The following is a 56,001-nucleotide window of genomic DNA, read 5'->3' as shown; positions in this document are numbered from 1 at the left end:
GCAGGTTGCCCTTCAGCGCGGTGTAACCGACGTAGCCCGACTTGTCCCGCGACAGCGCGACGTCGCCGTTGAGCGGCGGCAGCTGCAGGATGGTCAGGATGCCGCCGAGCTGACCGACGGCGATCCGCGCGGTCGAGACCAGCTGCGGGTTGCTGTCGTCGCAGACGAGCAGGGTGACCTGCTCGCCCGGCGTCAGCTTCGACATCAGGAGGACGTCCTTCCACGCCTCCACGAGGGCGAGGTCACTGATGGCCATGGCTGTCGTCTCCCGAAAGACGTCCGGTTGTCGGTTGGTTGTCAGGCGAGCGAGCGGTAGGCCCGGTCGAAGTGGACGAGCGGCGCGCCGCCGGTCCCGAGCCGGACCGCCGCGACCGTCCCGAAGAACACCGTGTGGGTATAGGCCTCGACGGCCTCGGCGATCCGGCAGTCGACGTTGACGAGGGCGCCGTCGAGCGCCGGCGCGCCGGTGGCGAGTTCGCTCCAGTCCCCGCCCGCGAACCGCTCGCCGCCGAAGGCGCCGGCCCGTCCGGCGAAGCGGTCGGCGACCGCGCGGTTGGCCTCGGCCAGCACGTTGACGCAGAACGAGCCGCTCTCGGCGATCGCCCGGTGCGCCTCGCCGGAGCGGTTGACGCAGACGAGCAGCGTCGGCGGCGCGATCGAGACGCTGCAGACCGCGGTGGCGGTCAGACCCCGTGCCGCCGCGCCGCGGCCGGCGGTGATCACCGTGACGGCGCCGGACAGCCGGCCCATCGCGGCCTTGAACAGGTCGACCAGGTCCCCGGTGCCGGGCGCGGCCCCGACCGGCGCGGGCGGCGCCAGGACGTGGCGCGGCGGGAGCGAATCGGCGAGCGTCGTCATGAGGTTGCGTCCTTCAGCGCCGCCTCGGCGAAGGCGGCGGCGGCGAGCGTTTCGGCGTCGCGCCCGAGCCGACCGACCACCTGGACGGCCACCGGCAGCCCGTTCGGCCCGAAGCCGGCCGGCACCGCCAGCGCCGGCCCGTGCAGCAGCGTCCAGACCTTGCAGAACACCGGGTCGCCGGTGGCGCCGAGGCCGGCCGGGGCCTCGCCGGTCGCGGCCGGCGTGAACAGCACGTCGCAATCCCCGATCAGGGCGTCGAGGATGCCGGCACGGTCGGCGATCCGCGCGAGCGCGGCGTCGTAGTCGGCGCGGGTGGTCCGCGCCAGCGTGTCGAGGAAGGCGCGGGTGGGCGGGGCGATCCGGTCGGCGAAGACGGCGCGCTCGTGGGCGAGCGCCCGCGGCGTCTCCCAGCCCATCACCGCGTCGTGGCAGCGGTAGAGTTCCTCGAACCAGTCGGGCACGGCGACTTCGACCACGCTCGCGCCGGCGGCCTCGGCCGCAGCAGCCGCCCGGGCCAGCGCCTCCCGCGTCGCCGGTTCCGCCAAGTCCCAGCGCGAGCTACGGAAAATCCCGATTCGCGGCGGCCGGTCCAGAGCTGCCGCGGCGAGCTTGGGCGCCTCGGCCAGCGCCGCGGTGACCGCCCCGGCGTCGGCGACGGTCCGGGCGATCATGCCGACCGTGTCGAGGCTGTCGGACAGCGCCTTGACCCCGACCCTGACGAGCGTACCGAAGCTCGGCTTGTAGCCGACCGCGCCGCAATAGGCGGCGGGCCGGAGGATCGAGCCGGAGGTCTGGGTGCCGAGCGCAGCGTGCAGCATGCCGGTCCCGACGGCGGCCGCGGACCCGCTCGACGAACCGCCGGGCGTGTGCCCGGGGTTCCAGGGATTGCGCGTCCGCCCGGGGCCCGACATCGCGAACTCGGTCGAGACGGTCTTACCCATCACCACCGCGCCGAGGCTGCGGGCGATCGTCACCACCGGCGCGTCCCAGAGCGGGCGGGCGCCAGCGTAGACCGTGGAGCCGTAGCCGGTCGGAAGGTCGGCGGTCTCGATCACGTCCTTGACGCCCAACGTGATTCCGGCGAGCGGACCGCCGCCGACCGCGGCGGCGGCGGCGCGTACCGCGGCGCGGTCGATCGTCTCGAAGGCGCCGACCGCGTCCTCGCGGGCGTCGATCACGGCGAGGAAGGCCTCGGCGACGGCGCTCGCCGAGAGCGTTCCGGCGTTCACCGCGGCCACCACCGCGTCGACCGAGAGGGCGCGGATCTCCTCGGGGGCGAGCGTCATGGCGTGGCTCCGCGGAACGGCCGGGCCGGGCGGCGATGCGCCCAGGGCCGGGCGCGCTCGATCTCGCCGGCCAGCGAGAACAGGGTGGCGTCGTCGCCGAAGCGGGCGCCGAGGTGGAGGCCGACCGGCAGGCCGGCGGCGGTCTCGCCGAAGGGCACCGCCATCGCGGGCGCGCCGGAGGCGTTAAAGACGGCGGTGAACGGGGCGTGGCCCCAGAAGGCGTCGTAATAGGCGTCGAGCGTGCGGCCGGCGCCGGCGAGCGTGCCGAGCGGCGGCGCCGCGGTCGCGGCAACCGGCGACAACAGCACGTCGAAGCGCTCGAAGAAGCGGCCGAGCGCGCGCGCCGACTGGTGCAGCGTGCCGATCGCGCCGAGATAGGCGGTCGACGGCAGGCCGGCGGCCCAGTCGATCCAGGCGCGGTTGACCGGCTCGATCCAGCCGTCGAGGTCGTCGATGCCGAGGGCGGCGGCGCGGCCGCGCACGCCCGCGAGCACGTTGACCCCGGCGATCACCTTCCAGGCCGCCTTCAGCGCGGCGGCGTCGTAGCCGGCCTCCGTGATCTCGACGTGGTGGCCGAGCCCTTCCAGGAAGCGGGCGCCCTCGGCGACCACCGCGGCGACCTCCGGGTCGATCGGCTCGCCGAGCGGCGCGACCGGCGTATAGCCGATCCTGAGCCGCCGCGGATCGCGCCCGGCGGCGGTGAGGAAGCCGCCGGCACCGGCCGGGACGGCATAGGGATCGCCGACGTCGGGTCCGGCGGTGGCGTCGAGCAGGGCGGCGTTGTCGCGCACGCTCCGCGACAGCGCGTGCGGCGTCGACATGCCGGCGATGCCCTCGACCGCGACCGGCCCGAGCGGGTTCAGCATCCGGCTCGGCTTGAAGCCGAACAGGCCGGTGTGGGACGCCGGCACCCGGGTCGAGCCGGCGCCGTCGGAGGAATTGGCGAGCGGCAGGTAGCCCGCCGCGACCGCCGCCGCCGAACCGCCGGACGAGCCGCCCGGCACCCGCGCAAGGTCCCACGGATTGCGCGACGGCCCGAAGGCCTCGGGTTCGGTGGTGAAGGAGAGCGCGAATTCCGGCGTGTTGGTCTTGGCGAAGATCGCGAGACCGGCGGCGCGGTAGCGCGCCACCAGCGTGGTGTCGCGCGCCGACACCGCGTCGGCGAACAGCCGCGAGCCGGTGGAGAGGATGGTGCCGGCGGCCTCGAAGCCGGTGTTCTTGAGCACGAAGGGCACGCCGGTGAACGGCCCCTCCGGCAGGCCGCGCGCCACCTCGGCGCGGGCGAGGTCGTCGAAGCGGTGGACCAGGGCGTGCAGCGCCGGCTCGTCGGCGTCGGCGCGGGCGATCGCGGTCTCGAGCAGTTCGGCCGCCGACACCGCGCTGGAACGGACCAGGGCGGCGAGGCCGAGCCCGTCGTGGGCGTCGTAGTCGTCGTATCCGATCGGTGCGGCCATCACGCCTCTCCCCGCGCCTGGCGCTTGAAGGCGTCGAGGCTCCAGAAGTCGCGCGTGGCGGAGATCGCGCCGTCGGTGACGTCGATGACGTGGACGCCGTCGAGCCGGATCGGCCGGCCGCGGGTCGGCTGGCCGCCGAGGTCGACGCCGAGGTGGCCGGTGAGGGTGTAGACGACGACGACCGACCCGGTCGCCGCGATCCGCTCGCGCACGTCCCAGTGCGCGTCGGGCATCATGGCGAAGAAGCGCGCGAGCCCCGCCTCGAGCGCCTCGCGGCCCGCGCGCTCCGGCCCGGCGCTGCCCTCGCGGTGCACGGCGTCGGCCGCGTAGAGCGCGGCGGCGGCCGCGGCGTCGCGGGCATTGTGGGCGCGATAGAAGGCGTCCACGAGGTCGTCGGCCGACCCATGGCTCATGGCGGACAGCTCCGGACGGGAGGAACGGACCGCGGCGCCCGTGGAGGCGGGCGCCGCGGATGGGCCGTTCGGCTCAGTCGATATGGGCGAGCGTCTTGACCTGCTGGACGAAGCGCTCGCGCTTGACCTCGTTGTAGAGGCGTTCGCGCAGGCGGGGGGCCGGCGAGGCGTTGACGTTCTCGAACAGGGCGACGCGGCCGGCGAGCGAAGACGCCGTCATGTCCCAGACGAAGTTCATCAGCTGCTCCTTGACCTCGGCCGACACGCCCTTGCCGGGCAGGAGGTCGCGGAGATAGTGGCCGATGTCCGGGTTCTCGAACGCCTTCTTGCCGAAGCGCATCACGAGGCCCTGGCCGCACAGCTCCTGCAGGATGTGGATGATCCTCGGATAGTGCTCGATCGAATAGAGCCGGCCGGCGGTCAGCATGCCGACGTCCGGCGCCATCACCTCGCCCGCGGTCGGCTTGGCCATCGCCTCGGCGGCGGTGACGAAGGCGCGCAGCGTCTGGGCGTACTGGATGATCTCGCCGAGCATGCCCTGGACGGCCGGGATGTGGCCGGTGCCGAGCACGTCGAGCACCAGCTGACCGGCGCCGACGAACAGCTCCGCCTTGACCGCGAGGCGCGTCAGCACGTGCCAGTGCGCGAACACGCAGACCGGCCCGTACCAGCTCATCGCGGTGGGATCGCCGAGGTTGAAGATGCGGTCCTTCGGCACGAAGACGTCGTCGAAGATGATCAGCTGGTCGGCTTCCTCGCCGAGCGCGGCGACCGGATGGTCGAACGGGTCGGCGCCGGGATGGCTGACCATCTCGCGGCTGATCAGGCGGATGCCCTCGGAGGCGATCGGCACCGAGGCCCAGATGCAGGCCTCCGCCGGGGTCTCGCGGATGCCGCCGAGGTTGGTGAAGAAGATCTCGTTGGCCTGGGCCGAGATCGAGCCGACCGTCTTGGCGCCGGAGACGCGGATGCCGCCCTTCTCGACGCTCTTGACCTTGAGCAGCGATGCCTCGGCGCCCTTCGGCGACGAACGGTCGTTCTGCGGGCCGGTCAGGCTCTCGGAGGCGGTCAGGTTGTTGTCGCGGCCGAAGGCGACGTAGGCCTCGATGTTCTCGGCGAAGTCGGGATCGCAGCCCTCGATCAGCGACTTCTTCGCCTTGAAGGCCGGCAGGTGGGCGAGCAGGCCGACGGCGATCGCCGGGGCGAGATCCGGCGGCCGGCCGAAGGTGCCGGCGGTCTTCAGCGAGGTGTACTCGATCATCTTGCGGCGATCGGCGAGGTCCTCCTTCGTGCGGGGAACCTGCCAGGACCGGCTGTAGGTGACGCCGCAGTCGACGTAGGTGGTGGCGTCGGCGAAGGCCGGGTCGAACTGGTCGTCGAACATCGAGGCGACGAGGTCGACGCCGGCCGACAGCGCCGGGTCGTCGAACACCGTGGCGATCCTGGAGCCGTTGACCCACAGGGCGCGCCCGTCGCGCAGCGTCTCCTTGAACTCGGCGCCGGTCTTGAGCCGGTGCCGGGCGGGTTCGTCACGCCTCTGCGTCTGCGCACTCATGTCGGTCTCCCAGGAAACGGCGTCCGCCGGTCCGCACCGCCGCCCTCGGCGTCCCCGAGGGGTGCGGCCGGGCCGCGGCGCATCGGAGATGCCGCGGCGAACCGGTGGATCGATGGAGAGATCCAACCATTAATCGCCCGAATTGGTCAAGGGTCGTTTGTGGGGCGATACGTCGAAGCACCGCACAAAATTACGGCGCCCCACCCGCTGCAGCGCACAATAGTTGCGCCTGAGGAGGGAAGATGAGAAATTTTCGGCAACATTTCCGGAACGGAGACGCTCACCGAATGAGCACTCGATCGCCGGAGGTCGTAGAAACCCCGACGAGCCGTCCCGGCACGTGTTGACCAATTCGGTTGGTTCTGGTTTTTTGGTTGCGACCGGTCGGGCCGTCGCCGACGACCACCGGTGCCGCCGGAGTGATCGCGATGACGGACGCGGGACGGGCGACGGGACGATCATGGGCCGGGCCGCCGGAGGCAGTCCAGGCCCTTTTCGCCGTCCGGCCGGCATTCCACCGCGATCGCCGGTTCGGCGACGCCGGCGCGGTGCTCCAGGAGGATGCGGCGGCCGGTGCTGACGTCGGCGCCGGCGGCGCCGCACCACAGCGAGGCCACCGGCATCCGGTCCTGGTGGATGTTGAGGACGTAGACGGCGCCGTTGGCCGGATCCGACCACAGCGTCGTCTCGACCGCCCCGCCCGGTTCGGCGGTGCCGATCGCGGCCGAGTACCAGTGCGCGGTCGCCGCGCCGCAGGCGATGGGACGCGAGGTCCCGTTGACTGCCCGGAACGGGACTGCGACGAGACCGTCGGTGCCGCGCTCGACCACCATGACCTCCTCGGCCGTGGCCGGTGCGGCGGCGAGGAGTACGACGGCCAGGATGGACACGGTCGACTTGGTCATGACGCTGATTTTCTCCAAACTTCCCAGAACAATATAAGGGAAGCACAACAAGAATAATCGAACAAGCCAGTACGGAACAAGCATAAGCAAGCGGGGATCAACGAAATGAAGCGGTTTCTTCTTGGAAGCGTGGCGCTGATCATGGCCGCGACCGCGTCGGTCGCCAATGCCGCGGAGATCGCGTCGATCGCGATCCTGACGCCGGAGGCCGGCACCGACTACGGCTGGAACCAGCAGGGCGTCGACGCGGCCAAGGCCGCCGCCGCCGCCGCCGGCATCGAGGCGATCGTCGCCGAGAATCTCGGCTACGGCGACGTCCGTCCGACCCTGCGCGAGCTCGGCGAGGACGGCGCCGGCCTCCTGATCGCCCACGCCTCGGGCTACAACACCGCCGCGCCCGAGATCGGCGCCGAGCTGAAGATCCCGGTCGCCATCGTCGACCGTCCGGACGCGCTCGCCGCCGGCGCCGTCGCCGACTACACCTGCTCGGGCCACGAGGGCGCCTATCTCGCCGGCCGTCTCGCCGCCAAGATGAGCCGCACCGGCACCGTCGGCATCGTGGTCTCCGGCGAGCCGCCGTCGTGGAACGCCCAGTCGGTCGCCTTCGCCGAGGGCGCCAAGGCCGAGAAGGCCGACGTCACCGTGCGCTACGCCGTGATCGGACCGGCCGCCTATTCCGACGCCGCCGGCGGCAAGCGCGTCACCGAGGCCCTGATCGCGGCCGGCGCCGACATCATCTTCGGCCAGGGCAACGGCTCGTCCTTCGGCATGCTGCAGGCGATCGAGACCGGCAAGGCCACCGACGGCGGCAAGGTCTACTTCATCGACGTCATCGGCGACAAGACGCCGATCGACAAGGGCAACCTGCTCTCGTCCGTGGTCTGGGACCTGACGCCGGTGTATTCGGCGATGATCGACGACGTGAAGGCCGACAAGTTCGGCAGCCGCAACTACGGCATCAAGCTCGCCGACGACAGCGTCAAGCTGCTGAAGACGAAGCAGATCCCCGACGACGTCTGGGCCGAGATCATGAAGATCCGCCAGGACGTCGTCGACGGCAAGATCGCGCTCACCCCGAAGTTCGACGCCGACAGCGTCCACGCCGTGGTGACCCAGCTCGCCGTCGCCGCCCAGTGACGGGCCGCGCCCGGGCCGCCGCGGCGGCCCGGGCGCACCGTCCGTGTCCCGCGGGGACACCCCCCGCGTCATCCAGGATCGTTGCGACCGCCCGCCCATGAGCGCCCTCGCCTCCCACGACCACGACGCTCCCGCCGCGACCGAGCCGGTCGTCGTGCTCGACCACGTCACCAAACGCTTTCCCGGCGTCGTCGCCAACGACGGCGTGACCGTCGCGATCCACCCGGGCGAGGTCCACGTGCTGCTCGGCGAGAACGGCGCCGGCAAGTCGACCCTTGTCGGCATGCTCTCCGGCATCCAGACCCCCGACGAGGGCGGCATCCTGGTCGGCGGCCACGAGGTCTCGATCGACACGCCCGCCCGCGCGCTGGCACTCGGCATCGGCACCGTGTTCCAGCACGCCATGCTGGTGCCCTCGCTGACCGTCGCCGAGAACGTCGCGCTCGGCGGCCCCGCGCTGGTCCGCCCCGATCGCCGGCGCATCGCCGAGGACCTCCGGCGCGCCGCCGCCGAGATCGGCGTCTCGGTCGACCCGGACGCGCCGGTCGGCTCGCTCTCGCTCGGCGAGCAGCAGCAGGTCGAGATCGTCCGGGCGGTGATGCGCCAGAGCCGCGTCCTGATCCTCGACGAGGCCACCGCCATGCTGACGCCCAAGGGCGCCGAGGAGCTCGGCGGCCTGATGCGACGCCTGGTCGCCCGCGGCATGGCCGTCGTCTTCATCACCCACAAGCTCAACGAGGCGCTCGCCTACTGCGACCGCATCTCGGTGCTCCGCCTCGGCCGCAAGGTCGGCGCCATCGGCCCGGAGGCGCTGAAGGCGATGGGCCCGAAGGCCGCCACCGCAGAGATCGTCCGGCTGATGTTCGGCTCCTCCGCCGCCGTCGCCGCCGGCGACGCCCGCCCGGCCCGTACCGTTCCCGCCGGCCCCGCGGTGCTCGCGGTCGAGGGCCTCTCGGTGCCCGACGACGCCGTGCCGGTCGAGGCCGTGACGCTCGCGGTCGCCGCGGGCGAGATCCTCGGCATCGCCGGCATCGACGGCAACGGCCAGAAGCAGTTCGCCGAGGCCCTCGCCGGCCAGCGCCGGCAGACGTCCGGCCGCGTCCTCCTCGACGGCCGACCGATCGACGCGCTTCCCGTCGGCGAACGCCGCAAGGCCGGCCTTCGCTACGTCACCGACGACCGCCTGCACGAGGGCACCGTCGGCGGCTTCCCGGTGGCGCTCAACCTCGTGCTGAAGCAGATCGGCGACGAGCCGTTCTGGACCCGCGGCGTCGAGCGGCCGGCGACGATCGCCGACCACGCCCGCCGCCTCGTCTCCGCCTTCGACGTCCGCACGCCCGGCATCGAGACGCCGGTCGGCAAGCTCTCCGGCGGCAACATCCAGAAGGCGCTGCTCGCCCGCGAGCTCTCGGGCGCGGCGCGTGCGGTGATCTTCGCCAAGCCGACCTACGGCCTCGACGTCCAGAACATCCGCGCCACGCGCCAGCGCATCCGTGACGCCGCCGACGGCGGGCTCGCGGTGATCCTGATCTCCACCGACCTCGAGGAGATCCTCGAACTCTCCGACCGCATCGCCGTGATGGACCGCGGCCGCATCGTCGGGATCGTCGACAACGGGCCGGACGCCCGCCTCGCCGTCGGCGAGATGATGAGCGGAGTGGCGGCATGAGCTCGGAGAGCGCCCGGATGACGACCTCGCCGCCGCACCTGCCGCGCCCGCGGCTCGGCCCCCACCTGCACCGGCTCGCCACCGTCGTCGGCCCGGTGCTCGCCGCCCTGGTGCTGGCCGGCCTCGTGCTGCTCGCCCTCGGCGTCGACCCGCTCGCCTACTACGGCACCGTGGTCCAGCGCGGCCTGCTGTCGCCGACCGGCCTGCAGGCCTCGCTGACCCGGATGGCGCCGCTGCTGCTGATCGCCGCCGGCCTGATCGTCGCCTTCCGCGCCGGCATCTGGAACCTCGGCGGCGACGGCCAGTTCCTGCTCGGCGCCGTCGTGGTCGCGGCCCTCGGACCGGCGCTGGTCGGCACCATCGGCGTCTGGCCGACGCTGGTCGCCTGCCTCGTCGTCGGCGCCGCGGTCGGCGCGGTCTGGTCTGTGCTTCCGGCCCTGCTCAAGGCCGGCCAGGGCGTCAACGAGATCATCACCACGCTGATGATGACCTTCCTCGGCGTCTCCTTCGCCAACGTGCTGGTCAAGCTCGCCTTCCGCGATCCCGGCACCACGGTGCCGCAGACCCGCACCCTCGACGTCGCGGACCGGCTGCCGCGCCTGTTCGACACCACGGTGTCGTCGGGCCTCCTGATCGGCCTCGTCGCCGTGATCGGCGTCCACCTCCTGATGACCCGCACCGCCTTCGGCCTGAAGCTGCGCGTCGTCGGCGCCAACACCCGCGCCGCGGTCCACGCCGGCCTGTCGGTGCCGAAACTGACCGTGGCGGTGTTCGCGATCTCCGCGGCGCTGTCCGGCCTCGCAGGCGCCGTCGAGATCCTCGGCGTCCAGGGCAACGTGCGCGCCGACTGGAACCCGGCCTACAGCCTGACCGTGGTGCCGCTGGTCTTCCTCGCCCGCTTCAACGGCTTCGCCACCATCGCCTTCGTGTTCCTGTTCTCGGTGCTGTCGATCGGCGGCGAGAGCGCGGCGCGGCGGCTCGGCGTGCCCAACTACTTCACCCTCGTGGTGGTGGCGATCCTCCTGGTCCTGCTCGGCCTCGCCGAGTATCTCGACCAGCGCCGCCGCCTCGCCGGCAAGTGAGGACGGACCCATGGACGCGCTCTTCACCGAGGTCTTCCTCACCTCCCTGGTCCTCGGCGCCGTCACCGCCGGCATCCCGCTGATGCTGGCCGGCATCGGCGAGCAGATCTCCGAGAAGGCCGGCGTGCTCAACATCGGCATCGAGGGCATGATGCTGGTCGGCGCCTACACCGGCTTCCTCGCCGCCTACGGCACCGGCTCGTTCTGGCTCGGCTTCCTCGCCGGCGCGCTCGGCGGCCTCGCGGTCGCCGCCGCCATGGCGTTCTTCTGCGTCCGGCTCGGCCTCAGCCAGATCGTGATCGGCATCGCGCTCACCCTCGGCGCCGAGGGCATGACCGCACTCCTGCACCATTTCCAGTTTTCGCAGAGCTATCCGCGCCTCGACGCCGTCGCGACGCTGCCGATCCCCGGCCTGTCGGCGCTGCCGGTGATCGGCCCGGCGCTGTTCGACCGGCCGCCGATGGTCTACCTCGCCGTCGCGGTGGTGGTCGCGACCGCGCTGGTGTTCCGCTTCACCAACCTCGGCCTCGCGCTGCAGGCCGCCGGCGACAAGCCGGCCGCCCTCGACGCCGCCGGCGTCGACGTCGCCGCGGTGCGCACCGGCGCGGTGCTCGCCACCGGTGCCCTCGCCGGCCTCGGCGGCGCCTTCATGGCGGAGGTCGGCGCCGGCATCTTCGTGCCCTTCATGACCAACGGCGCCGGTTTCATCGGCATCGTGCTGGCGATGCTCGCCCGCGGCAATCCCTTCTACGTGCTGACCGGCGCGCTGATCTTCGGCGCCTGCCTTTCGGCCACCACCGCGCTCCAGGTCGCCGGCGTCGACGTGCCGACCGACGTGATCCAGATGCTGCCCTTCGCCGCCGTGCTGGCGCTGCTGGTGGTGTTCGGCCGCCGCGCCAGCCTGCCGCCGGCGCTCGGCTCGCACTACGTGCGGGGGGCGCGATGACCCCCCGCCCGCGCCCGGCCTCAGCCGGCGTCGATCGAGGCCAGCGCCGCGGCGACGCCCGCCCCGACGTCGACCGGCCGGCCGAAGGCGGCGAGCGTGCCGCCGAAGGCCGCCACCGCGGTCACCGCGTGGATCGGCTGGGCGGTCGGGCCCATGTGGCCGATGCGGGTGAGCCGGCCGAGGGTGGCGCCGCGGCCGGACGACAGCACGACGCCGTAGCGCGCGCGAACGGCGGCCCGGAGCGCCGCCTCGTCGACGCCGTCCGGCGTGCGCACGGCGGTCGCGGTCGGCGAGGCGAAGCGCTCGTCCTTCGCCCAGAGCTCGAGCCCCATCGCCCGGATGCCGGCGCGGCAGGCGCGCGCGGTGGCGGCGTGGCGGGCGAACACCCGCTCGGCGCCCTCGGCGAGGAAATGGTCGACCGCCGCCTCGAGGCCGTTGATCTCGGCGACCGACGGGGTGAACGGGAACGGCCGGTCGGCGCGCCAGGCGTCCTCCCAGTCGAGGATCGACAGGATCGAATCGCGCGGGGCGGCCGGGTTGGCCTTCATCTTCGCCCAGGCCTTTGCCGAGACGCCGACGATCGACAGCGCCGGCGGGCAGCCGAGGCACTTGTTCGGGCCGGTGACGAAGATGTCGGCGTGGGCGGACGCCGCGTCGACCGGCATGCCGCCGAAGGACGACACCGCGTCGACCAGGAAGAGCGCACCGTGGCGGGCGACGATGGCGCCGATCTCGGCGACCGGGTTGATCGTACCCGACGGGGTGTCGTGGTGGCAGAGCGCGACCACGGTTACGTCGGGCCGCGCCTTCAGCGCCGCCTCGACCATCGCCGGGTCGATCACCTCGTCGTAGGGCACGGCGAGTTCGACGATCTCGGCGCCGGAGCGCGCGGCCCAACCCTCGAAGCCCTTGGCGTAGACGCCGGCGACGAGGTTCAGAACCACGTCCTTCGCCCCGATCGCCGAGGCGGCCGCGGCCTCCAGCGCCAGCACCGGCTCGCCCTGCAGCAGCACGGGCACCGTCTCGGACTTCACGATCTCGCCGAGCTTGCGGCAGACGCGCTCGTAGGTCGCCTGGAAGGCCGGATCGTAGTCGTAGAGCACCGGCGCCGCGAGGCCGCGCAGGACGGCCGGATAGGCGTCGACCGGGCCGGTGGTCAGCGTCAGGACGGGCGGATCGGAAGGCGCGTAGGGCATCTCGTTCCTCTCTTCGGCTGGGGATCCCGTCCGGACGACCGCGGCCGGGGTCTCGACCAATTCCCGACCGTTATGCTAAGAATGGTTGGAACTTGTCAATTCGCCGCGCCCGGAGCCGACGGAATTCCACCGTCGCGGGTGACGTCGGCGCGACGACGCTGCGGATGCCGACGGTCGCGGACGGCGGAAACCGGCGCGTGGCCGACCCGCGGCGCCGGCGGCCGGGGCGGGTCGAACCATCTCGACCATACCCCGACCAATGGTGTATCGGGGTGCCGCGCCGCGGCGGGTCGCGGGACGGCAGGCGGACGAGGACACGCGACGGTGCCGTTCGGGCGGTCGCCGGCGCAAACGGGAGCAGGCCCTTGAGCTCGATCGACACCACGGCGGACAAGACCGCGCGCAAGGGGCGCAAGCCCGGCGCCGGCAACGGCTCCGGTCCGGTCGACGCCGGCCTCGAGGACCTGCTCGAGGCGCTGCGATCGATCCTGGCGCGCGACGGCACCATGCCGCCCGAGCGCACCGTGGCCGAGGAGCTCAGCGTCAAGCGCCACACCCTGCGCCGCGCCCTCGGCGTCATGCGCTCGCTCGGCGAGTTGGAGCCGGCCCGCGCCGGCCGCCGCGCCGCGCCGCAGCCGGTGGCCGGCGCCGCGCTGATCAACTCCACCAACCCGCTGGAGGTGATGGAGCTCCGCCTCGTGCTCGAGCCCGCCCTCGCCCGCCTCGCCGCGCTGCGCGCCTCGCCGGCCGAGATCGAGCGGATCCGCCGGGCGGCCTCGACCACGCCGGGCACCGACCCCAACGCCGCCGACATCGCCTTCCACCGGGCGATCGCCGCCGGCTCGCGCAACAGCCTCGCCTCCGAGCTCTACGTCATCCTGCACCGGGTCGCGAGCGACGGCCGGCTGCGCTACACCGACAGCGACGCCAGCCTCGTACCCGAGCGCGTGCGGATGCGCGACGCCGAGCACGGCGTGATCGCCGACGCCATCGCCGCGCGCGACCCCGACGGCGCCGAGCGGGCGATGTACCAGCACCTCGTCGCGATCCAGCAGAAGATCATGGGCCGCCTCTCCCCCGGCAGCGCCTATTGAAACGCAGGCCCGCGAAGAAGCGGGCCGGCGATCCCGAACACCCGTCCCCGCCCGAGCGCGGGACCTCTACGTGGCGGCCGCCGGGCCGCCGGCGGCGGGCGTGCTCGTCCGTCGCCGCCCCGGTCGCGGAACGAGGAAGCAAGCGATGGACCGTTCGTTCGACGTGCTGATCGTGGGCGCCGGCTCGGCCGGCTCGGTGCTGGCGTGGCGGCTGTCGGAGGAGCCGGGCCTCAGGGTCGGCGTGCTCGAGGCCGGCGGCCATCCCGACGACCCCGACATCGCGATCCCGCAGAAATGGCCGGTTCTGCAGGACCGGCCCTACGACTGGGCCTACCGCACCCTGCCCCAGGCCGGCACCGCCGGCCGCGTCCACCCCTGGCCGCGCGGGCGGCTCGTCGGCGGCTCGAGCTGCATCCACGCCATGGCCCACGTCCGCGGCCACGCCGACGACTTCGCGCCCTGGGCCGAGGCGACCGGTTCGGACGCCTGGTCCCACGCCGGGTTGCTGCCGTCGTTCCGGCGCATCGAGGCCTTCTCGGGCGGCGCCTCGGCGCAGCACGGCGGCGACGGTCCGCTGCCGGTGTGGCTGCCGGACGCCGAACTGGCGCCGGTGGTGCGCGCCTACATGGCCGCCGGCCTCGCCCGCGGCGTGCCGCACATCGGCGAGCACAACGGCGGCCCGCTGAAGGGCGTCGCCGCCAACAGCCTGACGATCCGCGACGGCCGCCGCGTCAGCGCCGCCGACGCCTTCCTGGTGCCGGTGCTGGGCCGGCCGAATCTCACCCTCGTCACCGGCGTCCGCGTTCACCGCCTCGCCTTCGACGGCGACCGCGTCACCGGCGTCGAGGCCGAGGTCGACGGCCGGCCCGCGCGCTTCTCGGCCGGGACGGTGCTGCTCGCCGCCGGCGCGGTGGCGAGCCCGCTGCTGCTGATGCGCTCCGGCGTCGGGCCCGCCGCGGATCTTTCCCGCGCCGGCATCCCGGTCCGGCTCGACCGCGCCGGCGTCGGCGACAACCTCCACGACCACATGTTGACGGCCGGCAACGTCTACCGCGCCCGCCGCCCGGTGCCGCCGTCGCGGCTGCAACATTCGGAATCGCTGATGTATCTCGACGCCGACGATCCCACGCGCGCCGACGGCGCGCCCTCGGTGGTGCTCGGCTGCGTCGCCGCGCCGACCACCTCCGAGCGGCTGGCTCCGGTCGACTACGGCACCGGCTTCACCATCCTCTCCGGCGTCACCCACCCGACCAGCCGCGGCCGGCTGACGGTGACCGGCCCCGGCCTCGACGACGCCCCTTCGATCGATCCGGCCTATTTCACCACCGACCACGACCGCGAGCTCGGCGTCCGCGCCCTCGAACTCGCCCGCGAGATCGGCGCCGCGCCGGAACTCGCCGACTGGCGGGCCGAGGAGATCCATCCCGGCCCCGCCGTCCGCGGCCGTGCGGCCCTCGCCGCCTTCGTCGCCGAGGCCTCGATCACCCACCACCACCCGGTCGGCACCTGCCGCATGGGCGCCGACGCCGACGCCGTGGTCGACGCACGGCTGAAGGTAAACGGCCTCGACGGCCTCCACGTCGTCGATGCCTCGGTGATCCCGTCCATCACCTCCGGCCCCGTCCACGCCGCGGTGCTCGCGATCGCCGACCGCTTCGCCGGCGACTTCCTCGCCGCGGGGCGGGGATGAGCGGGGCCGGCGGGCCGGCGGGATCGTCGGGCGTGCTCGCGACGCTGGCCTCGACCACGGCGGTCCAGGTCGTCACCAGCGCCACCGTGCTGGCGCTCACGGTGCTGGCGCCGGAGATCCAGGCGGCGACCGGCATCGCCGCCGGCTGGGTCGGCTACCAGGTCAGCCTGATCTACGCCGCCGGCGCCGCCTCCTCCGCCCTCGCCGGCTCGGTGATCGCCCGCTTCGGCGCGGGCCGGGTCGAGGCGATCGTGCTCGCCTGCCTGTTCGTCGGCCTTGCCGCGGTCCTCGCCGGCTCGACGGCGGCGATCGCGCTCGGCTCGCTGGTGGTCGGCATCGGCCACGGCCTCAACAACCCGGCGTCGTCGCAGCTGCTGCACCGGGTGACGCCGGCGCCGCGGCGCAACCTCGTCTTCTCCGTCAAGCAGACCGGCGTTCCGGTCGGCGGCATCGCCGCCACGCTCGCCCTGCCGGCGACCGCCGCGCTCGGCGACTGGCGCGGCGGCCTCGTCGCGCTGATGGCGCTCCACGTCGGCCTCGCCCTGCCCTTCCTCGGCCCGCACGGCCGCACCCCGGCCGACGCGACCGTAGCTCCGGCGCCGGTGCTCGCCCGGATGCGCGCGGAACAGGCGGTGCTGTGGGCGAGCCGGCCGCTCCGGGCGCTGGCCGCGATCGGCTTCCTGTTCTCCGCGACCCAGCTCGGCATCTCCGCCTTCGTGGTGGTGATGCTGCACGAGGCCGGCGGCCTCTCCCTCGCGGAGGCCGGCGCCCACGCCGCGCTCGTCCACGGCGCCGGCGTCGTCGGCCGCGTCGGCTGGGGCTGGCTCGCCGACCGCACCGGCTCCGGCTTCGGCGTGCTCGCGGCGGTCGGTGCGCTGTGCGGCCTCGCCGCCGGGACGGCCATGGTCTGGCCGGCACTGCCGCCGATGCTCGGTATCGCCGACCTCGCCCTGTTCGGCGCCACCGCGATCGGCTGGAACGGCGTTCTGCTCGCCGAGACCGCGCGCGCCGCCCCGCGCGGGGCGGTCGGCGCCGCCACCGGATCGGTGCTGGTGTTCGTCTTCCTCGGCGCCATCGTCGGCCCGAGCGCGGTCGGCCTCGCCTATGCGGGCCTTTCCGACCGCTTCCTCGCCATGGGGGTGCTCGCCGCCTTCTCGTTCGCGGGTGCCGCGGTGGCGTGGCGGCTGCGCTGACCCCTCGTACCGGTCTCGCAAACTCCCGACTCGTCGGAAGTTTGCGAGGCTTCGGCCATCCGGCCGGCGCCCGGTCGGGCGCTCCTCGCCCGCAATGCTCCGACCACGGGTCGGACCTTTGCGAGCTCGGTATCAGGCCCCGGCCGCGACGGCGGCGAGCGCGTCGAGCCCGATCAGGGCGCCGCGGCTGCGGATGATCCGGGCGGCGACGCGGTGGCCGAGCAGGGCCGCCTCGACGGGGGACCGGCCCGCGAGGCGGGCGGCGAGATAGCCGGCGTTGAAGCCGTCGCCGGCGCCGGTGGTGTCGACGGCGTCGTCGACCCGCTCGGCCGGGTGCGACGTGAGCCCGCCGTCGGCGAACAGCGTCGCAGGATCGGCGCCGTCCTTGACCACGACCTCCGGCACGCCGAGGGCTGCGATCCGTCGGGCAGTCGCCTCGGGGCTCCGGTCGCCGAAGAGGTCGCGCTCGTCGGGATGGGTCGGCAGCGCGATGGTGGCGGCGCGGTAGCCGTCGGAGAGGCCGGCGCGGGCGGCGTCGGCGTCCGGCCACAGCCGCAGCCGCACGTTGGCGTCGAAGGCGATCACGGCGCCGCGGGCGCGGGCGTCGGCGAGGGCCGTGAACAGGGTGGGACGGTCCTCCGGCGGCAGGATCGCGAGGGTGATGCCCGAGAAATACACCATGTCGGCGTCGGCGAGCGCGGCCTCGAGCGCACCGCGGTCGGCGGCGAGCCGACGCGCGGCGGCGGCGTCGCGCCAATAGGAGAAGCTGCGTTCGGCCCCCTGCAGCGTGATCATGTAGAGCCCGACCGTGCGGACGGGATCGCGGCCGACGTGGGCGGTGTCGATCCCGGCGGCGGCGGCGAAGCGGACCATCTCGTCGGAGAGCGCGTCGGTGCCGACCCGGCTGACGTAGCGCACCGACACCGCGTCGTCGGGCGAAAGCCCGCGGACGCCCCAGGCGGTGTTGAGCGTGTCGCCGGCGAAGCCGCGCCGGTAGAGGCCGTCGCCGGCGCCCGACAGTTCCACCATGCACTCGCCGATGCTCGCGAAGACCTTCGCCACCCCGTCGCTCCCGATCCGTCCGTCCCGACGGCGGAGCGGACCGGAGCGCGGCCGCTTCGTCAAGCCCGAACGTGGCGACAGCGGAGGTGGAGCCTCACACGTCGAGCGTGGTCTCGTGCTCCCAGGCGGTGAAGTGGCCGCAGTAGGAGGTCCACTCGCCGTGGCGGAGCTTGAGATAGGCGGCGGAGAAGGCGGCGCCGAGGCTTTCGCGCAGGCCGACGTCCGCTTCGTAGGCGCGCAGCGCGTCGAGGAGGTTCAACGGCAGCTTCGGCGCACCGATCGCCTTGTGACCCTCGGCGTACATGTCGAGGTCGGAATGCGGGCCGGGATCTGCGCCGGTGGCGAGGCCGTCGAGCCCGGCGGCGACGATCGCGGCCTGGAGCAGGTAGGGGTTGGCGGCGCCGTCGGGCAGGCGCAGCTCGAAGCGGCCGGGCCCGGGCACGCGCACCATGTGGGTACGGTTGTTGCCGGTCCAGGTCACGGTGTTCGGCGACCAGGTCGCACCCGAGATCGTGCGCGGGGCGTTGATGCGCTTGTAGGAGTTCACCGTCGGGTTGGTGATCGCCGCGAGCGCGGGGGCGTGCGCCATGATGCCGCCGAGGAAGGCGCGGCCGGCGGCGGCGAGCCCGAAGGGCGCGTCGCGGTCGGCGAAGACGTTGGTGGTGCCGGCGAGGTCCCACACCGAGACGTGGCAGTGACAGCCGTTGCCGGTCAGGCCCTTGAACGGCTTCGGCATGAAGGTGGCGCGCAGGCCGTGCTTCTCGGAGACCGACTTCACCATGAACTTGAAGAAGGAGTGCCGGTCGGCGGTGACGAGGGCGTCGTCGAAGGCCCAGTTCATCTCGAACTGGCCGTTCGCGTCCTCGTGGTCGTTCTGGTAGGGCTTCCAGCCGAGCGCCAGCATGTGGTCGCAGATCTCGGCGATGACGTCGTAGCGGCGCAACAGCGCCTGCTGGTCGTAGCAGGGCTTTTCCGCGGTGTCGTGGCGGTCGGAGATCTCCGAACCGTCGGCCGAGATCAGGAAGAACTCGGCCTCGACGCCGGTCTTCACGCGGTATCCCGCCGCCGCCGCCCGCTCGACCTGACGCTTCAGCACCACGCGCGGCGCCTGCTCGACCGGCTCGCCCTCCATGACGCAGTCGGCGGCGACCCAGGCGACCTCGGGCTTCCACGGCAGTTGGATCACCGAGGCGGGATCGGGCACGGCGAAGAGGTCGGGGTGAGCCGGCGTCAGGTCGAGCCAGGTGGCGAAGCCGGCGAAACCGGCGCCCTCGACCTGCATCTCGGCGATCGCCTGGGCCGGCACCAGCTTGGCGCGCTGGGCCCCGAACAGGTCGGTGTAGGAGATCATGAAATACTTGACGCCGCGCTCGGCGGCGAAGGCGGAAAGGTCGATCGTCATGCCGTCCCCCTCGCGCCGGCCGGGGCTCCGGCGCGGCGTCGTCGCGATGTGCCTTGCAAGTTCCGTGCATCCGTCGCCGGCAGGGCCGATCGGACGGGTCCCCGTCAGAAACCCCCGCGGCCCGGGATCCAGTCGGTGCCGGCGAGCGGCACGCCGGCCATCGCCGCCGCCTCGAGGGTGAGGGCGACGAGGTCCTCGGGCTCGAGGTTGTGGACGTGGTTGTGGCCGCAGGCGCGGGCGATGGTCTGGGCCTCCAGCGTCATCACCTTCAGGTAGTTGGCGAGGCGCCGGCCGGCCGCGACCGGATCGAGCCGCGCCGCCAGCTCCGGATCCTGGGTGGTGATGCCGGCGGGGTCGCGACCCTCGTGCCAGTCGTCGTAGGCGCCGGCGGTGGTACCGAGCGCCTCGTACTCGGCCTGCCACTTCGGGTCGTTGTCGCCGATCGCGACCAGGGCGGCGGTTCCGATCGAGACCGCGTCGGCGCCGAGCGCCAGCGCCTTGGCGACGTCGGCGCCGGAGCGGACGCCGCCCGAGACCACCAGCTGCACCGTGCGGTGCAGGCCGAGGTCCTGCAGCGCCTTCACCGCCGGGCGGATGCAGGCGAGCGTCGGCTGGCCGACGTGCTCGATGAAGACGTCCTGGGTCGCCGCGGTGCCGCCCTGCATGCCGTCGAGCACGACGACGTCCGCGCCGGCCTTGGCGGCGAGGGCGGTGTCGTAATAGGGCCGCGCGCCACCGATCTTGACGTAGATCGGCTTTTCCCAGTCGGTGAGTTCGCGCAGCTCGAAGATCTTGATCTCGAGGTCGTCCGGTCCGGTCCAGTCGGGATGGCGGCAGGCCGAGCGCTGGTCGATGCCCTTCGGCAGCGTGCGCATCTCGGCGACGCGGTCGGAGATCTTCTGGCCGAGCAGCATGCCGCCGCCGCCGGGCTTGGCGCCCTGGCCGACCACCACCTCGATGGCGTCGGCACGGCGCAGGTCGCGCGGGTTCATGCCGTAGCGCGACGGCAGATACTGGTAGACCAGGACCTTCGAGTGGCCGCGCTCCTCCTCGGTCATGCCGCCGTCGCCGGTGGTGGTCGAGGTGCCGGCGAGGCTGGCGCCGCGGCCGAGCGCCTCCTTGGCGTTGGCCGACAGCGAACCGAAGCTCATGCCCGCGATGGTGATCGGGATCTTCAGCGTGATCGGCTTCTTCGCGAAGCGGGAGCCGAGGGTGACGGTGGTGTCGCAGCGCTCGCGGTAACCCTCGAGCGGATAGCGCGAGATCGACGCGCCGAGGAACAGGAGGTCGTCGAAATGCGGCACCCGGCGCTTGGTGCCGCCGCCGCGGATGTCGTAGATGCCGGTCGCCGCGGCGCGGCGGATCTCGGCGAGGGTGTGGTCGTCGAAGGTGGCGGACTTGCGCGGCGGGGTCGGGGGATTGCGGTAGCTCATCGCACGGACCTTCAGTAGGCGTCGACGTTGTCGATGTCGAAGCTGTAGAGCCGGCGCGCCGAGCCGTAGCGGCGGAACTCGGCCGGCGAGACGCCCCGGGCGCCGGCCCGGGCGAGCAGATCCTCGAGGATCGCCACGTGCTCGGGCCGCATCTCCTTCTCGACGCAGTCGGCGCCGAGGCTCTTGACCGTGCCGCGCACGAACAGGCGGGCCTCGTAGAGGCTGTCGCCGAGCGCCTCGCCGGCGTCGCCGAGCACCACGAGGTTGCCCGACTGCGCCATGAAGGCCGACATGTGCCCGACGCTGCCGTGGACGACGATGTCGATGCCCTTCATCGAGATGCCGCAGCGCGAGGCGGCGTTGCCCTTAACCACCAGCAGCCCGCCGCGGCCGGTGGCGCCGGCGTATTGCGAGGCATCGCCCTCGACCACCACCGTGCCGGACATCATGTTCTCCGCTACGCCGGGCCCGGCCGAGCCGTGGACGGTGACGCTCGCCTCGGCGTTCATGCCGGCGCAGTAGTAGCCGACCGAGCCGTGCACCGCGATCGTCACCGGCGCATCGGCGCCGACGGCGACCGCGTGGGCGCCGCGCGGGTTGAGCACCTCGAAGCGGGTGTCGTTGGAACCGGGGCCGACCGCGTGCAGCGCCTCGTTGAGGGCCCTGAGCGGCGTGGCGGCGAGATCGAACGTCGGCATGGCGGTCCTCGTGGCCGGTCAGGCGGCGCGGGCGTGGTCCCAGAAGTAGACGGTGGCCGGCTCCGGCTCCCACACCCGGGCGGTCTCGATGCCGGGCAGCCCGGCGAGGGCGCGGTATTCGGAGCCGAAGGCGACGTAGGCGTCGGTCTCGGCCATCACCGCGGGCTTGCAGGCGATCGGGTCGCGCAGCACGCCGAAGCCGGAGCGGGTGCCGACCACGAAGGTGAAGAAGCCGTCGAGGTCGGCGAGCGCGCCCGCGAGCGCGGCGCCGAGGTCGCGCCCGCCGGCCATGGCGTCGGTGAGATAGGCGGCTGCGACCTCGCTGTCGTTCTCGGTCTCGAAGCGGGCCCCGCGGTGGCGGAGCACCCGGCGGACGTTGTTGTGGTTGGAGAGCGAGCCGTTGTGGACGAGGCACTGGTCGGGCCCGGTCGAGAACGGGTGGGCGCCGAGCGTCGTCACCGCCGATTCCGTCGCCATCCGGGTGTGGCCGATGCCGTGGGTGCCGGCCATGGCGGCGACGCCGAAGCGGCGCACCACGTCGGCGGGTTTGCCGACCTCCTTGAAGATCTCGACCGCCGCGCCGACGCCCATGACCCGGACCTCGGGCGCGACCGTCGTCAGCGCGGCGCGCACCGCCGCGGCGGCGTCCTCGGCCACGGTCAGCACGCCGTGGGTGTCGCGGCGGGCGATCTCGACGGCGCTCCCGGTGGCGGCGGCGAGGGCTTCGGCGAGGCCGGGGAAGTCGCGCGCGGGGGCCGGCGACTGCACGGTGATCTTGGTCCGGCCCGGCGTCTCGGCGCCGTAGATGGCGATGCCGGCGGAGTCCGGCCCGCGGTCGGTCATCGTCACCAGCATCTCGGAGAGGAGCCGCCCGAGGTCCGGGCGGAGCGCCTCGTCCTTCAGGAACAGCCCGACGATCCCGCACATGGCCGACGCCTCCATCCTGTCGCGATGACGGGACGATAGCGCCGTCGGCGCGGCGGCATCAACTGGAAAGAATAAAAGTTTCCTGCGAATGAATGTGCAATCTGCCCGATCCTTGTGCAGACGCCTGGATCAGCGGCCGTCGCCGCCCTTCGGGTAGGAGATGATCGAGAGATAGCGCGCCGGCAGGGCGATCAGTTGCTCGGGCCCGTGCGGGGCGTCGGCGTCGAAGAACAGGCTGTCGCCCGGGCGCATGTGGTAGAGGCTGTCGCCGTGGCGGTAGACCACCTCGCCCTCCAGCATGTGCAGGAACTCCAGCCCGGCGTGCTGGAAGGTCGGGAAGGTGTCGCTGTCCTTCGACAGGGTGATCAGGTAGGGCTCGACCGTCACGCCGCTCGAATTGGCGTCGACGTGGCCGAGCGCGCGATACTGGTGGCCGGCCCGGGTGCCGCGCCGCTCGATCTCGACGCCTTCGCCGGCCCGCACGAACACCGCGTTGCGCGGTGCCTCGTAGCGGCGGAAGAAGTCGGTGATCGGCACGCCGAGCGCCCGCGACAGCGCCTGCAGGCTGCCCAGCGAAGGCGAGATGTTGCCGTTCTCGATCTTGGAGAGCATGCCGACCGACAGGCCCGTGGCCGCGGCGAGGTCGGCGACGGTGATGCCGAGCTTCTTGCGCGCGGTGCGCACCTCGTGGCCGATCGCCATCTCGAGGTTGTTCTCGCGCGGCTCGCGGACGGCGTGGGGATCCTGGGTCAAGACGCGTCTCCGGCCCGCCGAGCGGCGGATGGGCCGAGACTATCACTGCAGGGAAACATCCCTCAACCCGGAGGAAACACGCCGCACCGCGCTCGGCGGCCGGCCGTAGGCGGCGGCGTAGGCGCGGGCGAAGTGGGCCGGGCTGGCGAAGCCGGCGGCGAAGGCGATCTCGGAGATGGCGAGCGCGCTCTGGCGGACCAGCCGGTCGGCGTGGGCGAGGCGGATCCGGCGGTAGTCGTCGCGGAAGGTGGTGCCGCGGTGGCCGGCGAACAGCCGGTCGAGGTGGCGCGGCGACACCCCGGCGAAGCGCGCCATCGCCGCCCGCGACAGCGGCGCCTCGACGGTCGCCTCCATCTTGGCGAGCACCGCGACCAGCACCGGGTGGTGGACGCCGTGGCGCTCGGCCACCGAGCCGCGCTGCGGATCGCCGCCGGCGCCGACCTCCGTGTGCAGGAACCAGTCGGCGACGCGGCGGGCGAAGGCCTCGCCGAGCCGGTCGGCGATCAGGGCGTGCATCATGTCGAGCGGGGCGATGCCGCCGCCGCAGGTCAGGCGGTCGCGGTCGATCACGTAGCGCGCCTGGACGGGGGCGAGATCCGGGAAGGCCTCGGCGAGCGCCGGCGCGTGCTCCCAGTGGATGGTGAAGCGCCGGCCGGCGAGGAGGCCCGCCGCCGCCAGCAGATAGGGCCCGCCCGAGATGCCGCCGAGCCGGACGCCCTCGCCGGCGAGCCGACGCAGGCCCTGGAGCAGTGCCGGCCGGTCCCAGTCGGCCGGACCGCCGCCGGCGATCACGAACACGGCGGCGAGCCCGGCGCCGCGCGGCGGCAGCGGCTCGGCCGGCACCGGCACCCCGGACGAGGAGGCCACCGCCGCCGTCTCGCCGAAGCAGCGTACCCGCCACAGCGCCCGTCGGGCGATCAGGTTGGCGGCGCGGAACGGCTCGGTCGCCGCCGCGAAGGACATCAGGGCGAAGCCGGGGACGAGCACGAAGCCGACGTCGACGACCCCGCGGTCGTCGGGGCCGTCGGGAGTGGTCATGTCCTCTCTGGTACTGAAAACGTCCCGTATGGACAAGCGGTGCGGCGGCTACGGCGCGACCCTCGGCCGTGTCGTCGGACGAGGATCGCCCCGCCTTGCGCTATTCCGCCCTCTCCGTGTTCCTGAAGGGCCTATCCGGCAACCGCGACTGGCCGCGCGCCTGGCGCGCGCCGGAACCGAAGCCGTCCTACGACGTGGTGATCGTCGGCGGCGGCGGCCACGGCCTCGCCACCGCCTACTACCTCGCCCGGGAATTCGGCATCACCGACGTCGCGGTGCTCGAGAAGGGCTGGCTCGGCTCCGGCAACATCGGCCGCAACACCACGATCATCCGCTCGAACTACCTGCTCGCCGGCAACAACCCGTTCTACGAATTCTCGATGAAGCTCTGGGAAGGGCTGGAGCGCGACTTCAACTTCAACGCCATGGTGTCGCAGCGCGGCGTCCTCAACCTCTTCCACTCCGACGGCCAGCGCGACGCCTATCGCCGCCGCGGCAACGCCATGCGGCTCCACGGCGTCGACGCCGACCTGCTCGACCGCGACGGCGTGCGCGCACGCGTTCCGACCATCGACTTCGACAACGCCCGCTTCCCGGTCAAGGGCGGCCTTTTGCAGCCGCGCGGCGGCACCGTGCGCCACGACGCCGTCGCCTGGGGCTACGCCCGCGGCGCCGACGCCCGCGGCGTCGACGTCATTCAGCACTGCGCGGTCACCGGCATCCGCCGCGGCCCCGGCGGCCTCGTCCTCGGCGTCGAGACCGAACGCGGCTTCGTCGGCGCCCGCAAGCTGGCGCTCGCCACCGCCGGCCACTCCTCCGTCACGGCGGCGATGGCCGGCCTGAAGCTGCCGATCGAGAGCCACGTGCTGCAGGCCTTCGTCACCGAGGGCCTGAAGCCGCTGGTCGACACCGTCGTCACATTCGGCGCCGGGCACTTCTACGTCTCGCAGTCCGACAAGGGCGGCCTCGTCTTCGGCGGCGACATCGACGGCTACAATTCCTACGCCCGGCGCGGCAACCTCGCGACCGTCGAGAACGTCGCCGAGGCCGGCGTCGCGATGATGCCGAGCCTGTCGCGTCTGAAGGTGCTGCGCTCCTGGGGAGGCGTGATGGACATGTCGATGGACGGTTCGCCGATCATCGACCGCACCCCGGTCGACAACCTCTACCTCAACGCCGGCTGGTGCTACGGCGGCTTCAAGGCGACGCCGGCCTCCGGTTACTGCTTCGCCCACCTGATCGCCACCGGCGAACCGCACCCGACCGCTGCGGCGATGCGGCTCGACCGCTTCGCCCGCGGCCTGACCATCGACGAGAAGGGCCAGGGCGCCCAGCCCAACCTGCACTGACGGAGACGCCCGTGGCGAGCCTGATCCGCTGCCCCCATTGCGGCCCCCGCCCCCGCGAGGAGTTCACCGTCCGCGGCGCCGTCGTGGCGCGGCCGGCGCCGGACGCGCCCGACGCCGTCTGGTACGACGCCGTCTACCTGCGCGACAATCCCGAGGGCCCGCTCGACGAGCACTGGCACCACGCCGCCGGCTGCCGTCGCTGGCTGGTGGTGACGCGCGACACCCTCACCCACGAGACGCTCGCCGTCGTCGACGCCGCCGCGGCGCGGGGAGGCCGGCCGTGACCGGCTGGCGCCTGCCGACGGGCGGCCGGATCGACCGCGGCCGTCGGCTCGGCTTCACCTTCGACGGCGCACCGCTGACGGGCCACCCCGGCGACACCCTCGCCTCGGCGCTGCTCGCATCCGGCCGCACCCTGGTCGGCCGCTCGTTCAAGTACCACCGCCCGCGCGGGATCGTCACCGCCGGCTCGGCCGAGCCGAACGCCCTCGTCACCGTCGGCACCGGCGGTCGGCGGACGCCGAACGCGCGCGCCACCATGGTCGACCTCCACGACGGCCTCGTCGCCGAGAGCCAGAACCGCTGGCCATCGCTCGGCTTCGACGTCGGCGCCGCCGCCGGGCTCGTCGCGCCCTTCCTGTCGGCCGGCTTCTACTACAAGACCTTCATGTGGCCGCGCGCCTTCTGGGAAATGGTCTACGAGCCGGCGATCCGCCGCGCCGCCGGCCTCGGCCGCGCCGGCACGGAGGCCGATCCGGACCCCTACGAGAAGCGCTGGGCGCATTGCGACCTGCTGGTGGTCGGCGCCGGCCCGGCCGGCCTCGCCGCGGCCCTCGCCGCCGGCCGCGCCGGCGCCCGGGTGATCCTCGCCGACGAGGGTACCGAGCCCGGCGGCACCCTGCTCCACGAGCGCGCCCGGATCGGCGGCGCCGCGGCGGACGCCTTCCTGGCGGCGAGCCTCGCCGAACTCGCGGGCCTGCCGAACGTCCGCGTCCTCCCGCGCACCACCGTGTTCGGCTGGTACGACGACATGGTGTTCGGCGCGCTCGAACGCGTCGCCGACGTCGGCGCGGCGCCACCCGCCGGCGCGCCGGCCGAGCGGCTGTGGCGGATCGCGGCGCGGCGCGCCTTGCTCGCCACCGGCGCCGAGGAACGCCCGATCGCCTTCGCCGGCAACGACCGGCCGGGCGTGATGCTCGCCGGCGCGGCCGAGGCCTACGCCCTGCGCTTCGGCGTCGCCGTCGGGCGTCGCATCGCCGTCTTCGCAAATTCCTCAGCCGGCTTACGAACCGCGGAATCCCTGGTGTCCGCCGGTGCCGAGGTGGTCGCGGTGATCGACGCCCGCACCGGTGCGACCGCCCCCGCCGGGCCGTGGCGCAGCCTGTCCGGCGCTGTGGTGACGCGCACCGCCGGCGGCCGGGCACTCCGCGGAATCGACGTTTCCACCGGCGGCCGCACCGAGACGATCGCCGTCGACGCGCTCGCGATCTCCGGCGGCTGGTCGCCACGGATCCACCTCGCCTGCCAGCGCGGCGGACGGCCGCGCTGGGACGACGGCCTCGGCGCCTTCCTGGCGCCCGACGGCCGCGGCGCCCTGCCGCTCGCCGGATCGGCCGCCGGCGCGGCGACGCTCGCCGCCTGCCTCGCCGGCGGCGCCGGGGCCGCGGTCGCCCTGCTCGCCGACCTCGGCATCGCCGCCCGCGCGCCCGACTTCGGGCCGGTCGAGGGCGACCACGACGACGCCCCGGTCCGGCCGCTCTGGCGCGTGCCCGGCGGACGCGGCAAGGCCTTCGTCGACTTCCAGAACGACGTCCACGTCGGCGACCTCGGCCTCGCCGTGCGCGAGGGCTACGACCACGTCGAGCTCGCCAAGCGCTACACCACCACCGGCATGGCGACCGACCAGGGCAAGCTCGGCAACGTCATCGCGACCGGGATCCTCGCCGAGGCGCGCGGCGTCTCACCGGCCGTCGTCGGCACCACCACTTTCCGGCCGTTCTACATCCCGGTCTCCTTCGGCGCCCTCGCCGGCCCGTTCCGCGGCCCCGCCTTCCGCCCGGTGCGGCGCACGCCGCTGCACGACTGGGCCGCGCGCCGGGGCGCGGTCTTCGTCGAGGCCGGCGCCTGGATGCGCGCCTCGCACTTCCCGCGGGCCGGCGAGCCGGGCTGGCGCGAGACCGTGACGCGCGAGGCACAGGCGGTGCGCTCCGCCGTCGGGCTCGTCGACATGTCGACGCTCGGCAAGGTCGAGGTGATCGGCGCCGACGCCGCCACCCTGCTCGACCGGGTCTACTGCAACCGGATCGCCGACCTGCCGGTCGGGCGCTGCCGCTACGGCCTGATGCTGCGCGAGGACGGCTTCGTCTTCGACGACGGCATCGTCTGCCGGCTCGCGCCCGAGCATTTCGTGCTGAGCGCCGGCACCGCCGTCACCGCCGCCGTGCTCGCGCATCTGGAATATTGCGCGCAGGTGCTCTGGCCGGAGCTCGACGCTGCCGTGATCTCGACCGCCGAGCACTGGGCGCAGGTGGCGATCGCCGGCCCGCGCGCCCGCGACGTCGTCGCCGCCCTGGTCGACGCCGACGTCTCGGCGGACGCCCTGCCCTATCTCGCCGCCGCCGAGGTGCCGCTGCTCGGGGGGGCAGTCGAGGGCCGGCTGTTCCGGCTGTCCTTCTCCGGCGAACTCGCCTTCGAGGTCGCCGTGCCCGCCGGCTTCGCCGAGGCCTTCGCCGACGCCGCCATGGCCGCCGGCGCGCCCTACGGCATCACGCCCTACGGCGTCGAGGCGATGGCGGTGCTCCGGGTCGAGAAGGGCTTCGCCACCCACGCCGAGATCAACGGCACCGTCACCGCCGACGACCTCGGCCACGGCGACCGCGTCGCCCGCGACAAGCCGGACTTCGTCGGCCGGCGGATGCTGGACCGCGAGGGCCTCGTCGCGCCCGACCGGCCGCAACTGGTCGGCCTGCTGCCGCTCGATCCGGCCGGCGTGCTGCGCACCGGATCGCACGTGCTCCGCCGCGGCGACGCCGAGACGCTGGAGAACGACCAGGGCCACGTCACCTCCGCGACGCTGTCGCCGCACGTCGGCTCCGCCGTCGCCCTCGCGCTCGTGAAGGGCGGCCGCGCCCGCCACGGCGAGGAGGTGGTGGTCTGGAACGGCCTCGACGGCGAGCGCACCGCCGCCCGCATCGTGCCGCCGGTCTTCGTCGACCCGAGCTTCGGACGCATCCATGGCTGACACCGCCCCCGCCCTCCGCCCGGCCGTCGCGCCCTTCGCGCTCGCGGCCGCCGACGGATCGATCCGTCTCGCCGCCCTCGCCGACGGCGCGGTGCTCCAGGTCGTCGCGCGCCGCGGCCGCCGGCCGGATGCCGCCGCGCTCGCCGCCCTCGGCGACTGCGGCCCCCACACGGTCCGGCCGACCGGGCCGGACGGCTGGCTGATCGCCGGCGACGCGCCGCTCGCGCCCGACGAGATCCGCCGCCGCGCCGCCGCGATCGCCGCCGACGCGGTGGTGCTCGACGTCGGCCACGGCTGGACGCGTCTCGTTCTCTCCGGCCCGAGTGCCGCCGACCTCGCCGCCACCGGCACCGGGATCGACCTCGACCCCGCCGCCTTCCCGCCCGGCGCGTCGGCCGCGACGCTCTACGGCCTCGTCGCCGTCCACCTGACCCGCACCGGACCGGACGCGTTCGAGATGCTGGTGCCGCACAGCTACGCCCGCGACCTCGCCGACGGCCTCGCCGCCGCGATCCGCCGCCGCGCGGGTGGGTCGCCAACCAAATAGTTTAGACTTGAAACATCTCGCCGCCCGTGCCAGCCTCGGCACGGGTCGGCCCCCTCCGCGGGGCGGAGGACCGCGTGCGCCGGGGACGGCCGGCGCCGCGGTCCGGTGCCGGCTGGCGGCCTTCGGGAGGGGTCAGGCGATGCTCGGTCCATCGATCCACGTCGACAGCTTCGCGCGCGACCGCCTGCCGCCGCTGGAGGCCTGGCCGGCGATGCCGCAGGGCGACCTCGCCTATCCCGAGGTCCTCAACGCCGCCGTGGAACTGACCGACCGCATGGTCGAACGCGGCTTCGGCGACCGCGTCGCGCTGATCGGCAACGGCCGCCGGCGCACCTACAAGGAACTGACCGACTGGACCAACCGGCTCGCCCGCACCCTGGTCGAGACCTACGGCGTGGTGCCGGGCCAGAGAATCCTGATCCGCTCGGCCAACAACCCGGCGATGGTCGCCTGCTGGCTCGCCGCCACCAAGGCCGGCGCCGTCGTCGTCAACACCATGCCGATGCTGCGCGCCGGCGAACTCGCCAAGATCGTCGACAAGGCCGAGATCGGCCTCGCGCTCTGCGACACCCGCATCCTCGACGAACTGGTCGCCTGCGCCAAGACCAGCCGGTTCCTGAAGACGGTGGTCGGCTTCGACGGCACCGCCAACCACGACGCCGAGCTCGACCGCGCCGCGCTCGACCAGACGGTGACCTTCGAGGCGGTGCGCACCGGCCGCGACGACGTCGCCCTGCTCGGCTTCACCTCCGGCACCACCGGCGTGCCGAAGGCGACCATGCACTTCCACCGCGACATCCTGGCGATCGCCGACACCTACGCCCGCCACGTGCTCCGCGTCGTGCCCGAGGACGTCTTCGTCGGCTCGCCGCCGCTCGCCTTCACCTTCGGCCTCGGCGGCCTCGCCGTGTTCCCGCTGCGATTCGGCGCCGCCGCCGCGCTGATCGAGACCGCGACGCCGCCGAACCTCGTGCGCATCGTCGAGACCTACAAGGCCACCATCTGTTTCACTGCGCCGACCGCCTACCGCGCCATGCTGGCCGCGGTCGGTGAGGGCGCCGACCTCTCCTCGCTGCGCGTCGCGGTCTCCGCCGGGGAGACGCTGCCGGCGCCGGTCTACGAGGCCTGGACCGCCCGCACCGGCACGCCGATCCTCGACGGCATCGGCTCCACCGAGATGCTGCACGTCTTCATCTCGAACACGCTCGACGACCACGGCCCGGGCCGCACCGGCCGTCCGGTGCCGGGCTTCGAGGCCAAGGTGGTCGACGACGTCCTGCGCGAGGTGCCGCGCGGCACCGTCGGCCGCCTCGCCGTGCGCGGGCCGACCGGCTGCCGCTACCTCGACGATCCCCGCCAGGGCGAATACGTCCGCGACGGCTGGAACGTCACCGGCGACGCCTTCGTCCAGGACGAGGACGGCTATTTCCGCTTCGCCGCCCGCAGCGACGACATGATCGTCTCCGCCGGCTACAACATCGCCGGACCCGAGGTCGAGGCCGCGCTGCTCGCCCATCCCGCCGTCGCCGAATGCGCCGTGGTCGGCGCGCCCGACGAGGCGCGCGGCGAGATCGTCGAGGCCTTCGTGGTGCCGGCGCCGGGCTTCGACCCCGGTCCCCTGCTGGTCCGCGAGCTGCAGGACCACGTCAAAGCGACCATCGCACCCTACAAGTACCCGCGCTCGGTCCGTTTCGTCGACGCCCTGCCGAAGACCTCCACCGGCAAGATCCAGCGCTTCGTACTGCGCGCGAGGGACGCCTGAACGGCGGGGTCCGGGCGCCTCGCGCCGCCGGACCTCGCCGTTCGGCGCCTCAGCCGTGGCCGAGGCAGTGCATCACGCCGCGCAGTTCGGCGAGGCCCTTCAGCCGGCCGATGTAGGAATAGCCCGGGTTGGAGCGGCGCTCGCCGTCGGTCCCGAGCAGGTGGCCGTGGTCGGGCCGCATCGGGATCTCGGCGTCGGGCCGGCCCTCGGCGCGGCGGCGCGCCTCCTCGGCGAGGAGCGCGCCGATCAGCGCGACCATGTCGACGTCGCCGTCGAGATGGTCGGACTCGGTGAAGGAGCCGTCCGCGTCGCGCGCGACGTTGCGCAGGTGGACGAAGTGGATGCGCGGTCCGAAGGCCTCCGCCATCGCGACGAGGTCGTTGTCGGGCCGCGAGCCGTAGGAGCCGGCGCAGAGCGTCAGGCCGTTGGCGGGAACGTCGACGGCATCCAGGATCGTCCGCGCGTCGGCCGCGGTCGAGACGATGCGCGGCAGGCCGAACAGCGAGAACGGCGGGTCGTCCGGGTGGATCGCGAGCCGCACGCCGTGCTCCTCGGCAACCGGCACCACCTCCTTCAGGAAGTCGATCAGGTTGGCCCGCATCACCGCGTCGCCGACGCCGCCGAACTCGGCGATCCGGGCGGCGATGGTCTCGCGGGTGTAGCTGTCCTCGCCGCCGGGCAGGCCGCAGATGACGTTGCGCTCGAGCGTCTCGACCGCGCCCGCGTCCATCGCCTCGATCCGGCGGCGGCCCTCTTCGACGAGGGCGGCCGGATAGTCGTCGGCGGCGTGCGGGCGGCGCAGCACGAAGACGTCGTAGCCGACGAAGTCCGGCAGGTCGAAGCGCAGCGCGAGGCCGGTGCTCGGCATCGCATGGGCGAGGTTGGTGCGGGTCCAGTCGACCACCGGCATGAAGTTGTAGCAGACCACCGGCACGCCGGCCCGCCCGAGCGCGGCGAGGCTGTCCTTCCACTGGTCGAGATAGCGCCGCCACGGCCCGGTGCGCAGCTTGATCGCGGTCGGCACCGGGATCGATTCGCACACCGCCCAGGTCAGCCCGGCCGCCTCGATCAGGGCCTTGCGCGCCGCGACGTCGTCGTCGGTCCAGGCCCGGCCGTCGTAGATGTGGTGCAGCGCCGTCACCACGCCGGTCGCGCCGGCCTGTCGGACGTGCGCCAGCGGGATCGGGTCCTCCGGTCCGAACCAGCGCCAGGACTGCAGCATGGGAACCTCCCCGTATCATCGGTCAATTGGTCGATGTCGGGCAGCATATGCCGACTCGGAACGGTCAATCCACCGACAATAGCTTGCCTCGCCGCCCGGCCGCGGCTTAGATGGCCGCGGGAGGACGCGGCGGTGGCGAAGACGGCGGACACGGCCCCGGCGGAGGAGCGGACGGCGGCCGAGGGCTCGGCGGTCGACCAGACCGTCGTGCGCATCCGCGAGCTGATCCGCACCCGCGGCCTCGGTGTCGGCGACGTCCTGCCCGCCGAGACCGAACTCGCCGCCATGTTCGGCGCCAGCCGCAACACCGTGCGCGAGGCGATCCGGATGCTGCGCGCCTTCGGCGTGCTGGAGAGCCGCCAGAAGGTCGGCGCCGTCATCACCGACAACCGCCGCGCCGCGGTGATGAACGTGTTCTCCTTCGCCATCGACCTGTCGGCCGACACCTTCCGCGACGTCCAGGGCTTCCGCCGCCTCGTCGAGGTCAACCTGTTCGACGCCCTGGTCGGGCGGCTGACACCCGAGGCGGTCGCCCGCCTCGAGGGCTCGATCGAGCGCATGGCCGCCGCGGAAGGCCCGGCCGAGGCCACAGCCGCCGACTACGACTTCCACGCCGAACTGGTCGGCCTCGCCGGCAACCGCACCCTCGCCGAGATCTACGGCATCCTGCGCCCGGTGATGCTGACGGTGATGGAGACCGGCAAGGCGCTGCGCCGCGCCCGCGACTCCACCGTCGCCGAGCACCGCGGCATCCTGGAGGCGCTGACCTCCGGCGACCGCATCTCCTACGCCTACAGGGTCAGCCGGCACCTCGACGCCGGCCTCGAGTACATCGCGCCCGCCGCGCCCGAGCGCGGCGCGGCCGCCCCGCGGCGCCGCGGGTCCAGCCGGAGGAAGCCGACGTGACAGACTGGAGCCGCAAGGTCGCGCTCGTGACCGGAACCACCGGCATCGGCCGCGCCGGCGCGCTGCGCCTCGCCCGCGACGGCGCCACCGTCGTCGCCCTCGGCATCGACGAGGCCGGCAACGCCGCGCTCGCCGCCGACGCCGACGCCGCCGGCCTCGCGCTCACCGTCCGGCGCACCGACGTCTCGGTGCCCGCCGAGGTCGAGGCGGCGGTCGCCGAGATCGCCGCGCGCCACGGCCGGCTCGACGTGATCGTGAACTCGGCGGCGATCCACCCCTACGGCGACGCCGTCGCCACCGCGCCCGAGACCTTCCTGCGCTGCCTCGCCGTCAACGTCGGCTCGATCCACCTCGCCGCCCACTACGGCGTGCCGCTGATGCGCCGGAGCGGCGAGGGCGGAGCGATCGTCAACATCTCCTCGGTCCAGGGCCACGCCTGCCAGGCCGGCGTCGCCGCCTACGTCGCCTCCAAGGGCGCGATCCACGCGCTGACCCGGGCGATGGCGCTCGACTTCGCGCCCGACCGCATCCGCGTCGTCTCGGTCAGTCCGGGCTCGGTGCGGACCCCGATCCTGGCGCTCGCGGCCCGCACCTTCGACGGCGACGACGCCGACGTCGAGGCGGTGTTCGCCCGCTTCGGCGCCGCCCACCCGATCGGCCGGATCGGCGAGCCGGAGGAGGTCGCGGCGCTGGTCGCCTTCCTCGCCTCCGACGAGGCCGGCTTCGTCACCGGCTCCGACCACCGTATCGACGGCGGCCTCACCGCCGGCCTCGGAGTGCGCTGAGGTGCAGGGCTCCGCCGGACCCGTCCGCTTCACCGCGCCGCGCGTCTCCGGCGCGGTCCGGCCGCTCGGCGCCATGCTGGCCGACTGCCGCTTCGACCTCGGCGGTGGCCGGCTCGTCGATCCGTTCGCCGCGGCGCCCTGGGCCGGCGAGCCCGACCTGCCGGACGACCTGCCCGGCATCCTACGCGGCCTCTCCGGCGAATGGCCCTGCGTGCCCTTCGGCATGCCGACGCCGCCGCCGGCGCTGCCGGCGGACTGGACCGTTCCCGAAGCACCGGTGGTCGACGCCGAGCCGCACGGCCACGGCGCCAACGCCGACTGGATGCTGATGGCCGAGAAGGCCGGCGGCGTGCTCGCCGCCATCGGCTACCCCGCCCCGCACCCGGTGCGCTGGCTGGAGCGCACCGTGCGCGCCGACGAGCGCGCGGCGGCGATCGACTTCTCGCTGACCGTTCACGCTCGCCGCGACACCGTCCTGCCGATCGGCCTGCACCCGACCTTCCGCCTGCCCGACGATCCGCGCGGCGCCGGCCTCGTCTTCGCCGGCGAGGACGTCCGCGCCTGGACCTTTCCGATCGACGCCGAGCCGGGTCGGAGCCGCTTCGCCCCCGACCGGCGCGGAGTGTCGCCGCGGGCGGTGCCGAACCGCGACGGCGGCGGCACCGACCTGTCCGCCCTCGACCTTGCCGGCGCCAGCGAGGACCTCGTCCTCCTGACCGGCCTTGCCGGCCGGATCGCCTACGAGAACCGCGCCGAGGGCTGGCGCGCCACGCTGACCTGGGACGGCGCCGTGCTGCCGGCCTGCCTGATCTGGATCTCCAACGGCGGCCGCGGCTTCGCGCCCTGGAACGGCCGCTTCCGCGCCATCGGCGTCGAGCCGGTCGCGGCCCCGTTCGACCTCGGCGCCGGCCTCGCCCGCGCCGGCGGCGGCCCGCTCGGCGCCGCCGGGATCGCCACCGCCGTTTCCTTCCGCGCCGGCCACCCCTTCACCACCGGCTACCGAATCGCGGTCGAGGCGCTGCCGGGCTGAACCCGATCAGGCCGACGCCCGCATCATCAGGCGGGCCTCGAGCGCGATCTGCTCGGGGCGGATGTCGGCGCCGTCGTCGAGGCGGGCGAGCAGGATGTCGACGCAGCGGCTGCCGAGCTGTCGGACGTCCTGCGCCACCGTCGTCAGCGGCGGGCAGAGATGGCGGCTGTGCGGCTGGTCGTCGTGGCCGGCGACGCGGAGCTGGCAGCCGGGCCCGCGGCCGACGCGAATGCCCGACTGGTAGGCCGCGGCCATCACGCCGAGCGCCAGCCGGTCGTTGCAGCACAGCACAGTCGCGGTCGGCAGGCCGGTGCCTTCGAGGAGGCGCAGGGTCTCGGCATGGCCGACGTCCTCGAAGCGCCAGCTGTGGGCGCTGCCGAGGGTGATCACCTCGGGCGCGAGACCGAGCCGCTCCATGGTGCGGACGTAGGCGTCGCGGCGCTGGTCGCCGTTGTGGTTGACGGCGGGCAGTTCGAGATAGGTCGGCCGGTCGCCGGTGCGGCAGAGATACTCGGTAATGAGCCCGATGCTCTGGAAGTTGTCGGTGCCGACGAAGGGCGAGCGGTCGTCCAGGCGGCTGTCGAGGAATACCACCGGCACCCGCGCGCGCAGGCTGTCGACCATGCCGACGTCGGTGTCGAGGCCGAGCGGGGCGACGATGGCGCCGGCGACGCGCATCATCAGGAGCGAGTCCATCGACCGCGCCTCCATGCGCGGGTCGCCGTGCGAGCTCAGCACCACCACGAGATAGCCGTTGGCGGCGCAGTCGAGCTCTATGTGGCGGACGAGGTCGGCGTAGAACGGGTCGGTGGTGTCGGGCACCACGACGCCGATGGTGTTCGACGTCTTCTTGTTGAGGTTGACCGCGAACAGGTTGGGGCGGAAGTCGTGCCTGACCAGCGCCGCCTCGATGCGCTGGCGGGTCTGCGGCCGGACGCTGGCGGGATCGGCGAAGTATTTCGCGATGGTGGGGCGGGACAGGCCGCTCACCTCCGCGAACTCCACCATGTTCCTGACCTTGCGCTCCGACATCCCCACCGAACCCCGCACCCGCCGGCGGACCGTGCCACGAATTCGCGGCTCGCGCGACGCGACCGAAGGCGCACGCCGTAAACGTCCCGCGGGGTTCTGGATAACACGGAATTTTTTCCGCGCGAACATCGGACTTTACATTCGGCCCCGGATTTCGTCCCCGCACCGCGCTTTGTCATGCTGCACTGCGGCGTGAATGCGGCGCCAATTCGGCGATAAGTTATGGTGCAATAACGCTTTTCTCAAATTTGCATCTGCAAATTCCAAATTTTATCCGCGGAAACTTTTGGCTTGACCACTTCGGGGCACACCCCTAGTCTGCCCCTCGGACCGGGGAGAGCCGCGGCACCTGGGAGGGTGCGGCGGCGGGCATCGCCCTCCGGCGGTCCGCCGCGCGCCCGACGGGCGCCATCCGGGCCGCCGCGCCCGGATCGTCGACCGGCCGCCGGGAGGAGGTCCCGCGAAGGGACACCGCGGCCCACGTGGAGGAGAGGGGAAACGCCATGAGGAAGCTGTTCACCGCCGTCGCCGCCCTGGCCGTCGGCGTCGCCGCGCTCGCCGGTGCCGCCGAGGCCGCCGACAAGAAGTTCACCATCGCCCTGGTCCCGGGCCTGACCACCGACGCCTTCTACATCTCGATGCGCAAGGGCGCCGAGGCCGCCGCCGCCGCCGTCGGCGCCGAGCTGGTGTTCCAGGGCGCGCCCGACTTCAACCCGGTGCTGCAGGTGCCCGTGCTCGACGCGGTGATCGCCCGCAAGCCCGACGCCATCCTGATCGCCCCGACCGACAAGACCCAGCTGGTCGAGCCGCTGCGCAAGGCGATCGACGCCGGCATCCCGGTCGTCACCGTCGACACCTTCATCGGTACCGGCAAGTACCAGACCGGCGCCGGCGACGCCGACTTCCCGATCTCCTACGTCGCCTCGGACAACGTGCTCGGCGGCCGCATGGCGGCCCGCGCGCTCGCCGCGGCCGTCGGCGAGAAGGGCAAGGTCTACGTCTCCAACGTCAAGCCCGGCATCTCGACGACCGACCAGCGCGAGGAAGGCTTCAAGGACGAGATGAAGAACTTCCCGGGCATCGAGGTGCTCGACACCCAGTACAACGACAACGACGCCAACAAGGCGGCCTCGCAGCTGCAGTCGGTGATCGCCCGCAACGGCGACCTCGTCGGCGTGTTCGGCGCCAACCTGTTCTCCGCCCTCGGCGCCGCCAACGGCGTGCAGCAGGCCGGCAAGTCCGGCGCCGTCAAGGTCGTCGCCTTCGACGCCCCGACCTCGATTGTCGACAACCTGAAGACCGGCCTCGTCGACATCGCGATCGCCCAGCACCCGGCCGAGATCGGCTACTTCGGCGTCATGGCCGCCTACGCCCACCTGACCGGCCAGTCGGTCCCGACCTCGATCGGCACCGGCTTCACCGTGATGGACAAGACCAACATCGAAGACCCGAACGTCGCCAAGTTCGTCTACCAGGAGTGATCCCCGCCGCCCGGCGGTCCGGCCCCGCGCCGGGCCGCCGGGAGGACGGCCACGCCCCGACCGACCACCCGCCCGCCGGCCCTCGACGGCCGGCCGCGCACACCCGGCGCCCCGCCCGGCGCCCCTTCCCGGCGGCACCGCCCCGGTCTTCCGACCCCCCGACAGAAATGGATCGGCCGATGTCCACTCCAGCCCGAACGGTCGGCGCGCCGACTCCCGCCTCCGGCGGGGCGATGCGCGTGATCGCCAAGCTGGCGCAGCTGCGCGCCTGGCTCTTCCTCGCCTTCCTGGTCGTGTTCTTCGAGGTGTGGGCCCAGGTCGCCTACCAGACCACCTTCTTCGGCTCGGCCTACAATCTCCAGTCGATCACGATCTTCGCCGTGGCGCCGCTGCTGCTGGCGCTCGGCTCGACCTTCGTGATCATCTCCGGCGGCATCGACCTGTCGATCGGCTTCATCATGGGCCTGTCGGCCGTGGTCGCCGCCCATGCCACCAACCTCGCCGGCACCGCCATGCCGCCGTTCCCGGCCATGCTGGTCGGCATCCTCGCCGGCGTCGCGGTCTCGACCCTGCCGGGCATCATCAACGGCCTCCTGATCGCCAAGCTGCAGGTGCCGCCCTTCATCGGCACGCTCGGCATGTTCGGCGTCGCCCGCGGCACCGCCTTCCTGATCGCCGGCGGCACCACCGTGCCGGTCTCGAACTCCTGGTTCGCCGCCCTCGGCAACGGCCGCGTGCTCGGCGTGCCGACCGTGGTCGTTGTCGCCGTGCTGTTCCTGCTGGCGATGCACTACCTGTTGTCGCAGACCCGCTTCGGCCAGCACACCTACGCCATCGGCGCCAGCGAGAACGCCGCCGCCCGCGCCGGCATCGACGTCTCCCGCCACAAGCAGAAGCTCTACCTGCTGTCCGCGCTCTGCGCCGGCCTCGGCGGCGTGCTCTACGCCGCCCGCTTCACCGCCGGTGCCGCCCAGGCCGGCGAGCCCCTGCTGCTCGACTCGATCGCCGCGGTGGTGATCGGCGGCGCCAGCCTGTTCGGCGGCTCCGGCACCATCCTCGGCACCGTCGCCGGCGCGCTGGTGATCGCGGTGATCCAGTACGGCCTCGTCTTCATCAACGTCGAGCCGTTCTGGCAGTTCGTCGCGGTCGGCGTGGTCATCATCATCTCGGTGCTCGTCGACCAGACCCAGCACCGCCTCGGGGACCGCTGAGCAATGGCCGCGACCACGTCCGAACCCATCCTCGAAGTCCGCGGCGTCGCCAAGCGCTTCGGCGGCGTCCAGGCCCTCAAGGACGTCTCGATGCGGCTGATGCCGGGCGAGTGCGTCGCCCTCGCCGGCGACAACGGCGCCGGCAAGTCGACCCTGATCAAGACCATCTCCGGCGTCTACCAGCCGGACGAGGGCGAGATCCGCTTCGCCGGCCAGCCGGTCCACTTCCCGACCCCGGAGGCCGCCCGTGGCCACGGCATCGAGACGATCTACCAGGACCTCGCGCTCGCCGACAACCTGACCATCGGCGCCAACATCTTCCTCGGCCGCGAGCCGATGCGGAAGATCCTCGGCGTCCTCCCGGTGATCGACCGCGCCAAGATGGCCGAGGCCGCCCGCGAGACCATGGCCCGCCTCGACTTCCACGTGAACCGCCTCGACGCCCCGGTCGGCCGTTTCTCCGGCGGCCAGCGTCAGGCGGTGGCGATCGGCCGGGCGATCTACTGGAAGGCCCGCGTCCTGATCATGGACGAGCCGACCGCCGCCCTCGGCGTGCCCGAGCAGCGCAAGGTGGTCCAGCTCGTCAGGACGCTGAAGTCCCAGGGGCAGGGGATCATCTTCATCTCCCACAACCTCCAGGACATTTTCGCGGTCGCCGACCGCATCGTCGTGCTGCGCCGCGGCCAGCTCGCCGGCGAACGGCGGATCGCCGAGACCAACCACGACGAGGTCGTCAAGCTCATGGTCGGCGGCTGACCGCCGGCCCGTGACGATCCGGCCGCGGCACGTCCGCCCGGATCGCCACCGCCCTCGGGCCGCCGCCGGCCCGCCCGCCGCCCTCCCCCGGCGGGTGCCTCTCCCCCCGGGCCGGCGGCCGCCCCACCCTGATCCGGAGTGGACCCTTATGCCCCGCAAGGACGAACGCAGGCTGAGGATCGGCGTGCTCGGCTGCGGCCCGATCGCCCAGGCCGCCCATTTCGAGAGCTGCACCAAGGCGCGCAACGCCGACCTCTTCGCGATCTGCGACGTCGCCGACGACCTCCGCGCGCGCATGGCCGCGACCCACGCGCCGGCGAAGAGCTACGCCGACTACGATGCCATGCTGGCGGACCCCGAGGTCGAGGCGGTGATCGTCGCCACCTCCGACGCCTTCCACGTGCCGGCCGCCCTGAAGGCGCTCGCCGCCGGCAAGCACGTGCTCTGCGAGAAGCCGCTCGGCGTCGCCGTCGAGGAGGTCGAGGACCTCGCCCGCACCGTCGCGCGCTCCGGCCTCGTGCTCCAGGTCGGCCACATGAAGCGCTTCGACGCCGGCCTCCAGGCCGCCAAGGCCTTCGTCGACGACGGCATGGGCCAGCGCCTCGCCCTCAAGGCCTGGTACTGCGACAGCACCCACCGCTACCCGATGACCGACGCGGTCCAGCCGCTGATCGTGACCAGCCGGAACGCGCGCCGTCCCGCCGGCGATCCCAAGGCCGACAAGCGGCGCTACTTCATGCTGGCGCACGGCTGCCACCTCGTCGACGTCGCGCGCTATTTCGCCGGCGACATCGTCGAGGTCGACGCCCGCCTCTCCGAGCGCTTCGGAGCGTATTGCTGGTTCGTCGACGTCGCCTTCGCCGACGGCACCCTCGGCCACCTCGACCTCACCGTCGCCGTCCGCATGGACTGGCACGAGGGTTTCCAGATCTACGGCGAGAACGGCAGCATTCTCGGCAAGACCTTCAACCCCTGGTACTACAAGACCAGCGAGGTCGACATCTTCCACGAGGCCGACGGCACCACCCGCCGCGTCCTCGGCGCCGACGGCCACTTCTACCGCCGTCAGGTCGAGGGCTTCGCCGACGTGATCCTCGACGGCGCGCCGATGACCGGCGCCTCGGCCGCCGACGGCGTGGCCAGCGTGCGCGCCATGGTCGCGATCGCCCGCTCCGCCGAGACGCGTCGGCCGGTGCGCCTCGACCAGGTCGAGGGAGCGGTCTGATGCGCCTCGGTATCTTCGCCAAGACCTTCCCCGGCACCGACGCCGCGACCGTGCTCGGCGCCGCCCGCGCCGCCGGCTACGACTGCGTCCAGTTCAACATGGCCTGCCTCGGCCTGCCGGCGATGCCGGACGAGATCCCCGAGGCCGCCGCCGCCACGGTCGCCGCCGCCGCGGCCGCCACCGGCGTCGCGATCGCCGCGGTGTCCGGCACCTACAACATGATCCACCCCGACCTCGCCGTCCGCTTCGACGGCCTGCGCCGGCTCGCCGTGCTCGCCTCCGCCTGCGCGGCGATCGGCACCGGCATGATCACGCTCTGCACCGGCACACGCGATCCCGACGACCAGTGGCGCCACCACCCGGACAACGACCGTCCCGACGCCTGGGAAGACCTCGTCACCGAGATGGAGAAGGCGGCCGCGATCGCCGAGCGTTTCGACGTCGACCTCGGCATCGAGCCCGAACTCGCCAACGTGGTGTCCTCGGCCGCCCGCGCCGAGCGGCTGATCGTGGAGGTCGGTTCGCCCCGGCTGAAGATCGTCCTCGACCCCGCCAACCTGTTCGAGGTCGCCGCCGCCGACGTCCGCCGCGGCCTCGTCGAGGACGCCGTCGCCCGGCTCGGCTCCCGCATCGCCATGGCCCACGCCAAGGACCGCCGTCCCGACGGCGCCTTCGCCGCCGCCGGCCGCGGCGTCGTCGACTTCCCGCATTTCGTCGCGACCCTCGCCGCCGCCGGCTTCGACGGCCCGCTGGTCACCCACGGCCTCGACGCCGGCGAGGCTGCCGACGTCGCCGCCTTCCTGCGGCCGCTGACCGAGGCGCGGCGATGACCGTCCGACCGTTCGCACGCGACGGCCTCCGCCTCGACCTCCACGACCGCGGCGACGGCCCGGCGCTGGTGCTGCAGCACGGCCTCTGCGGCAGCGCCGCCGCCATCGCGGACGTCGCCGATCGTCTCGCCGGCCATCGCGTCCTCACCCTCGACTGCCGCGGTCACGGCGGATCCGAATCCGGCGAAGCATCGGCCTTCTCGATCGCGACCTTCGCCGGCGACGTCGCCGCCGTGATCGAGGCGGAGCGCCTCGGCCCGGTCGCGCTCGGCGGCGTCTCGATGGGCGCGGCGATCGCGACGCGGCTCGCGGTGCGCCGGCCGGCGCTGGTGCGCGCCTTGGTGCTGGTCCGGCCCGCCTGGGTCGCCGATCCGAATCCGGCGAACCTTTCCGCCAACGTGCTGGTCGGCGACCTCCTCGCCGCGCATCCGCCGGCCGAGGCGCGGCGGTTGTTCGAGGCGTCCGACGCCGCGCGGACGCTCGCCGCCGAGGCGCCGGACAACCTCGCCTCGCTCCTCGGCTTCTTCGCCCGCGAGCCAATCGCGACCACCGCGGCGCTCCTGACGCGGATCTCCGCCGACGGCCCCGGCATCCCGCGCGAGGACCTCGCCGCCCTCGCGGTGCCGACGCTGGTGATCGGCACGACCCGCGACGCGATCCACCCGATGGCGACCGCCGAGGCCCTTGCCGCCGCGATCCCCGGCGCGCGCCTGATCGTCGTCCACCCCAAGGCCGACGACCGCGCCCGCCACGCCGCCGAAGTCGCCGCCGCCATCGCCGACTTCCTCGCCGCCCTCCCCGGATCCGCCACCCGATGACCCGACCCGACCGCCTCTCCGCCCTGCCGAAGCACCGGCTGCTCTGCGAATTCTCGCTGTGGTCCGCCGACCTCGTCCGCCTCGCCGACGACGTCGCGCGCGCCGACGCCCACGCCGACGTCTGGCACGTCGACGTCGCCGACGGCCATTTCGCGCCGTCCTTCCTGTTCTTCCCCGATCAGGTCGCCCGCGTCCGCGAACTCACCGACAAGCCGATCCACGTCCACCTGATGGTGGCCGACGCGATCCTCCTCGACCAGATCGACCAGTTCGTCGACGCCGGCGCCGACCTCGTCAGCGTCCACCTTGAGAACGACGCCGCGCTGGTGCCGGCGCTCGACCGCCTCGACGATCTCGGCGTCGCCGCCGGCGTGGTGCTGAAGTGGGACACGCCGGTCGCGGCGGTCGCGCCCGTGCTGCCGCGGCTCGCCTTCCTGACGCTGCTCGGCACCGCCATCGGCGTGAAGGGCCAGTCGCTGTCGCCGGCCGCCACCGGCCGCCTCGGCGAGGCGCGCGCCCTGATCGCCGCCGCCGGCCGCCCCGGCGGCACCGTGCTCGCCGCCGACGGCGGCATCCGCGACACCACCGTGCCCGCGCTGCGCGCCGCCGGCGCGGACACCGTGGTGATGGGCTCGCTCGCCTTCGGAGCGCCGGACCTCGCCGCCCGGATCGCCTGGGCCCACGGCCTGCCGGGACCGGGCTGAGCCATGCGCACGGCCGTCGGCATCGACCTCGGGGGAACGGAGCTGCGCGCCGCGCTGGTGGCCGAGGACGGTCGCCTGCTGGCGCGCCGCTCGACCCGCACCGACGCCGCCGGCGGCCCCGAGGCCGTGCTCGCCCAGATGACCGGGCTCGTCGCCGACCTCGACCTCGCCGGCGCCCGTCCGGTCGCGGTCGGCGTCGGCGCGCCGGGCCCGCTCGACGCCGAGGCCGGCGTCGTCACCGGACCGCCGACGCTCGCCGGCTGGCACGGCTTTCCCTTGCGCGAGCGCCTCGCCGCCGCCCTCGGCCTTTCGGTCGCGATCGACAACGACGGTCATGCCGCCGCCCTCGGCGAGTGGCGCTTCGGCGCCGCCATCGGCCGGCGCCACTTCGTCTACGTGACGGTCAGCACCGGCATCGGCGGCGGCGTCGTCTGCGACGGTCGGCTCTTGCGCGGCCGCGGCGGCCTTGCCGGCCACGTCGGCCACATGATCGTCACCGACGACGACGTCGTCTGCAGCTGCGGCAACCGCGGCTGCTGGGAGGCGGTCGCCTCCGGCACCGCCTTCGGCCGGCAGGCGCGTCGCGCCGCCGCCGCCGATCCCGCCGGCCGAATCGCCGCTCTCGCCGGAACCGCCCCCGCCGACGCCCGCCACGTCGGCACGGCCGCCCGCGAGGGCGACCCGGCCGCCCTCGCCCTCGTCGCCGAGGAGGCGCGCCGGCTCGGCGCCGGCATCGTCGGCCTGATCCACCTCTATTCGCCCGAGGTCGTGGTGATCGGCGGCGGCCTCTCCGCCCTGTTCGACCTGTTCGCCCCCGTGATCGCCGACGCCGTCGCGACGCGGGCGATGCCCGCCTTCCGCGACGTCGCGGTGGTGCCCGCCGCGCTCGGTCCCGACGCCGGCCTCGTCGGTGCCGCCGCCCTCGTCCTCGCCCCGAACTGAGCCCATCCTTCGCACACGAGGCCGCCCCCTCCCGGCGGCCGACCAGGAGACTCGAGACATGACCGCCATGACCACCGCCGAACGGCGCGGCTACCAGCAGATCTGCGACGCCGACGGCGCCATGATGGTGATCGCCTGCGACCAGCGCGGCGGCATGCGCACGCTGCTGTCGTCCGATCCCGAGGTGCAGGCGAAGATCGGCATCGACGTTCTCGGCGCCACCAAGGCCGACATCACCAAGTACCTGGCCTCGAAGGCCTCCTGCGTGCTGCTCGATCCGGTCTGCGCCGTGCCGTCCGTGGTCGACGACGGCGTGATCTCCCGCGACACCGGCCTGCTGATCGGCCTCGACGACAGCGGCTTCGACCTGACGCCGGAGGGTTACCGACTCTCCAAGCTGGTCAAGGGCGTCGACGCCGCCCGCGTGCGCCGGCTCGGCGGCACCGGCGGCAAGATCATGGTCTACCTGCGCTCCGACCGGCCCGAGGCCAACGGCCACAACGTCGAGATCCTGAAGCGCTGCATCGCCGACTTCGCCGCCGAGGATCTGCTGCTGGTGGTCGAGTTCCTGACCTACAAGCTCGACGGCGAGGACGACGCCGCCTACAAGGCGAAGGTGCCCGAACTGGTGGTCGAGGGTTCCAGGATGTGCCTCGAACTCGGCGCCAAGCTGCTCAAGATCCCCTTCCCCGGCACCGCCGAGGCCTGCGCCGCCGTCACCGCGCTCGCCGGCGACGTGCCGTGGGCGGTGCTGTCGGCCGGCGTCGACCACGCCACCTTCCTCGGCCAGGTCGAGACCGCCATGCGCAACGGCGCCTCCGGCGTCATCGCCGGCCGCTCTCTCTGGAAGGACTGCATCTCGCTCGACCGCGCCGTGACCCGCGAGCGGCTGACCACGATCGCGGTGCCGCGCCTCGAGGAGATCAAGGCCGTGGTCGCCCGCTTCCGCCGCGGAGGCGCCGATGCACGCTGACCTCGAGGCGATCGGCATCGACGTCGGCGGCACCAACCTGCGCCTCGCCCGGGTCGCCGCCGACGGCACCATCCTGGAGAAGCGCGCCGAGCGGATCGACCGCGATCCCGAGGCGGCGATCGCCCGCGCGATCGAACTCGCCGCCTTCCTCGACGGACCCGACGTCGTCGCGGTCGGCGTCGGCATCCCCGGGCGGGTCGACGCCCGCCGCGGCAAGGTGCTGTCCGGCGGCTATCTCGACTTCGCCGGGCTCGACTTCGCCGAGCGGCTGCAGGCCGCCCTCGGCAAGCCGGCGGCGATCGACAACGACTGCAACATGGCGCTGGTGGCCGAGATCGCCGTCGGCGCCGGCAAGCGCCGCGACGACGTGGTGATGTTCACCATCGGCACCGGCATCGGCGGCGCGGTGATGCTGGAGGGCAAGATCGTCCGCGGCCGGATGGCGGCGGGCCAGCTCGGCCACGTCACGGTCGACGTCGGCGGGCTGCCCTGCGCCTGCGGCCGTCGCGGCTGCGTCGAGACGACCTCGTCGGGCAACGCCTTCGGACGCCTCGTCGCCGAGGCCGGCCTGCCCGCCGGCACCACGGCCGAGGCGGTGCTCGCCGCCGACTCCGCCGGCGATCCGCGCGCCGACACCCTGCTCCGGGCCTGGGCGACGCCGCTGCGCGCGGCGATCGACACCGTGGTCGCCGCCTTCGATCCCGAGCTGGTGCTGCTCGGCGGTGGCCTCGGCGGCGCCGCCTTCCGCGCCCTCGCCAAGGCGCCGCCGCTCGCCGACTGGTACCGCTGCGCCGTCGCCCCGGCCGAACTCGGCGACGACGCCGGCGTGATCGGCGCGGCGCTGTCGGCGCTGATCGAGCACCATCGCGACGGCGGGGCCCAGCGGGTCGCCGGCCGCGGCGCGCGTCACCTCTCCGGGGCCGGACGGTCGTGAAGACGGCGATCCTCGTCAACGGCCTGCCGGCGAGCGGCAAGACCACGGTCTCGCGCCACCTGTCGCGGGCGCGGACCTGGCCGCTGCTCACCCTCGACAGCGTCAAGGAGCCGTTCTTCGACGCCGTCGGCGTCGGCGACCGCGAGCACAACCGCGCGCTCGGCCGCGCCGCCATGGCCGCGCTCTGGGCCGTGGTCGCCGACGGACCGGACGGCGCCGTCTTCGTGCTCGACGCCTGGTTCGGCGTGGTGACGCGCGAGCGGCTCGCCGAGCTGATCGCCGGCGCCGGGGTCGGACGGGTGTTGGAGGTGTGGTGCCACGCGCCGGGCGAGGTGCTCGCCGCGCGCTACGTCGCCCGTGCCGGCCGGCGCCATCCCGGCCATCCCGGCCCGGACTACGCCCCCGAACTCGCCCGCCGCGCCGGCGAGGTGTCGCCGCTGCGGCTCGGGCCGGTGCTGGAAGTGGACAGCTCGCGCGCCGTCGACCTCGCCGCGATCGAGACCTGGATCGACGCCGCGCGGGCGTGAGACCGAGCCCGTCGCGGCGGGCAGCGCCCGACCGGGCGCCGGACGGACGGCCGAAACCCCGCAAGGTCCCGACACCTCGGGATCTTGCGAGGCCGGTGGAAGTCCCGCGCGGCGCGGGACCGCCGGTCAGGCGCCCACGGCCCGCTTGGTGATCTGGACGTCGTTCGGGATCTCGACGTCGACCTCGAGGGTCGAGACGCCGGCGCCGCGCTCCATCTTGACGATCACCTTGTCGCGCTCGATCGCGACGTGGCGGCCGACCACCTCGAGGATCTCCTCGCGCAGCTTGGCGAGCAGGTCCGGCTGGCCGGAGGTGGCGATGCGCTCGTGGGCGAGCAGGATCTGCAGGCGCTCGCGCGCCTGGGGCGCGGTGGTGCGCCGCCCGAAGAAGCTGAGAAGGCTCATGCCACCCTCCGCCCGAACAGGCCCTGGAAGAAGCTGCGCCGCTCGGCCGGAACGGTGACGGGGATGTCGATGCCCATCAGCCGCTGCGCCGCCTGCAGGTAGGCCTGGGCCGCCGCGCTCTGCGGGTTGGAGATCGTCACCGGCGAGCCGAGGTTCGAGGCGTTGAGGACGGCGGTGCTCTCCGGGATGATGCCGATCAGCGGGATCGACAGGATGTCCAGCACGTCGGCGACCTTCAGCATCTCGCCGCGCTCGGCGCGGGCGGCGTCGTAGCGGGTCAAGAGCAGGCACTTCTCCATCCGCTCGCCGCGTTCGGCACGGATGGTCTTGGCGTCGAGCAGGCCGATGATGCGGTCGCTGTCGCGCACCGACGACACCTCGGGATTGGTGACGACGACGGCGACGTCGGCGTGGCGCATCGCCAGCGTGGCGCCGCGCTCGATGCCGGCCGGGCTGTCGCAGATCACCCAGTCGAAGCGCTGGCGGAGCTCGTCGATCACCCGCGCGACGCCCTCCTCGGTGAGCGCGTCCTTGTCGCGGGTCTGCGACGCTGCCAGCAGGTGGAGCATGTCCACCCGCTTGTCCTTGATGAGGGCCTGGTTGAGCTTGGCGTCGCCCTGGACCACGTTGATGAAGTCGTAGACGACGCGGCGTTCGGCACCCATGACGAGGTCGAGGTTGCGCAGGCCGACGTCGAAGTCGACCACGACCACGCTCTGGCCGCTCTGGGCGAGCGCCGCCCCGAGCGCGGCGGTCGTCGTGGTCTTGCCGACGCCGCCCTTGCCTGACGTGACTACCAGTACCTTGGCCATGGTGGGTTCCTTCGGCTCAATCCAGTGCGGACATGTAGATGGTGTCGTCCTCCAGGCGGATCTGGACCGGACGACCGCGCAACTCGGGGTTCAGTTCGTCGGCGATCTGGTAGAGGCCGTCGATGGCGACGAGTTCCGCTTCGAATTTCTGGGCGAAGATCCTCGCCTTGGGATTGCCGGTGCAACCCGCCATCGCCCGGCCGCGCAGCGCGCCGTAGACGTGGATCGAGCCGCCGGCGACGATCTCGGCGCCCGAGGCGACCGAGCCGACGATGGTGACGTCGCCCTCCGGGTACATCACCGACTGGCCCGACCGCACCGGGGCCTCGATGTAGAGGGCCGGCGCGACGGCCGGAACCGGCACCTGCGGCGGCGGCCCGGCGGGGGCGGCCGCGGCGCCGCCGACGGCGGGCGTCTCGTCCTCGGGGGCGGGAATGTCGTCGACCACGCGCCCGCCGGACAGGCCCGGCGGCAGTCCGAAGCCGAGCGCGGAGGCCTTGGCGCCCTCGATGCCGAGCACGCGGACCTTGCGGGCGTAGAGGTCGGCGACCAGCGTCTGCAGCGCCTCGCGGTCGAGGTCGAGCGCGCCGACGTCGAGCACCAGCGGACGGTTGACGAAGAAGCTCGGCGAGCGCTCGCGCAGCACGTCGAATTCCGTCAGCCACGCCGCCAGCGGCGCCTCCGGCGCGAGCACCAGGGCGAGGAAGCTGCGGCCTCGAAAGCGTATCGTCTTGCGGATCGTCGTCGCGGTATCCATCGGAGCACCCGGCCATGAACGTCTCCGATCTGAGCCGGAAATGGTTGACGAATGGTTAACTTAACCTTTCGTCAACCGGCCGTTCCGGATCCGGAACGATCGCCCGGGGCGGATTTTCGCGGGCTTTCGCAGGATCTTGGCGCTCTTGGCTGCCGCAGGATGCGAAGCGATCGGCAAATTGCGCCGCCTGCGCCCGAGCTTGCCGGCGAGTGCTTCGCGACGGCGCGCGGCGATCAGATCGAAGCGAGGCGGCGGCGGGCGGTGCGCTGCACGGCGAGGCCGACCACGAAGGTGACGGCCGCACAAAGGGTCGCATAGCCGATGTCGATGAAGTGGCCGGGGTACCCGGGAAAGATGCCGGTGCGGAACAGCGCGACCAGATGCGCGATCGGGTTCCAGACGATGATGTTGCGGATGTAGGGCTGCATGTATTCCGGCACGTTGTAGACCGCGCCGAGCAGGATCTGGCCGCGCGTCAGCACACCCCAGAAGATGTTCCAAAGCGGGAAATGCGGAATGATCACCGAATTGATCAGGCCGACCCCGAGGCCGAACAGGTAGAGCACGCTCCAGCACTCGAGCAGCGGCGCCATGTCGTAGGGCACCGCGAACATCGAGACGTCGAACACCCACAGCACCGTCAGCAGCAGGATCGCGAGGACGGTGTAGTTGAACAGCTCGACGCAGCTCTTGGCGATGGCGCTGTCGAGCAGCGACACGCCCGGCAACGCCTTGCCGCCGCGGCTCTGCGAGACGCCCGCCGCGCTCTTGGTCGAGACGGTGCGGAACAGCGAGATCGGGATCAGGCCCGACGCGATGAACAGGATCTCGCTGTCGCCGAGCATCGGCGACGACCCGACGAAGACGCGCAGGCTCGACATGACGATGATCATGCCGAGGAGTTCGAACAGGTCGAACAGGTAGGCGAAGGCGTAGCGGCTGTTGCGCAGCCGGATCTCGCGCATGATCAGCGCCGCGATCACCGAGGTCTGACGGCGAAGGCCGATGACAACCGTTTCCAACTGCGGCTCCGTCCGTGTCGTCGCGTCGCGGGGCGGCGGGGAGCCCCGAGGGTGCACTGCGCCGAGAATGCGGCGGAAACTGGATCGCCCACCGACGGGATGGCCCGCGCGGGCACGCCGCGTGTATGCTCCGCGCGCGCCCGGCCGGCGGGCGCCGAGGCGGGCCGCCGCTCCCGCGCCCGGAGGATCCCGCCCGCCATGTCCACGCCCCGCCCGGTGTCCGTACGCCTCGTGTTCCGTGGCCGCGACCTCGGCGCCGGCTTCGCGGCCTTCGCCGCCGAGCGCCTCGCCCGCTACGCCCTCGACGGCCGCGTCGTCGCGACCGGCCCGTCCGAGGTCGCGGTCGAGGCGGCCGGTCACCCCGCCCTCGTGGACATGCTCGAGGTCGGCTGCTCGATCGGCCCGCTCGACGCGGTGGTGCTCGACGTCGAACGCCGCGACGGGCCCGCCTGAGCGTGCGCCGGCCGCGTCAACGGCCGGCGCGCTCCGGGAACAGGCTTGCGAGGCCCTCCGGGCTGGCGGCGCACAGGCCGCGCTCGGTGATCAGACCGGTGACGAGGCGCGCGGGCGTGACGTCGAAGGCGGGGTTGCCGAGGCCGGACGCCTCGGGGGCGATCCGGACGCGCGTCACCTCGCCGGCGGCGGTGCGGCCCCAGACCCAGCCGACCTCCTCGCCGGAGCGCTCCTCGATCGGGATTTCGGCGAGGCCGTCCGAGACGGTCCAGTCGATCGTCGGCGACGGCAGCGCTACGTGGAAGGGCACGCCGTTGTCGTGGGCGGCGAGCGCCTTCAGGTAGGTGCCGATCTTGTTGCAGACGTCGCCGCGGGCGGTGGTGCGGTCCGTGCCGACGATGACGAGGTCGACCTTGCCGTGCTGCATCAGGTGGCCGCCGGCGTTGTCGACCACCAGCGTGTGCGGCACGCCGTGGCCGGCGAGTTCCCAGGCCGTCAGCGAGGCCCCCTGGTTGCGGGGCCGGGTCTCGTCGACCCAGACGTGGACGTCGACGCCGCGCTCGCGCGCCATGTAGATCGGCGCGGTCGCGGTGCCCCAGTCGACGGTGGCGAGCCAGCCGGCGTTGCAGTGGGTGAGGATGTTCACCGGCCCGCCGCCCTTGCGCGCCGCGACCGCCTCGATCAGGGCGACGCCGGCCTCGCCGATCGCCCGGTTGATCGCGACGTCCTCGTCGGCGATCGCCGCGGCACGGGCGTAGGCGGCGGCCTCGCGTTCGGCCGGCGGCAGCGGGCGCAGGACCGCGGCCATGACGTCGAGCGCCCAGCGCAGGTTGACGGCGGTCGGGCGCGTCGCGTTCAGCACCCGCCAGGCCTCGTCGAGGCCGGCGTCGGAGGGATCCGTCCGCATCTGCAGAGCCATCCCGTAGGCGGCGGTGGCGCCGATCAGCGGCGCGCCGCGCACCCACATGTCGCGGATGGCGACCGCCGCCTCGTCGCGTGTCGAGAGATCGACCACGACGAAGTCGTGCGGCAGGCGGCGCTGGTCGATCACCCGGACGGTGCGGCCGTCCGCGGCCGTGAAGATCGATCGATAGGGGATGCCGTCGACTTTCAACCCTCGCCACTCCTCTCGAGCGCCCCGGCGCGATCGGCGGGAACGGTCAGCGTTCATACAGCATTTCGCGATAGGATGTTCCTCGGGGGTGCAGACGACCTGGAGTGCCATGACGGTCCGTTTCGAGGAGCTGACGCTCCACTACCAGCCGCAGTATTTCGCCGACGGCAGCCGCATGGCCGCCGTCGAGGCGCTCTTGCGCGTGCTGAAGCCGACGCCCCGCCTGATGCGCCCCGGCGACGTGCTCGCCCATTTCTCCGACCCCGCCGACGCCGAGCGGCTCGACTACTGGGTGTTCCGCCGCGCCTGCGCCGACGCGGTCGCGTGGCCGGGCCTGACCGTGTCGATCAACCTGTCGGCCGACCGCTTCCGCGACCCCGTGCTCGTCGACCGTCTCGTCGCCATCTGCGACGAGGTCGGCATCGGCCACGACCGGGTCGAGATCGAGATCGTCGAGAGCGCCTACATCGGCGACTTCGACGCGGCGCTCGCCACCATCGAACGCCTGCGCGCCGTCGGCTTCCGCATCGCACTCGACGACTTCGGCACCGGCTATTCCTCGCTGAGCTACCTGCTGCGGTTGCCGGTCGACAAGCTCAAGATCGACAAGTGCTTCATCGACGACATCGGCTCGATGCGGGCCGTGGCGATCGTGCAGTCGGTGATCGCGCTCGCCCGCGCGCTCGGCCTGCGCGTCACCGCCGAGGGCGTCGAGACCGAGGCGCAGCGGCGCTTCCTGAAGGCGGCCGGCTGCCACTATCTCCAGGGCTGGCTGTTCTCCAAGGCGGTCGCGCCCGAGGAGATCGGGCACCTGCTCGCGGCCGAGCGGCCGGCCGTGCCGGTCCGGCCGCCTGCCTGATTCGGGAATCGCGTCAGGACCGCAGGGCACCGCCCTCGGCGTCGAGGGCGCGCTGGGCCCGGATCATGAAGCGGATCTGGTGCGCCATCAGCCGCCAGTTCACCGGCTTGCACATGAACGAGGTCGCGCCCGCTTCGAAGGCGTCGTCGATAGAGGCCATGTCCTCGCGCCCGGTCACCACCATGATCGGCAGGCGGGCGTGGCGCGGATCGGCGCGCAGGCGCCGCACCATCTCGATGCCGTTCATGCCGGGCATGTCGACGTCGACCAGCAGCGCGGCGACCGAAAGGTCCTCGAGCAGCGCCAGTCCCTCCTCGGCGCTGCCGGCCGTGACGACGGTTACGGTCGGCGTCGCGATGTAGACCGAGCAGAATTCGAGCTGGATCGGGTCGTCGTCGACGGCGAGGATCGTCATGTCGCCGGACAGCACGTAGTCGAAGCGCCGCACGGCGAGGTCGGCCGGCGGCGGCGGGGGCATGGTCATGATGGCGGTCCGGCTCCGTCGTCGTCGCCGCCAGTGTCCGCCGGATCTGCTAACGCCGCGTTTCCGACGCCGCTCCGCCCGCTCGCGATCGGGCGCCCGGGTGCCGCCTTTTCCCGCCGTTAACGGGGACCTGCGCACCATCGCGCCATGACGCCCCGCCCCGCCCTCTCCGTCCGCGCCAAGCTCGTTCTCCTCGCCGTCGCGGCGATCGCACTGGCGACTTCGGTGATGCTGGCGACCTCGATCCTGCGCGACACCGGCCGCTACGTCGAGCAGAAGCGCTCCTACCTCTTCACAACCGCCCGCGTGATGGCCGCCGCCGCGGCCCCGGCCGTCGCGGAGCGCGAGGTCGCCGGCGTCCAGCAGGTGATCCGCTCGCTGCGCGACGTCGAGGGCGGCATCTACGTCGGCGTCGCCGGCGCGGACGGCGCCGCCCTCGCCGAGGCCGGCTCGGCCGAGGTGCTGTCGAGCGACGTCGCGGTGTCGGATCCGGCCGCCCCGGTCGACCTCCTCGCCACCGTCGGCAGCCGCACGCTGGCGGTCGAGGTGCCGGTGGTGCGCGGCGGCGCCGAGGTCGGTCGGCTCCGCCTCGTCGCCGATACCGCCGACCTGCCGCACCTGCTCTGGGCCGCGGTCGGGGGCACCTTCCTCGCCGCCGGTGTCGCCGCGGGCCTCGCCCTCCTGCTGGCGCTGGCGCTGCAACGCTCGATCTCGCGCCCGATCGAGGCGCTGTCGGCCGCGATGGCGACGGTGCGCCGCGACCACGACTTCGCCGTGGTGCTGGAGCCGTCCTCGCGCGACGAGATCGGCCGCCTCGTCGAGGGCTTCAACGGCATGATCGCCGACATCCGCGAACGCGACGCCCGCCTCGCCCGGCACCGCGAACGCCTCGAGCGGGAGGTCGCCGACCGCACCGCCGACTACGCCCGCGCCGCCCGCGACGCCGACGACGCCAACCGCGCCAAGTCGGACTTCCTCGCCACCATGAGCCACGAGATCAGAACGCCGATGAACGGCATCCTGGTGATGGCCGAGGTGCTGGCCGCCGAGGAACTGCCCGGCCGCGCCCGCCGGCAGGCCGAGGTGATCGCCCGCTCCGGCGCCAGCCTGCTCGCCATCATCAACGACATCCTCGACGTCTCCAAGATCGAGGCCGGCCGCCTCGAGGTCGAGATCCTCGACGTCGACCCGGTCGCGGCGATCGACACCGTGCTGCGCCTGTTCGCCGAGCGCGCCGCCGAGAAGGGGCTCGACGTCGCCGGCCGCGTGCTGCTGCCGCCGGACCGCCTCGTCGCCGCCGACCCGACCCGGCTCGGCCAGGTGCTCGGCAACCTCGTCAACAACGCGCTGAAGTTCACCGCCGCCGGCGGCGTGGTCGTCACCGCCGAGCCCGACGGCGACGACCGGGTCCGCTTCGCCGTCACCGACACCGGCATCGGCATCCCCGCCGACAAGCTCGCCGGCGTGTTCGAGGCCTTCACCCAGGCCGACCAGAGCACGACCCGCCGCTTCGGCGGCACCGGCCTCGGCCTGTCGATCGCCCGCCGCCTCGTCGAGGCGATGGGCGGCGCGCTCGCCGTCGCCAGCGAGGTCGGCCGCGGTTCGACCTTCCACTTCTCGCTGCCGGCGGTCGTCGCAGAAGGCCGTCCCGCCACGCCGGACGCCGCCGGCGCCAGCGCCCGCGTCGCGGTCGCGGCGCCGTTCACCCGCGCCGCCCTCGCCGCCGGCCTCGCCGCCCGCGGCTTCGCCCTCGTCGAGACCGGACCGGCCGATTTCGTCCTCGCCGACGCCGGCGCGCTCGCGGACGCCGCGGTCGCCCCCGACGGCGCGCTGGTCGCCGTCGCCCGGCCCGGCGAACGTGTCCCGGCCCGGCGCGACGGCCGCCGCGTCGACGCGGTGCTGGCCTGGCCGGTCGCCGAGGGCGACCTTTCCGATCTCCTCGCCCGCCGCGCCGCCGGCCTGCCGCTCTCCGACGACGACGTCGCCGGAGGGGCCGACGCGCTCGCCGGCTTCCCCGGCCTCGCCGTGCTGGTGGCCGACGATTCCGAGGTCAACCGCGAGGTCGCCGACGCCGCGCTCCGCCGCCTCGGTGTCGTCGCCGACTTCGTCGTCGACGGGCGCGAGGCGGTCGACGCCGCGCTCGCGCGCCGCTACGACCTGATCCTGATGGACGGCAGCATGCCGGAGCTCGACGGCTTCGCCGCCGCCCGCCTGATCGGCGCCGCCGAACGCGAGCGCGGCACCGCGCCGACGCCGATCGTGGCGCTGACCGCGCACGTCATCGGCGCCGCCGCCGACGCCTGGCGCGAGGCCGGCATGGTCGGCGTGCTGCACAAGCCCTACACGCTCGCCGCCCTCGCCGGCACCATCGCCGCCGCCACCGGCCGCACCGCTTCCGAGATGCCGGCCGGCGCGTCCGTTCCGGAGCCGCCGGCGGACGACGCCGCGCCGGCGCTCGACGTCGCCGTCGTCGACGACCTGCTCGAGACCGCCGGCGGCGCGCTCGCCGTGGTCGACCGCATCGTCGGGCTCTATCGTCGCCGCGCCGCCGAGGAGATCGGCCGGCTGCGCGCCGCCGCCGAAGCCGGCGAGGTCGAGGCCCTCGCCCGCTCGGCCCACGCGTTGAAGTCGATGAGCGCCAACATCGGTGCGCGGGCGCTCGCCGACCTCGCCGCCTCCATAGAGCGCGGCGCCCGGATCGACGGCGCCGCAGCCGACGCCGCCCGACTCGCCGAGATGGACGCCGCCCGCGCCGCCGCCGAGGAGGCGCTCGACGTCTGGCGCGCCGGCCAGGACGCCGCCTGAGCCGTCGCGCGCCGTCCGGTCAGCGCAGGAGGCCGCGCCCGGCGAGGCTGCGCATCAGGTCGGCGATGCCGAAGTCCCAGGGCTCGGCGCGGTCGGTCGGCACGACCCGGTTGACGAGGGCGCCGAGCGGCGGCGCCGAGATGGTGACGACGTCGCCGGTCTTGTGCGTGAAGCCGCGGCCGGGCTCGTCGCGGTCCTCGACCGGGGCGAACATGGTGCCGAGGTAGAGCACGAAACCGTCGGGATAGCGGTGGTGCGGGCCGATCGCCTGGGCGACGAGGTCGGCCGGGTCGCGCGAGATCTCCGCCATCGCCGAGCGCCCGGACATGCGGAAGCCGTCGACGCCCTCCACCGTCAGGCCGACCTCGAGGCGGCGGACGTCGTCGAGGCCGAAGCCGCCGTCGAACAGACGCAGGAACGGACCGACCGCGGCGGAGGCGTTGTTGTCCTTGGCCTTGCCGAGCAGCAGCGCCGAGCGGCCCTCGACGTCGCGCAGGTTGACGTCGTTGCCGAGCGTTGCGCCGACGATCGTGCCGCGCGAATTCACCGCGAGCACGACCTCGGGCTCGGGGTTGTTCCAGGTCGACTTCGGATGGACGCCGACGTCGGCCATGGTGCCGACCGCCGACAGCACCGGTGCCTTGGTGAAGATCTCCGGGTCCGGGCCGATGCCGACCTCGAGATACTGGCTCCAGGCACCCTCGCGGATCAGCGTCTCCTTGAGCGCGGCCGCCTCCGGCGAGCCGGGGCGCAGGCTGCGGAGGTCGTCGCCGACGAGCTCGCGCACCCGCGCCCGGATCGTCAGCGCCGCACCGGCGTCGCCGCGGGCGCGCTCCTCGATCACCCGCTCCAGCATGGACACCACGAAGGTGACGCCGGCCGCCTTGATCGCCTGCAGGTCGATCGGCGCCAGGAGGTGCGGCCGGGCGGGATCGCGGCCGTCCGGCGCGGTGTTGGCGAGGACGGCGTCGAGCCGGCCGACCACCGGCCCGGCGACCCGCGCCAGGGCGCCCGCCGGGTCGGCGGTCTCGCAGAGGTCGCGCACGGTCGGGAACACCGCGGTGACGTCGACCAGCACGTCGCCCTCGACCCGGACCACCGCGGGCCCGACCCCGGGCAGGAAGACGCGGCCGACGAAGAGGCCGTCGGACGGCAGGGCGGGGGCGGGCGTGGTCATCGGCGGTCTCCTCCTGTGGTCGGCGCCTTATAGCAGAGCCGCCCGCC

Annotated in this window: 53 protein-coding genes (1 of these 53 only partly in view); 29 read left to right on the top strand and 24 right to left on the bottom strand. The window is 73.4% G+C overall.

The genetic code is table 11. From position 1 onward, the window contains the following. The 7 genes from EDD54_RS20800 to EDD54_RS20770 all read right to left on the bottom strand — a co-directional run. A protein-coding gene (locus EDD54_RS20800; protein ID WP_126540510.1) for a 2,5-dihydroxypyridine 5,6-dioxygenase NicX family protein crosses the window boundary here: on the bottom strand, positions 1-256 show its start. The gene continues 788 nt to the left of window position 1, outside the view; the window shows 256 of its 1,044 coding nt (coding positions 1-256); the start codon lies at positions 254-256; its stop codon lies off the left edge, out of view. 41 nt (positions 257-297) lie between these two features. Continuing rightward, on the bottom strand, positions 298-858 hold the full coding sequence (locus EDD54_RS20795; RefSeq protein ID WP_207620528.1) for a flavin reductase family protein: 561 nt from the start codon (positions 856-858) through the stop codon (positions 298-300). Continuing rightward, on the bottom strand, positions 855-2,144 hold the full coding sequence (locus EDD54_RS20790) for an amidase (RefSeq protein WP_126540509.1): 1,290 nt from the start codon (positions 2,142-2,144) through the stop codon (positions 855-857). The genes EDD54_RS20795 and EDD54_RS20790 overlap by 4 nt, the downstream gene beginning before the upstream one ends. Continuing rightward, positions 2,141-3,598, bottom strand: coding sequence for an amidase (locus tag EDD54_RS20785; RefSeq protein WP_126540508.1), 1,458 nt, complete (start codon positions 3,596-3,598; stop codon positions 2,141-2,143). The genes EDD54_RS20790 and EDD54_RS20785 overlap by 4 nt, the downstream gene beginning before the upstream one ends. Beyond that, a complete protein-coding gene (locus tag EDD54_RS20780) occupies positions 3,598-4,011 on the bottom strand; it encodes a nuclear transport factor 2 family protein (protein ID WP_126540507.1) in 414 nt (137 codons plus the stop codon). The genes EDD54_RS20785 and EDD54_RS20780 overlap by 1 nt, the downstream gene beginning before the upstream one ends. 73 nt (positions 4,012-4,084) lie before the next feature. Continuing rightward, on the bottom strand, positions 4,085-5,566 hold the full coding sequence (locus EDD54_RS20775) for a 4-hydroxyphenylacetate 3-hydroxylase N-terminal domain-containing protein (RefSeq protein ID WP_126540506.1): 1,482 nt from the start codon (positions 5,564-5,566) through the stop codon (positions 4,085-4,087). A gap of 458 nt (positions 5,567-6,024) precedes the next feature. Then, positions 6,025-6,471: a hypothetical protein gene (locus EDD54_RS20770; RefSeq protein ID WP_126540505.1), complete on the bottom strand. Its 447-nt coding sequence runs from the start codon at positions 6,469-6,471 to the stop codon at positions 6,025-6,027. Positions 6,472-6,576: 105 nt separating this feature from the next. On the opposite strand from EDD54_RS20770, the gene EDD54_RS20765 reads away from it, so the two are divergent. The 4 genes from EDD54_RS20765 (at position 6,577) to EDD54_RS20750 (ending at position 11,305) form a co-directional block, all read left to right on the top strand. Then, entirely contained in the window at positions 6,577-7,608 is a 1,032-nt protein-coding gene (locus tag EDD54_RS20765; protein WP_126540504.1) for a putative B6 ABC transporter substrate-binding protein, read from the top strand. A gap of 97 nt (positions 7,609-7,705) precedes the next feature. After that, positions 7,706-9,277 (top strand): putative B6 ABC transporter ATP-binding protein, encoded by a 1,572-nt coding sequence (locus EDD54_RS20760; protein WP_126540503.1) that lies wholly within the window; start codon positions 7,706-7,708, stop codon positions 9,275-9,277. Positions 9,278-9,294: 17 nt separating this feature from the next. Beyond that, complete coding sequence (locus tag EDD54_RS20755) at positions 9,295-10,359, top strand: putative B6 ABC transporter permease subunit 2 (RefSeq protein ID WP_425375008.1); 1,065 nt, start codon at positions 9,295-9,297, stop codon at positions 10,357-10,359. 10 nt (positions 10,360-10,369) lie between these two features. Next, a complete protein-coding gene (locus EDD54_RS20750) occupies positions 10,370-11,305 on the top strand; it encodes a putative B6 ABC transporter permease subunit 1 (protein WP_126540501.1) in 936 nt (311 codons plus the stop codon). A gap of 20 nt (positions 11,306-11,325) precedes the next feature. On the opposite strand, the gene ppaT is transcribed toward EDD54_RS20750, so the two are convergent. Beyond that, positions 11,326-12,501 carry a pyridoxamine--pyruvate transaminase gene (gene ppaT, locus EDD54_RS20745; protein ID WP_126540500.1) on the bottom strand — a complete coding sequence of 392 codons (1,176 nt, stop codon included), beginning with the start codon at positions 12,499-12,501 and terminating at the stop codon, positions 11,326-11,328. 365 nt (positions 12,502-12,866) lie between these two features. Between ppaT and EDD54_RS20740 the strand changes: the two genes are divergently transcribed. The 3 genes from EDD54_RS20740 to EDD54_RS20730 all read left to right on the top strand — a co-directional run bounded on the left by EDD54_RS20740 (position 12,867) and on the right by EDD54_RS20730 (position 16,478). Then, positions 12,867-13,595, top strand: a complete 729-nt coding sequence (locus EDD54_RS20740) for a FadR/GntR family transcriptional regulator (RefSeq protein WP_126540499.1) — start codon at positions 12,867-12,869, stop codon at positions 13,593-13,595. A gap of 145 nt (positions 13,596-13,740) precedes the next feature. Further along, complete coding sequence (locus EDD54_RS20735) at positions 13,741-15,285, top strand: GMC family oxidoreductase (protein WP_126540498.1); 1,545 nt, start codon at positions 13,741-13,743, stop codon at positions 15,283-15,285. Positions 15,286-15,317: 32 nt separating this feature from the next. Then, positions 15,318-16,478 (top strand): MFS transporter, encoded by a 1,161-nt coding sequence (locus tag EDD54_RS20730; protein ID WP_166653473.1) that lies wholly within the window; start codon positions 15,318-15,320, stop codon positions 16,476-16,478. A 132-nt stretch (positions 16,479-16,610) separates the two neighbouring features. Here EDD54_RS20730 and EDD54_RS20725 read toward each other — a convergent pair whose 3' ends face one another. From EDD54_RS20725 to EDD54_RS20695, 7 genes are all read right to left on the bottom strand, one after another. Then, a complete protein-coding gene (locus EDD54_RS20725; protein ID WP_126540496.1) occupies positions 16,611-17,540 on the bottom strand; it encodes a sugar kinase in 930 nt (309 codons plus the stop codon). 94 nt (positions 17,541-17,634) lie between these two features. Further along, a complete protein-coding gene (glnT, locus tag EDD54_RS20720; protein WP_126540495.1) occupies positions 17,635-18,942 on the bottom strand; it encodes a type III glutamate--ammonia ligase in 1,308 nt (435 codons plus the stop codon). A gap of 104 nt (positions 18,943-19,046) precedes the next feature. Next, on the bottom strand, positions 19,047-20,375 hold the full coding sequence (locus EDD54_RS20715) for an FMN-binding glutamate synthase family protein (RefSeq protein WP_126540494.1): 1,329 nt from the start codon (positions 20,373-20,375) through the stop codon (positions 19,047-19,049). 11 nt (positions 20,376-20,386) lie between these two features. After that, positions 20,387-21,073 (bottom strand): GltB/FmdC/FwdC-like GXGXG domain-containing protein, encoded by a 687-nt coding sequence (locus EDD54_RS20710; protein WP_126540493.1) that lies wholly within the window; start codon positions 21,071-21,073, stop codon positions 20,387-20,389. A gap of 18 nt (positions 21,074-21,091) precedes the next feature. Then, the gene (locus tag EDD54_RS20705) at positions 21,092-22,000 is read right to left on the bottom strand and encodes a class II glutamine amidotransferase (RefSeq protein WP_126540492.1); all 909 of its coding nucleotides are present in this window, start codon (positions 21,998-22,000) and stop codon (positions 21,092-21,094) included. A gap of 129 nt (positions 22,001-22,129) precedes the next feature. Continuing rightward, a complete protein-coding gene (locus EDD54_RS20700; protein ID WP_126541885.1) occupies positions 22,130-22,702 on the bottom strand; it encodes a helix-turn-helix domain-containing protein in 573 nt (190 codons plus the stop codon). A gap of 93 nt (positions 22,703-22,795) precedes the next feature. Beyond that, on the bottom strand, positions 22,796-23,791 hold the full coding sequence (locus EDD54_RS20695; RefSeq protein ID WP_126540491.1) for a GlxA family transcriptional regulator: 996 nt from the start codon (positions 23,789-23,791) through the stop codon (positions 22,796-22,798). Between the two features lie 95 nt (positions 23,792-23,886). Here EDD54_RS20695 and EDD54_RS20690 point away from each other — a divergent pair, with 95 nt between their 5' ends. The 5 genes from EDD54_RS20690 to EDD54_RS20670 all read left to right on the top strand — a co-directional run bounded on the left by EDD54_RS20690 (position 23,887) and on the right by EDD54_RS20670 (position 30,690). Continuing rightward, on the top strand, positions 23,887-25,140 hold the full coding sequence (locus EDD54_RS20690; RefSeq protein WP_126540490.1) for a sarcosine oxidase subunit beta family protein: 1,254 nt from the start codon (positions 23,887-23,889) through the stop codon (positions 25,138-25,140). Between the two features lie 11 nt (positions 25,141-25,151). Next, a complete protein-coding gene (locus tag EDD54_RS20685; protein WP_126540489.1) occupies positions 25,152-25,424 on the top strand; it encodes a sarcosine oxidase subunit delta in 273 nt (90 codons plus the stop codon). Beyond that, positions 25,421-28,381 (top strand): sarcosine oxidase subunit alpha family protein, encoded by a 2,961-nt coding sequence (locus EDD54_RS20680; RefSeq protein ID WP_126540488.1) that lies wholly within the window; start codon positions 25,421-25,423, stop codon positions 28,379-28,381. The genes EDD54_RS20685 and EDD54_RS20680 overlap by 4 nt, the downstream gene beginning before the upstream one ends. Next, positions 28,374-28,928 carry a sarcosine oxidase subunit gamma gene (locus tag EDD54_RS20675; protein WP_126540487.1) on the top strand — a complete coding sequence of 185 codons (555 nt, stop codon included), beginning with the start codon at positions 28,374-28,376 and terminating at the stop codon, positions 28,926-28,928. Before EDD54_RS20680 ends, EDD54_RS20675 begins: the two co-directional genes overlap by 8 nt. Before the next feature lie 139 nt (positions 28,929-29,067). Next, entirely contained in the window at positions 29,068-30,690 is a 1,623-nt protein-coding gene (locus EDD54_RS20670) for an AMP-binding protein (protein ID WP_126540486.1), read from the top strand. A gap of 49 nt (positions 30,691-30,739) precedes the next feature. Here EDD54_RS20670 and uxuA read toward each other — a convergent pair whose 3' ends face one another. Beyond that, positions 30,740-31,912: a mannonate dehydratase gene (uxuA, locus tag EDD54_RS20665; RefSeq protein ID WP_126540485.1), complete on the bottom strand. Its 1,173-nt coding sequence runs from the start codon at positions 31,910-31,912 to the stop codon at positions 30,740-30,742. 132 nt (positions 31,913-32,044) lie between these two features. On the opposite strand from uxuA, the gene EDD54_RS20660 reads away from it, so the two are divergent. From EDD54_RS20660 to EDD54_RS20650, 3 genes are read left to right on the top strand one after another with little or no spacing between them, the layout of a single operon-like run. Beyond that, positions 32,045-32,818: a FadR/GntR family transcriptional regulator gene (locus tag EDD54_RS20660; protein WP_245515837.1), complete on the top strand. Its 774-nt coding sequence runs from the start codon at positions 32,045-32,047 to the stop codon at positions 32,816-32,818. Next, positions 32,815-33,603, top strand: coding sequence for an SDR family NAD(P)-dependent oxidoreductase (locus EDD54_RS20655; RefSeq protein ID WP_126540483.1), 789 nt, complete (start codon positions 32,815-32,817; stop codon positions 33,601-33,603). The genes EDD54_RS20660 and EDD54_RS20655 overlap by 4 nt, the downstream gene beginning before the upstream one ends. A gap of 1 nt (position 33,604) precedes the next feature. Next, positions 33,605-34,633, top strand: coding sequence for an aldose epimerase family protein (locus tag EDD54_RS20650; RefSeq protein ID WP_126540482.1), 1,029 nt, complete (start codon positions 33,605-33,607; stop codon positions 34,631-34,633). A gap of 6 nt (positions 34,634-34,639) precedes the next feature. Here EDD54_RS20650 and EDD54_RS20645 read toward each other — a convergent pair whose 3' ends face one another. Continuing rightward, a complete protein-coding gene (locus tag EDD54_RS20645; RefSeq protein ID WP_126540481.1) occupies positions 34,640-35,665 on the bottom strand; it encodes a LacI family DNA-binding transcriptional regulator in 1,026 nt (341 codons plus the stop codon). 503 nt (positions 35,666-36,168) lie between these two features. Here EDD54_RS20645 and EDD54_RS20640 point away from each other — a divergent pair. The 11 genes from EDD54_RS20640 (at position 36,169) to EDD54_RS23570 (ending at position 46,066) form a co-directional block, all read left to right on the top strand. After that, entirely contained in the window at positions 36,169-37,146 is a 978-nt protein-coding gene (locus EDD54_RS20640; RefSeq protein WP_126540480.1) for an ABC transporter substrate-binding protein, read from the top strand. 233 nt (positions 37,147-37,379) lie between these two features. Then, positions 37,380-38,357: an ABC transporter permease subunit gene (locus EDD54_RS20635; RefSeq protein WP_245515847.1), complete on the top strand. Its 978-nt coding sequence runs from the start codon at positions 37,380-37,382 to the stop codon at positions 38,355-38,357. A gap of 3 nt (positions 38,358-38,360) precedes the next feature. Beyond that, positions 38,361-39,113 carry an ATP-binding cassette domain-containing protein gene (locus EDD54_RS20630; protein ID WP_126540478.1) on the top strand — a complete coding sequence of 251 codons (753 nt, stop codon included), beginning with the start codon at positions 38,361-38,363 and terminating at the stop codon, positions 39,111-39,113. 148 nt (positions 39,114-39,261) lie between these two features. Continuing rightward, positions 39,262-40,338 carry a Gfo/Idh/MocA family protein gene (locus EDD54_RS20625; protein ID WP_126540477.1) on the top strand — a complete coding sequence of 359 codons (1,077 nt, stop codon included), beginning with the start codon at positions 39,262-39,264 and terminating at the stop codon, positions 40,336-40,338. After that, on the top strand, positions 40,338-41,168 hold the full coding sequence (locus EDD54_RS20620) for a sugar phosphate isomerase/epimerase family protein (RefSeq protein ID WP_126540476.1): 831 nt from the start codon (positions 40,338-40,340) through the stop codon (positions 41,166-41,168). Before EDD54_RS20625 ends, EDD54_RS20620 begins: the two co-directional genes overlap by 1 nt. Further along, positions 41,165-41,986, top strand: a complete 822-nt coding sequence (locus tag EDD54_RS20615; protein WP_126540475.1) for an alpha/beta fold hydrolase — start codon at positions 41,165-41,167, stop codon at positions 41,984-41,986. Before EDD54_RS20620 ends, EDD54_RS20615 begins: the two co-directional genes overlap by 4 nt. After that, positions 41,983-42,690 (top strand): ribulose-phosphate 3-epimerase, encoded by a 708-nt coding sequence (locus EDD54_RS20610; RefSeq protein WP_126540474.1) that lies wholly within the window; start codon positions 41,983-41,985, stop codon positions 42,688-42,690. Before EDD54_RS20615 ends, EDD54_RS20610 begins: the two co-directional genes overlap by 4 nt. 3 nt (positions 42,691-42,693) lie before the next feature. Beyond that, positions 42,694-43,632 carry an ROK family protein gene (locus tag EDD54_RS20605; protein WP_126540473.1) on the top strand — a complete coding sequence of 313 codons (939 nt, stop codon included), beginning with the start codon at positions 42,694-42,696 and terminating at the stop codon, positions 43,630-43,632. Positions 43,633-43,690: 58 nt separating this feature from the next. Beyond that, positions 43,691-44,605: a tagatose-bisphosphate aldolase gene (locus tag EDD54_RS20600; RefSeq protein WP_126540472.1), complete on the top strand. Its 915-nt coding sequence runs from the start codon at positions 43,691-43,693 to the stop codon at positions 44,603-44,605. Beyond that, positions 44,595-45,539 (top strand): ROK family protein, encoded by a 945-nt coding sequence (locus EDD54_RS23575; protein WP_126540471.1) that lies wholly within the window; start codon positions 44,595-44,597, stop codon positions 45,537-45,539. Before EDD54_RS20600 ends, EDD54_RS23575 begins: the two co-directional genes overlap by 11 nt. After that, positions 45,536-46,066, top strand: coding sequence for a P-loop nucleotide/nucleoside kinase family protein (locus tag EDD54_RS23570; protein ID WP_126540470.1), 531 nt, complete (start codon positions 45,536-45,538; stop codon positions 46,064-46,066). Before EDD54_RS23575 ends, EDD54_RS23570 begins: the two co-directional genes overlap by 4 nt. A 126-nt stretch (positions 46,067-46,192) precedes the next feature. Here the strand turns inward: EDD54_RS23570 and minE are convergent, their stop codons facing one another. The 4 genes from minE to EDD54_RS20570 form a co-directional block, all read right to left on the bottom strand. Next, complete coding sequence (gene minE, locus EDD54_RS20585; protein WP_126540469.1) at positions 46,193-46,471, bottom strand: cell division topological specificity factor MinE; 279 nt, start codon at positions 46,469-46,471, stop codon at positions 46,193-46,195. Further along, positions 46,468-47,283: a septum site-determining protein MinD gene (gene minD, locus EDD54_RS20580; RefSeq protein ID WP_126540468.1), complete on the bottom strand. Its 816-nt coding sequence runs from the start codon at positions 47,281-47,283 to the stop codon at positions 46,468-46,470. Before minD ends, minE begins: the two co-directional genes overlap by 4 nt. Before the next feature lie 16 nt (positions 47,284-47,299). Continuing rightward, positions 47,300-48,040 (bottom strand): septum site-determining protein MinC, encoded by a 741-nt coding sequence (minC, locus tag EDD54_RS20575; protein WP_126540467.1) that lies wholly within the window; start codon positions 48,038-48,040, stop codon positions 47,300-47,302. 233 nt (positions 48,041-48,273) lie between these two features. Further along, positions 48,274-49,062, bottom strand: coding sequence for an ABC transporter permease (locus EDD54_RS20570; RefSeq protein ID WP_126540466.1), 789 nt, complete (start codon positions 49,060-49,062; stop codon positions 48,274-48,276). A 198-nt stretch (positions 49,063-49,260) separates the two neighbouring features. Here EDD54_RS20570 and EDD54_RS20565 point away from each other — a divergent pair, with 198 nt between their 5' ends. Next, positions 49,261-49,515: a hypothetical protein gene (locus EDD54_RS20565; protein WP_126540465.1), complete on the top strand. Its 255-nt coding sequence runs from the start codon at positions 49,261-49,263 to the stop codon at positions 49,513-49,515. A 16-nt stretch (positions 49,516-49,531) separates the two neighbouring features. Here EDD54_RS20565 and mtnA read toward each other — a convergent pair whose 3' ends face one another. Next, entirely contained in the window at positions 49,532-50,629 is a 1,098-nt protein-coding gene (gene mtnA / locus EDD54_RS20560) for an S-methyl-5-thioribose-1-phosphate isomerase (protein ID WP_245515836.1), read from the bottom strand. 109 nt (positions 50,630-50,738) lie between these two features. Between mtnA and EDD54_RS20555 the strand changes: the two genes are divergently transcribed. Continuing rightward, positions 50,739-51,488 (top strand): EAL domain-containing protein, encoded by a 750-nt coding sequence (locus tag EDD54_RS20555; RefSeq protein WP_165644744.1) that lies wholly within the window; start codon positions 50,739-50,741, stop codon positions 51,486-51,488. A gap of 13 nt (positions 51,489-51,501) precedes the next feature. On the opposite strand, the gene EDD54_RS20550 is transcribed toward EDD54_RS20555, so the two are convergent. Beyond that, entirely contained in the window at positions 51,502-51,972 is a 471-nt protein-coding gene (locus EDD54_RS20550) for a response regulator (RefSeq protein ID WP_207620508.1), read from the bottom strand. Between the two features lie 147 nt (positions 51,973-52,119). Between EDD54_RS20550 and EDD54_RS20545 the strand changes: the two genes are divergently transcribed. Continuing rightward, a complete protein-coding gene (locus EDD54_RS20545; RefSeq protein WP_126540462.1) occupies positions 52,120-54,777 on the top strand; it encodes an ATP-binding protein in 2,658 nt (885 codons plus the stop codon). A gap of 19 nt (positions 54,778-54,796) precedes the next feature. Here the strand turns inward: EDD54_RS20545 and EDD54_RS20540 are convergent, their stop codons facing one another. Continuing rightward, positions 54,797-55,954, bottom strand: a complete 1,158-nt coding sequence (locus EDD54_RS20540; RefSeq protein WP_126540461.1) for a fumarylacetoacetate hydrolase family protein — start codon at positions 55,952-55,954, stop codon at positions 54,797-54,799. Between the last annotated feature and the right edge of the window lie 47 nt (positions 55,955-56,001).

Origin of the sequence: Oharaeibacter diazotrophicus, from assembly GCF_004362745.1 — a bacterium.
In the GTDB taxonomy this organism is placed as follows: Bacteria; Pseudomonadota; Alphaproteobacteria; order Rhizobiales; family Pleomorphomonadaceae; genus Oharaeibacter; species Oharaeibacter diazotrophicus.
This window is presented reverse-complemented; position numbering and strand designations above follow the sequence as displayed.

Bases quoted from the DNA above. Each gene is read 5' to 3' on its own strand.
- EDD54_RS20795 (WP_207620528.1), bottom strand. From the start codon at position 858: ATGACGACGCTCGCCGATTCGCTCCCGCCGCGCCACGTCCTGGCGCCG.
- EDD54_RS20790 (WP_126540509.1), bottom strand. From the start codon at position 2,144: ATGACGCTCGCCCCCGAGGAGATCCGCGCCCTCTCGGTCGACGCGGTG.
- EDD54_RS20785 (WP_126540508.1), bottom strand. From the start codon at position 3,598: ATGGCCGCACCGATCGGATACGACGACTACGACGCCCACGACGGGCTC.
- EDD54_RS20780 (WP_126540507.1), bottom strand. From the start codon at position 4,011: ATGAGCCATGGGTCGGCCGACGACCTCGTGGACGCCTTCTATCGCGCC.
- EDD54_RS20775 (WP_126540506.1), bottom strand. From the start codon at position 5,566: ATGAGTGCGCAGACGCAGAGGCGTGACGAACCCGCCCGGCACCGGCTC.
- EDD54_RS20770 (WP_126540505.1), bottom strand. From the start codon at position 6,471: ATGACCAAGTCGACCGTGTCCATCCTGGCCGTCGTACTCCTCGCCGCC.
- EDD54_RS20765 (WP_126540504.1), top strand. From the start codon at position 6,577: ATGAAGCGGTTTCTTCTTGGAAGCGTGGCGCTGATCATGGCCGCGACC.
- EDD54_RS20760 (WP_126540503.1), top strand. From the start codon at position 7,706: ATGAGCGCCCTCGCCTCCCACGACCACGACGCTCCCGCCGCGACCGAG.
- EDD54_RS20755 (WP_425375008.1), top strand. From the start codon at position 9,295: ATGACGACCTCGCCGCCGCACCTGCCGCGCCCGCGGCTCGGCCCCCAC.
- EDD54_RS20750 (WP_126540501.1), top strand. From the start codon at position 10,370: ATGGACGCGCTCTTCACCGAGGTCTTCCTCACCTCCCTGGTCCTCGGC.
- ppaT (WP_126540500.1), bottom strand. From the start codon at position 12,501: ATGCCCTACGCGCCTTCCGATCCGCCCGTCCTGACGCTGACCACCGGC.
- EDD54_RS20735 (WP_126540498.1), top strand. From the start codon at position 13,741: ATGGACCGTTCGTTCGACGTGCTGATCGTGGGCGCCGGCTCGGCCGGC.
- glnT (WP_126540495.1), bottom strand. From the start codon at position 18,942: ATGACGATCGACCTTTCCGCCTTCGCCGCCGAGCGCGGCGTCAAGTAT.
- EDD54_RS20715 (WP_126540494.1), bottom strand. From the start codon at position 20,375: ATGAGCTACCGCAATCCCCCGACCCCGCCGCGCAAGTCCGCCACCTTC.
- EDD54_RS20710 (WP_126540493.1), bottom strand. From the start codon at position 21,073: ATGCCGACGTTCGATCTCGCCGCCACGCCGCTCAGGGCCCTCAACGAG.
- EDD54_RS20705 (WP_126540492.1), bottom strand. From the start codon at position 22,000: ATGTGCGGGATCGTCGGGCTGTTCCTGAAGGACGAGGCGCTCCGCCCG.
- EDD54_RS20700 (WP_126541885.1), bottom strand. From the start codon at position 22,702: ATGGCGATCGGCCACGAGGTGCGCACCGCGCGCAAGAAGCTCGGCATC.
- EDD54_RS20695 (WP_126540491.1), bottom strand. From the start codon at position 23,791: ATGACCACTCCCGACGGCCCCGACGACCGCGGGGTCGTCGACGTCGGC.
- EDD54_RS20675 (WP_126540487.1), top strand. From the start codon at position 28,374: ATGGCTGACACCGCCCCCGCCCTCCGCCCGGCCGTCGCGCCCTTCGCG.
- EDD54_RS20670 (WP_126540486.1), top strand. From the start codon at position 29,068: ATGCTCGGTCCATCGATCCACGTCGACAGCTTCGCGCGCGACCGCCTG.
- uxuA (WP_126540485.1), bottom strand. From the start codon at position 31,912: ATGCTGCAGTCCTGGCGCTGGTTCGGACCGGAGGACCCGATCCCGCTG.
- EDD54_RS20645 (WP_126540481.1), bottom strand. From the start codon at position 35,665: ATGTCGGAGCGCAAGGTCAGGAACATGGTGGAGTTCGCGGAGGTGAGC.
- EDD54_RS20640 (WP_126540480.1), top strand. From the start codon at position 36,169: ATGAGGAAGCTGTTCACCGCCGTCGCCGCCCTGGCCGTCGGCGTCGCC.
- EDD54_RS20635 (WP_245515847.1), top strand. From the start codon at position 37,380: ATGCGCGTGATCGCCAAGCTGGCGCAGCTGCGCGCCTGGCTCTTCCTC.
- EDD54_RS20630 (WP_126540478.1), top strand. From the start codon at position 38,361: ATGGCCGCGACCACGTCCGAACCCATCCTCGAAGTCCGCGGCGTCGCC.
- EDD54_RS20625 (WP_126540477.1), top strand. From the start codon at position 39,262: ATGCCCCGCAAGGACGAACGCAGGCTGAGGATCGGCGTGCTCGGCTGC.
- EDD54_RS20620 (WP_126540476.1), top strand. From the start codon at position 40,338: ATGCGCCTCGGTATCTTCGCCAAGACCTTCCCCGGCACCGACGCCGCG.
- EDD54_RS20615 (WP_126540475.1), top strand. From the start codon at position 41,165: ATGACCGTCCGACCGTTCGCACGCGACGGCCTCCGCCTCGACCTCCAC.
- EDD54_RS20610 (WP_126540474.1), top strand. From the start codon at position 41,983: ATGACCCGACCCGACCGCCTCTCCGCCCTGCCGAAGCACCGGCTGCTC.
- EDD54_RS20605 (WP_126540473.1), top strand. From the start codon at position 42,694: ATGCGCACGGCCGTCGGCATCGACCTCGGGGGAACGGAGCTGCGCGCC.
- EDD54_RS20600 (WP_126540472.1), top strand. From the start codon at position 43,691: ATGACCGCCATGACCACCGCCGAACGGCGCGGCTACCAGCAGATCTGC.
- EDD54_RS23575 (WP_126540471.1), top strand. From the start codon at position 44,595: ATGCACGCTGACCTCGAGGCGATCGGCATCGACGTCGGCGGCACCAAC.
- minE (WP_126540469.1), bottom strand. From the start codon at position 46,471: ATGAGCCTTCTCAGCTTCTTCGGGCGGCGCACCACCGCGCCCCAGGCG.
- minD (WP_126540468.1), bottom strand. From the start codon at position 47,283: ATGGCCAAGGTACTGGTAGTCACGTCAGGCAAGGGCGGCGTCGGCAAG.
- minC (WP_126540467.1), bottom strand. From the start codon at position 48,040: ATGGATACCGCGACGACGATCCGCAAGACGATACGCTTTCGAGGCCGC.
- EDD54_RS20565 (WP_126540465.1), top strand. From the start codon at position 49,261: ATGTCCACGCCCCGCCCGGTGTCCGTACGCCTCGTGTTCCGTGGCCGC.
- EDD54_RS20555 (WP_165644744.1), top strand. From the start codon at position 50,739: ATGACGGTCCGTTTCGAGGAGCTGACGCTCCACTACCAGCCGCAGTAT.
- EDD54_RS20550 (WP_207620508.1), bottom strand. From the start codon at position 51,972: ATGACCATGCCCCCGCCGCCGCCGGCCGACCTCGCCGTGCGGCGCTTC.
- EDD54_RS20545 (WP_126540462.1), top strand. From the start codon at position 52,120: ATGACGCCCCGCCCCGCCCTCTCCGTCCGCGCCAAGCTCGTTCTCCTC.
- EDD54_RS20540 (WP_126540461.1), bottom strand. From the start codon at position 55,954: ATGACCACGCCCGCCCCCGCCCTGCCGTCCGACGGCCTCTTCGTCGGC.